We start from the raw sequence: 57671 nt of genomic DNA on the forward strand, positions 1-57671 counted from the left end.
AATGCTGTAATATCAGTATTAGTATCTAATTTTGGTTTTAATCACTAATCAGGATAGGTATGAATTACTACAACTTCTTTAAAGAGCTTCTAAAAAATGCTGATATTAAATTAGATGGAGATAGAACTTGGGACATCAAGGTTAAAGATGTCAATATGTTCAGTCGGATTATAGAGTGTGGTTCATTGGGGCTAGGAGAAAGTTATGTTGATGAGATGTGGGAGTGCGAAGACTTATCAACAATGACTTCTAAGCTTCTTTCATCAGACATTGAATCTAAGTTAACCATTTCAAATAAATTATCTGTTGGGGCTTCATTAGGTAAACAAAAATTAAAAAAACTATTTAACCCTCAGAGTATTTCCCAAGCCAAAGTTGATGTAAGTTCACACTATGATTTAGGGAATGATCTTTATGAAAGAATGCTTGATCCAAGAATGACCTATACATGTGGATATTGGAAAGAAGCGAGTGATTTGGCTCAAGCTCAAGAACATAAACTTGATCTCCTATGTAGAAAGTTAGGTTTATCAAAAGGAATGAGAGTTCTAGACATTGGATGTGGTTGGGGAAGTTTCATGCAATTTGCCGCAGAGAAATATGGCGTCATATGTGATGGTTTAACTTTATCAAAAGAGCAAGCTGAATTAGGGCAGAGTAAGGCTAATGATGCTGGACTACCAATAAACTTTATCTTACAAGACTACAGAGAGTATAGACCTGAATATAAGTATGATGCAGTTGTATCCGTTGGAATGATAGAACATGTGGGTCCAAGTAACTATAGAGAGTATTTTGAATGTGCAGATCGATTCATGAAAGAAGAGTCTATATTTTTATTGCATACAATTGGTTCAAGTATATCTAAGGTGGATTGTGAGCCATGGATTGACAAATATATTTTTCCTAACGGGGTAATACCTTCATTAGCCCAATTAGCACAAGCAATGGAACCGAAGTTTAATATTGAAGATTTACACAATTTTGGTCCTGATTATGATCTGACACTTTGTGCATGGTATGAAAATTTTGAGCAAAGCTGGCCAGAATTACAATCTAAATATGGCGAACGATTTTTTAGGATTTGGCGTTATTACTTGCTTTCATGTGCAGGAGCATTTAGAGCCCGAGATATAAGCTTATGGCAACTTGCATTAACAAAAGGTGACAGAAGTCTGCCTGAAAGTGTAAGAGCGGTTTAAAGCTTGATTAATCATAGAGTCTTTTAGAATTCACCCATGATCCTTCAAGGTAATATTATGAATGTTTGCACTATCCAAACAAGTTGCAACAGAACACGCAGACTTTGCTTGTATTTGGCGTAATTTTTTGCTGATAGGTGAGCTTTTTACATAATGACATCTAGATTCGTTGTATCAGTAAGGCATAACTATTGAGTGCGTCAACAAATCTAAATTAAATAGATCTTACAATAAATAATAAATCGATATGATATTTTAATTTTAATTTTAATTTTTCAATCTTATTATTTAATTGGATGTGTTTTTATTTGCTTAGTTTTGACATTATTAATTACTCAAAGGAACTATTATAGCTATTCCTCTTTATTTTTAATGAATGTAAAGAACTACATATAAATTCACAAAGGCTAATATGAAATCTAAATTATCATTAATAATCGCGCTTGCAGCTTCTGCTTATTCTGCAAATAGTTTTGCTATTCATTATGGACAGGAGGTTGATCCAGAGCTTTTTAAATCTTATGTCTCTTTTCGAGTAATTGGTATGTTTCAAGGGGTTGTGAAAGATGAACAACATTCATGTGGAGGAACTCTCATTGCAGATAAATGGGTTTTGTCTGCTGCACACTGTGGGGGAAGCTTGATGATAGGTGAACATCCTCTTGAAGGCTTCGCCGTGTATAATCCGATGATTCGTGTGGGGATTGATAAAGGTGGAATTTTTGACGGAGCCCCTATTGAAGTCGCAGAGTTCTGGACGCTGGACGGCCAACATTGTGTTGTGCATGAAAACACGACAGAGTGTGACAACGAAGGCTCCTTATTAAGAAGATCAGGAGGTCAGGATTTAATGCTTGTTAAACTTAAAGAATCAGCAATAAGGCCTGGATTGAGCGAAAAAGCTGAAATATATTCTTACAGTAAGTATGGAACTCCAGTTGTGCAAGTGGGCCTTGGATCTCTAGATAATGAACATGGCGGCCATTTGTCAAAAACATTACGCGGTTATGCAACAACCATAACTCACTTGGAGGATTGCATTTCAGATTACCCAGATTATGCCGATGCTTTTGACCTTGAAATAGGTTACTGCCAAGGAATGGAAGGAGCACGACAAAGAACAGGCATGGCAGATTCAGGTGGGCCAGCTTATGTTCTTGATACTAAGGATCAGAAGCTAAAATTGGCTGGTGTTGTTTCTGGTGGAGTTACCATGATAGATGATTCTTCTGAATGGGGTTTCACCGAGAAGGTTGGCTTAACGAGAATGACAAGGCCTGGGTCGGAAAAGGCTATTGAGTGGATAGAGACGATATTTCTGGAAAATAATGGTCCGGATTTAAATCGCCAGTGATCTTCTGATATTTATTAAATAAATCCTCAATACTTTTCAAGTTTTAAAATCAAGAGATGCACTTATTAAGTATTGGTATCTCTAAGGTAAGGAAAGAAAAACTTTCCTTACCTTTTTTAAATTTCCTACCTTAGAATTTATGGCAGTCTCGATAAAAATTGACGCAGCTATTGTGCTAACAGGTTTTCAATTGATTAAAAAACCATTAAATGCTATCACATAGTTAAACATCTCGGAATCAATGTACTAGTAAGTACCTAGCTGGTAAATTGTATTATACAAAAATGACTATTGTTTCTGGCAGCAGCCATCTTGATTTGAGGTCCAAAAGTTATCCAGTTATCTAATGGCGTTCAGTCATAGCATTTCTCTCTTTTTCTGATACTCGGACGTCGAGCCTAACCAAAAATAGAAATGGAGGCGTTCTTATTACCCATCTGCCGGGTTGAGAATTAGCCCATGTTAATAATAATTTTTCCGAACGCGCCTTTATCCAGTTGCTCCAGCGCTTCCGGTAGCTCTGCTAAGCTAAATGATTTATCTATAACTGGTTTCAATTTGACTTTGTCAACGGTATTGACTAGGCTTTCTAGCGCGCGGCGATGACCTACACCTATACCTTGAATCGTTGGTGATTTCAGTAACAGCATGACTCCCGGAGCTGTGACATCGTGTGTGTCCATCATACCAATCATTGATATGCGCCCATGTGAGGCTACGGCGCGAACAGAGTCTGCAAAGTTACGTCCCCCAACCGTATCCACAACGTGATCAATTCCTCGTTCATTTGTCAGACGATAAATGGCTTCGACCCAGTTCTCTGTTTTGCGGTTAATACCGTGATCAGCGCCTAGCTCAGCTGCTGCGGCCAGTTTTTCATCGCTGGATGAAGTAATAAATACTTCGGCACCCATGGCCTTGGCTATTTGGAGTGCAAAAAGAGCCACGCCACCGGTTCCCTGAACGAGTACGGTTTCGCCTGGACGAAGGTTACCTCGTTCAATCAGAGCAAACCAAGCTGTCAGCCCTGCACAGACAAGCGTGCTGGCTTCAGCATCGGTGAGCGACTGTGGCGCTTTAACCAGCCACTCCTCATTTATGAGCACGTATTCAGCTAGCACGCCCTGAAAACCGTAACCGAGTGTATCGTAGTGTGGATTTTTAGCGTTGTTATCCAACTTTCCGTCTATCCAGTTTGCGTTAAAAGATGAGATAACTCGGTCTCCCGGGCTAAAGCGAGTTGTGCCAGATCCGGTTTTTTCAACCACGCCAGACATATCAGAACCAGGTGTGAAAGGCATTGGCATACCATTGCCCATTCCACCTTCAATAATGACTTTATCTCGATAATTGAGAGAGACGGCATTGACTCTGACAAGAATTTCATTTGGACCAGGTTGAGGGATTTCCGTTTCTATAAGTTTCAGGTTTTGACGTCCAGTTTCGTTTAATATCCAACGTTTCATGCTGTATTTCATATAGATTCCTTATTGATAGATAGCTGATAAAAAGATTCTAACATTGCAAATTAGGTGACAGTGGTGGCATTATGTCTCTTTATTGGTTCCATTTAGGCAACAATATGAAAGGTGAGATGAATAGTATTCCTGTATTTGTGGCTGCAGCTGAGTCGGTGAGTTTTTCTCAAGCGGCCGACAAATTACATGTTACTCGCTCTGCAGTGGCGAAAACGATATCCCGTCTAGAGGATAGGCTTGGTGTTACCCTTTTCAATCGCACGACTCGCAGCCAAAGCCTCACTGATGAAGGCTCTCTGTACTACGAATTCTGCAGTCGAGCGTTGGCTGAAATTAAGCAAGCGGAGGATATACTGGAAGGTGGTAAGTTGCAGGTTAGTGGGAAACTAAGGGTGTCGGTTCCGGTACTGCTTGGACACCTTTGTATTTCACCCTTATTGTCTGAGCTTGCAAAAGAACACCTTGGGCTGGAACTGGAAATTTCATTCAACGATCGTCCGGTGAATTTGCAGGAAGAGGGATTTGATTTGGCCGTCAGAATTGGCGCACTGGCTGACAGTAGCAAACTGATAGCTCGAAAACTGGCTTCTCACACGATGGTATTCTGTGCGTCTCCGGGTTATATCAACGAAGCTGGTGAGCCAATTTTACCCATTGACCTAAAGCAGCATGCTGCCGTTGCATACATCCGTTCAGGGCGCATCCTGAAGTGGCAAGTTAAAAACGAAAATGATGAAATGTCGGAAATACTTCCACCAGCCAGGCTGATGATGGATGATATGCAGGCAGTACGAGATATGACCATAGCGGGAGGGGGTATTGCTTGGCTGCCTTATTGGCTTGTGCGGGAGCAACTCGATAGTGGCAATTTGATAGAGATACTAAAAGATCAGACTTCAGGAAGCTGGCCTATCTATGCCGTTTGGCCACGAACTCCTCATTTGTCTCTGAAAGTCCGGCTGGCCGTTGATGAATTAGTTAGCAAGCTACCGGCTATGATGGCTACGATTGAAAGCTAGGCAAGATGTCTACTTTTGTTCACAGCATAATGGATTAGGTCGGGTAGTAGCGTTGCTCACCACTTAACGCGGTGTTAAATACACGTGCGAACTAATAGGATTTAAGGATGAATCGAAATATAGAATTTAGACCTCATTTATGGCATTCGAAAATGGTGTTGCCCATGGTGACGAGCTATGTGGCTTTCACATTTATTTTCAATTGGTTCTACGAAGTTGATTTTCAATTATGGCCATTTCTAGTCACAGTGACGAGTATGGTGGCAGTGTGTTCAGTTTTAGCCTTGTTTAAGAAGAGTCATTTGTCAGTTGTGGGAAATGATGTTTTCCTCCAAGGACTCAAGGCTGAGTTGATGGTAAAGGAAGATATGTTTGGATATGAGTATATTCAAATTACCTCAAATACAGAAACTGGTTATCATCGGGTTAAAGTTACCCAAAATCAGTTTTCTTTTTCAGACTGGGCGCTTCTGTTGGGAAAGTGCAATCAGAAATCGTTTCAAAAATAACCTCGGAAGGAAAAAGACAACCTCTAAATATCAGGGTTGATCTTCATTGTTTATTTTGTTGTTAATTATGCTGAAGTGTCCAATGTTTACAGCAAAACCGTTTCCAGGTGGTATATTTGATAGAATTCTGATAAGTTTTTATTTTACAAATAGTTAAGTGTGTGCATTTTACTGATCAAATAGGTTAAATGCACATGCTTAAGCCAGCAGGTTTTCATATTATTAATGAAGCTGTTTATAAGAAAGTGCAGGGCATGTTACCTGAACACATCAACGAAATGTTTTATGCAGGTGACTTTGATTGTCCCAAGCTACTGAGGAGAGTGTAGTGAACGAAGAAGAAAAATATATTCTAGATTCAATCAAAGGATGGGTATGGTCAGGTTTTTATAGCATAGTCGATATTCGTGAAATGATATACGATAATCTCGAGGAAGGGTGCGATGAAGAAATGCTGCTGGCCTCAATCGAGCCTGAGATTGAGAAAAAACGTTTAGCGGAAAAAGAATGGCCAGAGGTTACAGATTTCGATCGTCTTCATGGTGTATTTTATAAGCTACATGAAGAAGGAATTTGTGCTCTTCATAACGCGGGATACACAATGTCTGACGGATTCGAAGATGTTAGTGAGGTCGTTCATGATGCTCCTAAAGATCATTATCACAGTTTTTGCTTCTATCATGGTCAAGATGTGGAAGGTGCAGTAAACGGTAGAGGCCTTATGATTGCATTTGGTGCTCTTGAAAGTGACGATGAGAAAAGTGTCCAGACCGGTAAGCGAGTAGCAGAGTGCTTGAGTAAAGCAGGTTTTAAGGTTGATTGGGACGGTTCTATTAAAACGAGAATATTCTTGCCAGAGATAAAATGGCAAAAGCGGACAGTCTAATAAGTGGTATCAACTGACCATCAAACTGTCTGAATGAACTCTTTAATTACAGCGGATAAAAATTCCCGCTGTACCTAACTAGCGTTATATGACTGTGTCGACACATCCACTTCGGAGCACTTGCCTAAGGCAACATTAGTGTTTATGTTGTGCCAATTTTATGAATAAATGGTTTTTTAATTATGGTTATGAAGTTAAAGCTAATTTTATATAAAAAGGATGTTTGGCTTTGCTATTAAATCAACAGAAAACCTGATTAATGTGCACATTTTTGCTTTTATATATCAATACCTTGAGATCTTGCCATGCACATGTCGATGCCAAACTCACAAAGAGAATTGGGTATATAGAGTTCCCCCCTTCATAAAAAATTGATTACTCATGCAGAAGGATGATTTAAGAGCCGCATCAACACTGGAAGCAATATAAAACTTATAAGGAAATTTGAACATGAAAGTTGCTATTTGTGGCGCGGGCCTGCGCTCTACAAAGGTTCTAAATTATTTAAAACACGCTATGCCTGAAATGACTTTTGTTGGCTATTACGACCCACAACCTTCACTCTTGTCAGACATCTTCGATCCCCGAGAGATTAAGCGGTTTGAATCTGTTGAAGCGATGCTTTCTGATGCCTCACCGGACTTATTATTCGTAGGTTCGCCTAATCACGTACACTGTGAGCAGATTGAATTGGGCCTAAACGCAGGGGTGCGCGTCTTCACGGAAAAACCCGTCGTCACTGACCTTGCACAAACTTGGCGTCTTGTTGAGCTTTTACGGGAGTATGGCCCAGAGAAATGCATGGTGGGTCTGGTGCTCCGCTATTCACCACAAATCATTGATTTACAGGACGCTTTATCTGAAGGATTACTTGGGGATATTGTCTCAATGGAGGCCAATGGGCACATTGAACCCTCTCACGGCGCATTCTTTATGCGGGATTGGCGGCGATACCGACAGTATTCCGGTGGGTATATGCTTGAGAAATGCGTTCATGATATTGATCTCTACAACTTGATCACTAATTCCCGCCCCAAAAAAGTTGCCAGCTTTGGCGGAAGAAACTCGTTCATCCCCAAGAATACGCCCACTCACACCGACGAACTTGAGTTGGTCCATTCTAAAACCTCTATCTGGCAGTCGATGAATGATCCTTATGGTTCCGATGCTGACATTGTTGACCATCAAACTGCGCTGTTATCTTTTGAAAATAAAGTCTCAATGACATTTCATACCAACTTGAACATTCCTGATCAACAACGACGTTTTATGGTCGCTGGCAGTAAAGGTATGGCTGAGGGAGATTTTAAGCGCGGCTTCATGAAGATTACAGCGTCTCCGTCAGGAAAAACGCTGTTTGGCTGCGACTACAAAGCAATACCGGAAGCCAATATTGATCATTATGGTGCCGATGCCAAGATGGCGAGAGACATAGCCTGTTACCTTAGAGATGGCTCAGAAAGCCTTCCTGTATCAATCGTTGATGCGTTAGAAGCTGGCATAGCGGCAATGGCAATTGATCAAGCACGAGAAAGTGGAGAGGTTGTCGATTTGACCAAGACGTGGGCTCAATTTGATAGCTATAGACTAAGGGATTGATTCCAATAAGTACAGAACCTACTTCTTTACCAAAAGTTTGCAGACGAGGCATGAAATACGAAAATGTCGAGTAGACGACACTTGTTACCAAATGTCGCCCCTCTAAGAAGCCAGAGTGCAACTTTCACCGCACTGGGCTCAAGCTTTCACGAAGGCACCGATTGGCACCTAGCAACTTATAAAGCAGTGAGAGCGGGCTCATGCCAAGAGTTACGGCATTGCTTCTTTGGTTTTCTCTTAGCCAAGTATTCTTAGTATTGAGGATCAATAAACGTAGCGGTACTCCTGATTTTCACATGTCTCTCTATTGGCACTCTGGCTATTTAAAACAGATTGAACTGACAATCCATATTCATAATTTTCTGCCAACCGTGAAATTGCCATTGACCTTGGCGGTTGATGAAGCATTTAAGGGCGATCCAAATTATTGAGTTTTGTTAGATGGTACCTTTTAATCCAGTACCAGAGCGTATCGCAAAGCTTGTGACCAACATATCCGAATACCTGTTTGACCACGCAGTGTCGATAGTAGTTCGACTAGTCCTTGAGTTTCGGATTTATCAATTTGGTTAAATCGTTAAAGGGGATAGCTGCGTGCTTTTTGATGAGTTCGCGCAAGTTACTCAAGAACAGGAGTGTGTTGGATTTACTGCCTTTATTTTGTGATACCCGCTTATTTAAGTAAAAAATTCATCGAATTACGCAATATAATTGATATATCTCTCGTAAAAAGATGAAATTATTATTCTTATCAACAGGTTTTATTGTGTTGTGGCACGAATACAAAAGCTAGTAAAGGTGTGATTATTTTATTTCCGATTTTTAATAGAGGAAGTAATAGATAACACTGTACTGTAGGTTGCAATGAAAAAAATTCCTGTGTCTTTAGCTAATAGTCAAATTTCTGGATTACCTTATGGGCCACTATCTAAGGTTGAAGTAACGCATGAACTAGGGGTGTTCATCGAGATTATGGCGAAGTGTAAATGACGTCAACGCCTTAACCTAGCTTCATTCCTGCATTGGATAAAACCAGCAGTAATTCACAGGCAGTATAAATTTTTTAAACTATCTAGCGATGTTGGATTCACAGGATATGTCATCTGGGCTTGGGTAGACGATTTAACATTATATAATTATATGACTCAGCCTAGGTTCTCACTTAAAGCAATGAATTGGAATGAAGGAAGCAATCTGATTGTTGTTGACTGGTTCGTCGAAAAAAATAGAGAAAGTCAGTTGAGGAATTTATATAAGCATGTCATTTCCTCTACAAAAATAAGTGGAAATAAAATCAATATTTGTATTCGAGATGAACAAGGAAATATCATAAAAACGAATAAACGGAGTATTTATGGTTACTGAAATATTTAGAACACATAAGTATGTAGGAAAAGATAATACTCCTTATGTTGAAAGAGATTTACCTAAAGAATCATTTGTTTTGTTTGATACCTACAAACTAAAAGGTAGTGAAGTCGTTTGGATCAATAAAGAACTTATACAAGATTACGGTATCGAGCTAGATGAAGACTCGATTAAAAAGGAACTCATCGAGAATTTTAGCTATGTTTCTAGGGGCTATGCCGATAAAACGAGGGTTATTACCAACGACAAAAAGCAGTTTATGGCAGACCAATACGGCTCACGACATGAAATATGTAATGGTGGTAGCGCAAGGTGCGGGTTAAATGGCCATTTTCAAATCAAAGGGATTGGGCGTAACCCTTTAGTAGCTGCAAATATGTCAGAAAGTCACTCACATGGTAAATTGTTTATCGATGAATCGATCAGTGAAGCTATTTGGGGAGAAGTCTGTCACAAGCATCTGCCTTATGGAGCGATACGTACTTTAGCTATCATCAAAACTAACACGAAGCATAAGTTTGGGTACTTAGATGATGCACCTAATAAACACTGCGCACTAGCAATAAGGGAGCTATCTGTACGTCCTGCCCATTTTGAACGTTGCACCTTCTTTTGGCCAGAGGAAAGTTACCGTCACCTTCGTGATAATGATGCCAATCGCGTAAGAATGGCTGCGCCATACTTTTCAAGTTTGTTGTTAGGTGAAAATGTGAATGCGCCGCTTCGCGATGCCCTCAATCTAATGATTGATCGATTGGCTTGCCAGATTGCAGCATCGAGAGTGAAAGGCATACCACATGGCTCCTTAACGAGCTCAAACATATCGGTTGATGGTAGATTTTTAGACTTTGGCACCATGACAGCGGTGCCTGATTTATGCAACTATGTGCTGGCAAATGGTGTTGGTGCCGTCTGGGACGACCATGAGCTCATAGAGTCCTGGCTAGTTAACTTCATTGACACGCTTAACCATTACTCACTAAGCGGATTAACAGCAAGTGAAATAAAAGAGCATTCGTCAGAATTTTCGAGATTACTTGATGAATATGAGAACCAGTTCTTGTTGAGAGAGTTGGGGATTGATGAACACTCACAATCGAACCTTTATCAAGCGAGGTGTTTGAAGGAAAGCCTTAAAAATGATGAGCGTAGGGCAATTACTCGATTTAACGATGAAGAATTTCGTCAAAATATACTAGTAGAAGCAAGGAGAATTGGGCTCGATGTCAATATAGTCAAATTTCCTTTACGAAAGGCGAAGTATTCATCTTTTATCATGCTCCAAGGTCACTTGAATACAAAGTACGACTATCAATCGGTTAGTCAACTTATAAATAGCTATTTATAATAAGTGAGATAATTATGGTTGATGTTATTGAAGTGATTTTAATCGCTACGTCTTTACTGTCATTTATTACAACATTAGTTTTATTTGGGTGTTATAAGCTTAAAAAGTCTAATTCTAAAAGTCGTAACCATCCAACTGTTTCTGTATTCCTACCCTTTTACAATGAAAATGAGGAACACTTAGTCTGTGCATTAAACAAGCTAAATGAACAAAGCTATCCAAGTCGATTTCAGATTATCGTTATTGATGATGGCTCGACAAATAATGCAATTTCTGGGGTTAAAGAGTGGATCTCTAGCACTGAAATTAATCACGACTTCCAGATTGTTGAAAGAGCGGTCAACGGTGGAAGGAAAGGCTTTGCTTTAGACCATGTCTTAGAACTTGGAGTCGCTACTGGGGATGTGTATGTCGTTGTAGACAGCGATACTTATATTGAACCTAACGGTATCTATGAACTGGTTACCAAGCTTTGGTCGGATGATAAATATGCTGCCGTTTGTGGCTATATTACACCGGAAAATCACAAAGACAGCTTCATTGGAAAACTGCAGCACTATGAACATATTAGTTTTTATGGTGCGATTAGAGCCGCACAGGACAAATTAGGATGCGTGCCAGTATTGGCTGGGGCCTTCGTAGCTCACAGAGCTTCAGCTGTCAAAAAGCTAGGTGGGTGGAGCGAGTGGTTAGTCGAAGACATTGCATGGTGTTGGAAGGCGATATCAAATGGTTATCGTACCGGTTATGCACCCAAAGCCAAAGCAACGACGCAGTGTCCTACTGATGCAAAAGGGCTATTCAATCAACGTCGGCGTTGGGCTCGTGGACGAGTAGAAGCTTATAACGAAGCTTGGAAGGCACATTGGATAGTAGGCTTGTGTGCATCGCCTTGGTTTCTGTTGACCGCAGCACAGTACATTTTTCCATCGAGCATTATTTTACTTGGATTTATGGTTTCGATGGGTATTTGGGTTCCAATATTGATCGGCATTGCCCATATGATTATCTACTTTTTACTGGTGAACTCATATATAAGAGATTTTGATTTGTCTGATGACTTGTCAAATAAGCAATTGTTCAAAGCTCCAATATATTCAGCCTTGCTGGAGTCCATTACATGGCTACCAAACTTACTTGGATATTCAGATGAAATTCTAGGTAAAAAGAAAGGCTGGTTAACAAGATAGTTTCTATGAGTGCAGTACTCTTTTACTGTAATTAAAATGTGAGGAAATACCTTATTATGTATAATTTAAGTATTGATGAAATCTCTATGGTTGATGGTGGTGGTGACGGTAATAGTAGTGGCTACCCTGCGAGTCCAGGTTCTAACCGTCCAATGTCTCAGACTCAAGGAGCCGCAACAGTAGGCGCTGCAGCAGCATGGGCTGGAGCATTTGCTGGGTGTATGGCTGCAACAGGTGGACTTGGCGCTATTGGCTGTGGAGCTGCGGTATCTGCAGCTGCAGCTGGAACCGTAGGTGCTGGAAATACTCGTTAAGCAATAATATACAGCCCTTGAATAAAGGGCTGTATAAATAGGAATAAATTATGGATATCAAAGACCTTTTTCCTAGTGAAAAATGTAGAGTTCAGAATGGTGACACTATCGTATTTAGCAATTCATTATTTGGAGGAGTTAGAGTTAAAAAGGGTGAAAAAGGATATGTTGTTTGCTCTTCATCTGAAATTAAGTCTGTTGCTCTAATTCTTATGGTGCTGTCCTTTTTAATAATGTTTTTTATTGTTAACCTTGATAGCCCTTTATTTTATTCGGCTTTGATTTTAGGGACTATTGTGAAACTTTTATCTATATTGATTACCGAAGCTAGAGTTCTTTATGTTAAAGAAAGAATATTCTCATATAATGGAAGCTTGAATGTTGATTAATCAATTAGAATGTGAAAGTGGTTTTTTTTTCGTAAATTGGGCACTAATGAATAATTGCAATTATAAGTGTGACTATTGTCACGCTGATTTAAATTCTGGCAATATCAAAGCTCCAAAGTATGAAGTCGTAGCTAAGTTTGTAAGAGACCTATTAGAAAATGCACATAGATTACAGTTGAAACCATATTTTGAATTTGGAGGAGGCGAAGTAACTCTACTTAGATATTTTATTCAACTTATCAAGTACATCCATCGCAATGATGGCATAGCCAGTATTGTTTCAAATGGCTCGAAACCGTTGAAATGGTGGATCGAAAATACTCAGTTTTTGAGTGGTGTAAGCTTGAGTTATCACATTAATGACATCAAAAGTGAGTCTCATTTCATTGAGGTATCTAAAATCCTTGAGGCCTCTAAAACCACTCGTTTTCACGTCAATATCATGATGGTTTCCGAGCGTTTTGATGACTGTTTGGAGTTTGCAAACAAGTTAAAAAAGGAAGTCCGTTGTTCTATTGCTCTCCAACCACTTTTTGAAGGTTTCGGGCATGGTGGGATTACTAAGAAGTATCCGTACACGCCCGAACAAGAACAGATAATGAGAGATTTTTGTGGTCGACCAGAGCTTAAAACACTTCCGCCTTCAATGGCTGAACTAAAGGTTAAATATGCTGATGGTACAACCAATAATCTGTCCACTTTTGATCTCATCGCTAATGATCAAACCAATTTTGTAGGTTGGGACTGTTACGCTGGTATTGATAGCTTAGTCGTTACTTTTAGCGGCGATATTTACCGTTCTTGGTGCATGCAGGATGGCCCGATAGGGTCCATCTATGACGAAAATATTGAACTTCCAACTCACCCTACAAAATGCAGAACTAAGATCTGTCAATGTGGTGTCGATTTGTCGGCCAAAAAAGTAAACACAAAGTTGGTGTCAAACAAGCTGCAAAGAATTGCAGTGACGCAACTTTAGTTTAGGGAAAGGATCCCCCGTGGTAGCAAGAGCGAAACATTTATATCGGCCCGAGTATTTTGAGGCGCAGAAGTCAGATCATCAAGGCTCTATTTTAATCGATGCTTCATTGAATCAACATCTGTTTTTAGCAGCATCTGTGTTTGTTCTGGCGACTATCATTTTCTTCGTCGTTTTTACTGAGTATACGCGCAGAGATACACTGAATGGAGTTGTCAGTCCGACAGGTGGTATTGTTAAAGTCCAGGCAAACGATGAGGGATACGCCGAAAAAGTATTCGTTACCGAGGGTCAAAAAGTACTCGCTGGCGAGCCGTTGTATGAGATAAAAACTGAGCGATATGACGAGTTTGGTCAAGGTGTTAAACAGCGAATTGTTTCCACTATTGAAAATCAAATTGTTCTTTTAAATGAACGCAGAAGCAAAGAAGTAGAAAAATCGCAACACCAGCTAGCGGTCATCGATGATGACCTGATACGTTTATCTGAAGAGGCTGGCATTCTTGACGTAGTGGTTGAACTATCTGAACAGGAGTTAAGCCTTGCTCAAAGTTTGGTTGATAAACAGCAAGTGTTGGTGAACAAGCAGTTCATCTCTGCTATTGAACTCCAAAGGCAAAAGCTTGAGCTAATAACACTAGAATCTAAGGTGCAAACCCAGCGTCTAAGTTTACTGCGGTTGGTAAGAGAAAAAGCCAAGCTAGAAGAAACGAAAGGCACTCTCCAGTTAGAGCTTGACATTGCCCTGCAAGAGATAGATCGCCAACTCCAACAAATTACTCAAAACAAAATAGAATACTTTTACCAAACGGATACCCAAGTGGTATCACCGATCAACGGTGTGGTTGCTTCAATTTTCGTTAAGGAAGGTCACTCAGTGAACAAAGGGCAACCACTTCTTGTTGTTATCCCTGAGGGGGAAGAACCAGTCGTTGTTGAGCTATATGCGCCGAGTCGCAGTATCGGTTTTATTCAAGAAGGTCAAGATGTCCGCCTACGGTTTGATGCGTTTCCCTATGAAAAGTTTGGTGTGCAGCAAGGAGTTATTGCATCCGTATCAAAATCTGCAGTCTCTGCCGAGATGTTGCCAAATAGCCCATTAATACAAAGCCAGCTTTCGCGCACTCATGGCGGTGTAGGCTTGTACCAAGTTAGAGTCAGTTTAGATAAGCCCACCATTACGGTATATGGGGAAGAGCAAATGTTTGTGCCTGGAATGACATTGACCGCAGATATTGAATTGGACACACGTAAGGTCTACGAGTGGCTGTTAGAGCCTCTGTATACGATTAAAGGGCGAATGTAACCATGCACGCAAAAGGTCTAATAGATTGGGGGTGGGGAAAGAAGCTCCCTTTAATCCGACAAACAGAAAAGGCGGAATGTGGTATTGCATGCCTCGCGATGGTTGCTGATTGGCATGGTTACAAAACCGACCTGCGATCGCTTAGAGCAAAGTGCGGCATTACCCAGCATGGGATGTCTTTTGCACAGCTTATTGAGTGCGGTGCACTTCTTAATCTATCAGGTCGTGCGGTACGCTTAGATCTTAATGAACTTGACCAACTAGCCACGCCGTGTATTTTGCATTGGAACTTAAATCATTTCGTTGTACTAAAAAAAGTGACTGGTAAGAAAGTTGAAATTCACGATCCAGCCAATGGCGTATTGACACTGAGTCATGATGAGGTCAATAAACATTTCACAGGAATCGCGCTCGAGCTAACGCCCACCCACGACTTTTAGGAAAAAGTTGAAAGCAAAGCAGTTCGGCTATCAACTCTAATTGGTAGAACCGTTGGTCTTAAAGGAGCACTAGGTCGAATCTTTGTGTTCGCATTGGTTTTAGAGGTATTAGCGCTTACTTTGCCGATCTTTAACCAGATTGTGATTGATGAAGTTTTGGTGGGGTATGACAAAAACCTCCTCGTACTTGTCATTGGAGCCATACTCATGGTGACAGCGACACAAACTCTAATCGGTCTTGCTCAGCAATGGGCGACAATCAAGCTGTCCGTGAATTTCAACATGCAGTGGGCGGCAAATGTTTTCCATCATTTGTTCCGATTACCTATAGATTGGTTTGAGAAAAGGGATATCGGAAGCATTAGTGCTAAATTCTCAGCTGTTGATGTCATTCAACAAACGTTAACGACTAGCGCTATACAGGCCTTACTCGATTTAGTGTTAGTGGTTGGCACACTGTCGGTTATGTTGGTTTACAGCCCTCAGCTGTCCTTCATAGCGATTGCGGCGGCGGTAGGCTACATCGCTCTCAGATTCGCGTGGTTTGGGGCTTTTAAACGCGCCGAAGAAAATACTTGGGAAGCCAGCACTCAAGAAGAAAGTTATTTTATAGAGACTGTTCGTGGTGTATTGAGCTTAAGAGTTAACGGGACGCTACCATGGCGTGAGTCTTCTTGGAGGAATCTCAATATAAATCGCAGAAATGCCCATCTATACGAGCAAAAGCTTGGGATGATCTACAATACAATAAATGTGACGATTGTCAGTCTTGTTTCCGCGACGGTTCTCTGGTTTGGTGCAAACTTAGTGTTGGATGGACTCTTTACAATCGGCATGCTCATGGCTTTCCTTTCATATCAAGGTCGATTCTCAGCCAGTATTAGTTCATTAATTGATAAGTACTTCGAGTTTAAGATGTTATCTGTGTACAACGAACGTTTAGCGGATATCGTTTTAACTGAGAAAGAAATGGAAAATGTTCCTGACACCTTGGGGTTGCCCGTTTTAACCAATAATTCAATCGATACTGTTATCGAATTTGACAATGTATTCTTTTCCTACGGAAAAGATCAGCCTTATATTCTTAACGGCGCTAGCTTTAGTGTAAAAAATAATGAGATTGTCGCGTTAGTCGGTCCATCTGGTTGTGGTAAATCAACAATTTCTAAACTGTTATTAGGTATTTATTCCGTTACGTCAGGTAACATTAACTATTTTGGCAATAAGTCGACAGCCTCCAAATCTCTTAGAACTCAAGTCGGTGCAGTATTGCAAGAAGATCAACTGTTTAGTGGTTCAATTATCGAGAATATAACTTTCTTCGCTGGCGATTTAGATGAAGAGTGGCTTGTTGAGTGTGCTCGTAGGGCGGGAGTTCATGATGACATTGAACGTCTCAATATGGGGTACCACACTTTGGTTGGCGAGATGGGGTCTAGTCTTTCTGGAGGCCAAAAACAAAGAATTCTTATTGCGAGAGCGCTGTATAAAAAACCCAAGTTTCTATTGTTGGACGAGGCGACGAGTAGCTTAGACATCTACACAGAGTCGTTTGTTTGCCAAATGTTTAAAGAGATCAATACCCCTATTTTGATGATTGCTCACCGTCCGGAAACAATAGCATCGGCTGATCGAGTGCTGCTGATGGAAAGTGGTCTAGTTCAGGAAATTCCAAATAACTTTAAGCAGGGGAATTAAGATGTATAACCACGAAAGAATACTCTGTCCAGACAATCATTCAGCGTTATCTGAAGTTGAATTGATGGAACAATATAGCAAGTTCTTTGGCTCGGATAATTGGGTGACATTTTCCGGGTGCCCTTCGATAACTCTGACTAAAGTTGGCTTAAATGGGTTTGAGGGTTTGGAGAATGGAAGAGAAGTAATTTCAATTGATTCAGGATGTTACATAGAGTCTTCTCATTTTCCCGCTTTTCCTTCTGGAGTATCTAAACTGACAAGTGTTTCTGTTAATAACAGGCCATTTGGAAGAATACTTATCGGCAAAGGATGTGTGCTCCAAGGCACTACCATTTGTGCTTACGACAAAGTTTCAATAGGAAACAATGTGATTTTTGGCCCTAATACAGTGATTATGGATTGCAGCGGCCATGCGCTTACAAAGCGAGGCCATCCGGATGAGCTTGATAGGCTTAGAGCCGAGCCAGTCATAATTGGCAACGACGTTTGGCTCGGCTACGGGTGTATTATTCTTCCTGGGGTAAAGGTTGGTGATGGTGCAGTTATTGGGGCCGGTAGCGTCGTGACAAAAGATATACCTGCTAACTGTATGGCTGCTGGCAACCCATGCACTGTCAAAAAAATGAAATTAAACTGATTGAAAATACATGATATGTATTCCTAAATATATCGATGAGATGTTTGACTAAAGAGTCTTTGACTGCACCAAGTTGCCAAATTATTAGCATGAAAATAGGTAAACTATAACCAATGCTTCAACTAAGGACACAGAACATCAGGCTGGTGTTCCTTTATTACTAATTTAAGCCTGCTATTTTTCGAGGGTTAAGCGAGGCTTTAGGGCATCGATGAGAGTGTAATTAATGAAGAAGAAAAGATATTTGGTCTGAACCAACCAGACTGGCCACAAAACTAAGCGAATTTTACTAGCCCTTCTACATCTGGGTCTTGCACATAAAAATGAAAGATGCCTGTCTTCCAATACTCAAAGTTATCTTCTGGATTTTCTTGATCTTTAAACTCAAAAATCTCCACGCCAACCCGGTCACCAGTAGACAAGTGAGCAATTCTAAACCGTTCCCATCCGGAACCAAAAACGTCGGTACACATTTCACCTATTGCTGAATCATCTTCAACAATTTCTGTGGGTTTCATGATGAAATACCAGCCAAGAACTTCGGTATAAAATTTTACTGCAGCATCTAAATTAGGAACGGACATACCAATATGGCTAAAATTACGCGGATAGGTATGGTTGGTGTTCGGTGGTGTAATCATCGTTAGCACCTCCATGTGCTGAGATAGTCCACAGAGCTTAGACCAACTAGAGCGATTTAACATGAACTTTCATTAAGAAAAATATCCGAATTTAATAGCTCAGAAAATAATAATGTATGGTGAAACGCAATACCTGAGCTATTTCTTTCATTGAGCCGCATAAGGCTCTCTGATTCATTCACTTACTTTAGATTAATGACAAACAACGTTTTGCTCATCTCTTAGAAGCCAAGAAATCCACTTTCGTTTTGAATTTAAAACGAAGCCTTCCTCAAAATGAACGCCATTGGTAATCAATCCGTCGATATTTTCATCATACTTTTTCGTGGTGAAATGCCATTCTTCACTATTTATCCGTTTTCCTTGCAGAAGAGCATCATGAAGGCGTTGACTCATAACGAAGATGACGAGACCTTCAGTTTGACTGATACCAAAGTCTGGCTTTGAGATACGACCGACAGCAACAGGTACCTTCAAAGAACACGCCTTTTCATCTTGAAGAGTAAATGAGTAGATTGCATCTCCAACTCGACCGTTAAGCCAAAGAAGTTGTCCTTGAGTCATATTGTCGACAGACAAAGTTCCCAAACTGCCTGCGGGAGAGAGAATTTTAGCCCAGCTAGATGTAGAAACAAAAATCGATAAAAACATATGTAGAATGGCTATTTTTTTCATGCTAAAGCTTCCTCGTCGAAGTGAGTATTGGTCGGTCGGGTTAATAGATATATCAACCAAAATGGCCCTACTATTGGTAAAAAAAAGACCAGTATCCAATAAATAGATTTGTTGATATCGTGCAGTCTACGAACAATGACTGAAAGCATAGGAATGAAACTTACAACGCTATAAATCGTGTCGAACCATGTCATCATATTCATAGCAATGTCTGCCGCAATCGCTCCTATTGCTACCAGTGTGTGTACTAAAAGAAACATCCAGCATTCTTTGCGGGATGAACAACCAGAAAAATCTAAACTTCGCTTCCAAGCTAAAAAATAATACTTCATAAAATGCCACCTCAATATTTGACTGATGGTGATATTTTGCCTTGGGATAAGTGATGGAGACGTCTCAAAACAGGTTTTAGGTCGTACTAAATCTGGTTTTGGTTTATGTTGTGTTTTCAATTATATTTCATCGAGTTATCCTAGATAATCCTGAATGTGGTAACTCATTAATCAATCTAGGACTTGCTATGCTTGCGATACCCGTGCCATTTGTCGTTTCCATGTTACTTGGGTTACTCGCCATATCACTTTATGCCCAGTTCTCTCAACAGGGTAAAATTGCTAGCGTGTTTGTTGGGCTATGTGCTGTGACGACCTCCATGGTCGGTTTACGCTGGACATTTGGGCTTAGCATTTTTAGCATCGTACAACCTATTTTGGCCTCCATAATTCCTGTTGTTGCGTGGTATGCGTTTGCACATGCCAATCGTGGTTTAGGCTTCTTACCTATTAAGCATCTTATTGTGCCATTACTTGTTGTTATCAGCGTTGTAATTCAACCTTGGTTGGCGCTTCCGCTAGATGTACTGCTTACTTTAATTTACGCAAGTTATGGAGTGGCACTAATCCGCTTTTCATCACAAGAAATAGCACTGGTTAATATCTCGTTAGGGAATTGGGAAGGTGTAAAGAAAGCGAAGAATATTGCGGGATGGATGCTGATATTTTCAGCGTGTGTAGATACGCTCATGTCGTTAGATTTCGCTTTTAATCATGGTGAACTTTCACCGTATATAGTTACTGCGGCACATTTGATTCTTCTACCCGTATTATCTATAGCTGTCGTTGTAGTCGGTATTAATACACCAGTTTTAGATGAGTTAAAATCTAAGCATATCAGCACCAGTGACGAGGCAACCAGTTCTCAGGTAATGTCCAGTGAGAGAGCTCACGAAATCACTTCTCAGCTAGACGCCAAAATCCGACAAGACTTACTCTACTTAGACCCGGAGTTAACTCTTTCAAAACTGACACGAAAGTTAGGTATACCAGCGAAACAAATTTCAATTGCCGTTAACCAGATTTATGAACAGAATATTTCTAAAGTCATCAATGGATATCGTATTGAGCATGCAAAGAATTCCTTAGAAACGTCACAAGATACGATTACACAAATATTCATGAACTCTGGCTTTCAGACCAAATCTAACTTTAATCGCGAGTTTTCAAGAGTCGTGGGAATGACCCCAAGTGCATACCGTAAAAGTAGATCGCGTGACATCAGTTAAACGTCAAGCAACCAAGACACTCGCCGATCTGTACGATACAAAAGAACCTGTGTTAATTACTGAACATGTTAAACCATCCGCGTATCTTGTTGACATTGACATTGATGATTACGAGTCTATGCAAAATCGTTAGGCTGTTCTCAAGTGTTTTTTGTTTAATAAATCAGTTGCTTAATATAATCAGAATAATACCGCCTAATAACTATATGTGTTCTAGCCTTTTTACTATGGTGCTAACTTTGAGTTGATTGCTTTACTCATTATCACTCAGAAGTGATTGTCATCGGGACGTATGTATGTTTTTTAAGAAGAGTAAAAAATTAAAAAAGACCGATCTTAATCAAGATTTTATTGAATCTTTATATAGATCCCTTGCTGTTATTGAGTTTAGCCCTGAAGGGGATATTTTAGATGCCAGTGATTTATTTTTATCCTGTGTTGGATACCAAAAGCAAGAAATTTTAGGTAAGCATCATTCTATATTTTGTTTAGAAGGAATAGCTTCATCGAAAGAGTATTCCCATTTTTGGCAAAATTTAGCTTTAGGTGAAGCACAAAGTGGAGTTTTTCCCCGACTTGATAAATCAGGAAAAGAAATATTTGTTGAGGCAACATATTTCCCAATCTTCTCTGAAGGAAAAGTGATAAAAGTGGCTAAAGTTGCTTCTGATGTGACAGATAAACATGTAAGAAGTATTGAAGATAGTGAGTTATTAAGTGCACTAGATCGAACTTCTGCAGTTATCACATTTACAACTTCTGGAGAGGTTATTAATGCTAATGAGGCATTCCTGAGTACTTTAGGTTATTCAAAAGATGAAATCGTAACCAAGCATCATAAGATGTTTTGTTTTGATGAATTTTACCAAGAGAATCCTTATTTTTGGAGGGATTTACAAGGAGGAAGAGCACTAAGTGGGCGTTTTTTAAGAAAGTCAAAACTAGGTGATAGAATTTGGATTCAGGCGTCATATAACCCAATTATTAACGATAAAAATGAAGTGTATAAAGTGGTTAAGTTCGCTACTGATATTACATCAGAGGTTCTTCAAGAGGAGTCTTCAAAAGATGCGATATCAATCGCTTACACAACGGCCGTTGAAACTGAACAAGTAGCAACCAATGGTAAGGGGTCAATAAATCAAGCTCAAGAACAATCATTAGGTGTAGTTCAACAGGTGGAAAGCTCCGTCGCAATAATAAATAAACTCAATGAGCTCTCAACTAACATTGAAAATATCGTCCAAGTTATCGGTAGCATTGCTGATCAAACAAACTTACTGGCCTTAAATGCAGCAATAGAAGCAGCAAGAGCTGGTGAATATGGGCGTGGTTTTGCTGTTGTAGCTGATGAAGTGAGGGTTTTAGCTTCCAAAACATCAGGGTCAACAGATGAGATTAGTCGAGTTGTTTCTGAGAATGTCATGCTGGCAAATCAAATCTCCGAGTCAATGGCGAAAATTAGAATATCTTCAATAGATACAAATAAACAACTATGCTCCGTATCTTCCGTGATCGATGAAATACAAAAAGGTGCAGAGGATGTCGCTAAAAATATGTCTAGTTTAACGTAACTGTACTGAATGTATTTGATTTATTTGAGGGAGAGTGAGATGATTTCTACCATGAAAAAGAGTATTTTCCATATTGCATTAGTTATAGAAGAGTAGTTATAAAATACTGAGATGAATTAATTTTATTTAAGATGTCGAGTGTGACAGCTAGAAGAAGAATAAAATTAGTATATTTTGTTCGGTATAAATTAATTATAAGCCCACATGAATAAAAAGTGAATTAATATAAAATAAGGATTATTTATGAACGATAAAAACATTTTGATGCAAGATGCGTTAGATATTCGAGAGGATGAGATACCTTGGTATCGCTGGAGGTGGTTTTTTGCACTAACCTTTTTTTCTTTTCTCCTGCGACGTTAGTTATCGGCTTTACAGGCAACGTTTATTTCAAGAAAGTTTTTGGCAAGAATCAAGGTGAAGTTTTTAAGCTTCCAAATCTAAATAAATACATGATTCTTGTGGGTACCATTTTGTTATTAGTTAACAATATCCGATACTTTTACTAAGGCATGTTGGACGATGCTAAACAATGTTCTGCGTCAAGATTCACCTTCAATATCTTGGAAATTTACGGGTTAAATCAAGTATTCGGAAGAGGAATTCAAAACCAGTGAGATAGAATAAGGTCCGACAAAAAGTGGAAAAACGCTCAAGTAAAATTGATGATTACATGAGCGCTTCAACAAATCCAAACTTATATCAAAAGCCTTTTTGATTTCTCGAAACTCTTATGTTTCTTAGCCTATATAATAATGCACATGCAATAATAATAAGCAGCCATTCTTCTGGCTCTGGAACGCCTGAGACGAGTAAATCACCTGGCTTGCTGAGTGTTTCTACTCCAGAATCGACGGGGCGATCAAAACGGTCTTTTTCTTGTTCGGCTTTTTTCAACTCTTCTTTTTGACGGTCATTGATCAATACGATCATTGAAGAGTAAGGCGTCACTACATGATTGCTTTTGGCTATGGAGTGTAGGTTATCAAGAAATGACAAACTTCCTTTTTGTTGTTGACAACGCGCTAAGTGATCAATCAGCTTAGCTGCTGCAACAGGATTGCTTTTTACGTTAACCATGAGTGATTCAGAGTTTTTATAGCACGAACCAAAATCCCAGAGGATACCATTCTCTACGTGATGAGATGGGAGTAATGATGCATTTAATAGGTATTGTTGCCAAGCCTCTTCTACCGTCGAAGCTGCACCCCCATGACGCATAAGTTCACGCATAACTGAATCTTCATAGGCGGGCGCTAATTGGTCCATGTGAACAAACCAAATATTACCTCCAACGGCTTTATTCAGTTTAGGCTTGTCTTTAGATAACTCGTAGCTGCCTTGATCTGTTAATACGAATACGACATCATAATCACTCGACATAGACACATGAGCAGCTCTGTTCCATAGATCACTATCAGTGAGCAGACCATAATAAGTTACGTCATCCATATTGCTTAACGATGTGAGCTCTTCATTAACTGGGTGGACATAAACATCCAAGTTCTTCGTATGCTCTTTGAGAAAATCCAGAGCCTTGGGAAGTACCGCCTTCTTCTTATGCATACTATACGAACTATCAATTAATACAGCGGCACTCACTGGAGCACTTTCTAATTTCTTGTTCAGAATAGAAGCGGTAATTTTATCACTACTTCCATCTGCTGAAGATATTGTACCGGCTTCCATAGTGGTAAAGTTTGCAGGCGTGCCTTTAAGAGGCGGCATCCATGCCAAGCCATTTTCAAACTCTATACCATTAAGAGAGCGCTGACTTTCATCGTCCCAATACACATTTCTCTTTTCTAATAGATTCGGCAGTACATGTTCTACATTGTTTTGATTCAATGTATTGTAGGTCAACCAAAGGTGCATGGCGGGTAGTTTGCCAGTTACGATATCGTTTTGTCTAGGAAGGATAGGGAACACACGCAATCGATATTGCAGTGGCCCAACTTGCTCAAGCAAGGCTGGATCTATCCGGCGACGGATTTCTCGCTTATATATTTTTTGAGCAGATCCACGAGGCGATACGATAAAGGGTTGAGCTTTACTTTTATCATTAGATTCTCCCAACCATAATCCCGTAACCGCTGAGTTTGAAGGCAGCGAAAAATAGTAGAAAATTTCTTGTCTGTCGCGAGTTTTATTCTCATACACCTCATAGATCTCAACATCTGTTGTCATATTTTGTTTTGTCGTGGTGATTTTTTGTTCTTTAATCCACACTTTCTGCTGATTGATGTTGAGGAGGCCTGCTTCAATTTGCCCACGATCAGAAGTGGCACTTAAAGATATTGAGATGGCCTCTTTCTCTGCACGTTGTATAGGGATATCAAACATTTCTGCATAAAGTTTTGCTGCTTTCTGGTCATCTTCTTTTTGCCCATCATAGAGTATTGGCGAAATAAGGGCTCTGTAGATGGAATCTAACCACGTATAGTTACTCGGACTGTCGCCGAATGTGCGGCTATACATATGACTTATGTGATTGACTTGATCCTTAACACTCACATAACGATATGGGTATAGGTATGCATTGAGTAAACCTTCTCGGATTTCATCCTCATTTGTTAAAAGAAAAGCCTTTTTTTCAGCCGGGGAAACTGTGCTTTGCGCTTCGAACCAGTTGAATACCTGTTGTTGTGGCTGTTGATCTACCAGCACGAAACAAGTGAGCCAAACGACCATTACGGTTGTGGTTGCAACCGCAGCATATTGCCAAGTTGTTTGTTTTGCTTTTTTCCACCACATTGAACCGTAAAAACAGACGATCGCGATTGGAAAGCCAATAAACAAAGCCCCCGTAAAGAAAAACAAAAAAGCAGCAAATGGTAGCCAAAAAATCAAACTAAATAATGCTTTCCACATGTGTGGCATCGTAAAGAACTTGTAAATTGTCGTGAGCCATTCAAGTTGGACAATAAACGATAAAAATTCCCAGCCTAGAGGGATGGCATAAAATGTCAGGATTGCACCAAAGTACAGAGAGGTGATTAAGAGTAATGCAGAAAAGAACATGTCTTTTCGCGATGATCGACTTTCACCTGATGCATCCCGTAAGAGAAAATATCCGAATATAGCAACCGAAGCGACTATGCTAACAATAAGAAACGTGCTGGCTAGCGTGAGCTCACGTAAGGCAAAAAGCCTAATAAGGCCGAGAAAAAACAGAGGGGCTTCAACGCCATAGAATAACCGAATCTGTAAATCTGGCCGTCCATTGAGTTTTTTACATGTGATATAAAGACTACCGATTGGCACTAAAATCAGTAGCCAAACGCTGATGAGGAAATCAAGAGAGAGCAGCCCTCCAAGTACAGCTAAGGTAAGCCACACTCCTATAACAGGCATGATGCCAAAAAGCGTGATGGCCAAAAATGAGATATTCCATCCCCAGAAGGTTGAATAGCTGGCAATTCTGGCAATTTTATTCCGTGAAGGTATCCATTTCATCATTATCTTTCTCCGTACCATTCTCAAAATTGGCCTTTATCAAATTTTCTACAATAATGTTATTTGGTGAGTATGGTGTTTGCAAAATCATTGAAATCATTGACCATTTTTTCTTTTTGCTAAGAATATATTGTAAGTACCGTGAAGTGAAGTCATCTGTTGCGTGATCGCCAGATTGCAACCAATAAATTCCCGTAGCACTGCCTTGATTTAATGACAGGAGCCTGAAATGATTTTCTCCAATTTGAAGGGTTCGCATGGAATCAACCTTAACGCCTCCTGCAACCATGCATAATTCAGGTGCATGAAACATGTTAAAGTCACGGCTTTGGACAAGCAGCATTGAGCCAGAATTGCCTTTCCATTCAAAACGCCATTTTCCTGCAACTGTTTCTTCACCTCTTGAAAAGTAGCGCTGTTCTTGACTAGTTAATGGTATAGATTCTGTGACTGAGGCTAATATAGGCATTGATTCTATTGATAGCTCTACAGTGTCATGTTTTTCGCTTTTTACCGAAAATAATTGCAAAAAGAAAAGCATAAACAGGCAAATGATCCACTTTTGTGGCCTAATAAAACTAGGCTGCGATAATGTTTTATTTGTTTCAGGCACGTACCGTAGTAAGAACCAACCGGCCAAACAGCTCAGTGCAAAGCCTAATATACCAAGTGGTAAATGAAGCATTTCAGCTAAATATGGCATGTTGTAGAGCGATGTAAGCAGCGTCAGTATTAAGATGCGAAACGTATTTGCTGAAAGTAACAGAAATATAACCAGAATATATTTCCACAAGACGTTCCAACTCATTCGTTTGCCCAGAACGACGAGTGCTGCTAAATAAAATGCACTTCCTACCCATAGGCTTTTTAGCCCACTACAGGGGATATCAATATGCGCAATAGAATTTTCGGTGATGATAATGTCATGTGAAGAAACAGCATGAAACCCAAGAGCATTCAATGTTTGTTCGACGAGAGAAGCTGTTGCCAACCTTAAACCAAACCCTAAGCCAGAACTGAACTCCAAATAGAAAGGTACAGCGAGCGACAGCAGAATCGCAATATTCAATAATTTTTGCCACTTATGCCATATTGATGCTTGTAGGCCAAGCCAAGCATACATTCCAAGTAGAAAGAAGGTGACATGAAGTTGATAAAAATCAATGGTATGTGAATTAATGACTGAGAAAGTTGCCACAGTTAAAAATAAAACCAGTGGAGACTTCTCGGTTGATGTGTGTGTGCTGAAGCGTACTTTAGAAAATGTGTATCCAATAACGACAATAACTATTGATAGGAGCAGCAAAGCATCTGGTCGTGCTTCAACTTTATTAAATAACCAAAGAACGGTTTGATAATGAGCAGCAAGCCATAAGACTGGCAGTAATAAATTTAAATAAATTGACAAAATACTCTACTTTTAACTTTTGGTTCTGTCGCAAGATATTGACTACATACCCAAATGACCTCAATATATTTAACCATAACATGGTTTTGTCGCATGACCCAATTTGCTTTGCTTTTGTATAGTATTCAGTAACTAGGTTGCCAGTGTATACAAAGCTTCGTAAATCAATTTAATTTTGATGTAGCTAGTTTTATTTTATTCACCGATATGAATTCAAGCATCGTGAAGCTGTGATAATATTTATCTTCGGATATTTAGGGTTAGTTACTTTTTATTTCTAAAATTTGAAAATAATGTTGAAACCTACCACCAACTCACATAGAAGTGGGTGGTAGGTTAGTGTTTAAATCATCACTGAATGTTTATATTGTTATCTCGCCTGTCATACATATCAGGAGTGGTGTGCAGGCCTCCGGCGTAACCTGCAGCTTCCAGTGTTTTTCTTACCTCACTGACATCTTCAGCCGTTACTGGCTCTTGTTGATCACCAAGGTTTTGGCGCACAAAGGTTATCAACTCTGCGAGTCGATCGTCAGAAAGGATCTCTTCAAAGCTTGCCATTGGCATAAAGTTCCTATCTGGATCAATATAGGTAGGTTGTAAACCTCTCACCGTAACCGCAATTGTGTTGAAAGGATCACTATGCATAATGATGCCATTATTCAGCAGGGTTGGAGCAATAGGGTCTCGACCTTTGCCATCATCCCCATGACATGCGCCACATGTTTGCTTATATGTCGTGTAGATCGGCTCTTGATAAGCTTGTTGATCAAACCCTTTTGGTTGTAATGGTACAGCCTCTTTATCCCGGAAATTATAGGTGTCACCACTAAGAAGGTAATAAGACATCGAAGCAATATCTTCTCGTGTCATGAGGCTTAGGCTGTTTTTGATCACATCTGCCATTCCCGCAAATGCAGTGCCTTTATCAGAATGACCCGTATGAAGAAAATCAGTTAATGTTTCTTCGTCCCAACCATCAACATAAAGTTCAGTTGCTGTAATGTCGGGCGCATTCCAACCATCGATTAAGTTGCCTTGGAAGATTCGTTCTGGTATTAGAGCCATTGCTATGTTTCGTGGCGAATGACATTCAGAGCAGTGACCCAGTCCACTTACCCAATATTTGCCTTTTTGCCACTTCTCCACATCAGTAACGGTGTCCTTTAATTCTTCAGGCAGCGTATAGTCAATCGGATCCGTGTCCATAAAAGCAATGTTCCAACCGAGCAGTCCGAGTCTGATATTTGCAGGGAACATCATGCTGTTATCATTATCTCGACGCGGGATAGCAGGAATAGACTGCATGTATTCCCACAAGTCTTTCATGTCTTGATCGGTTAAATGCTGATATGAGGTGTAGGGCATTGCAGGGTAAAGGTATCCGTTTTTGCCTTTACCATGAACAAGGGCAGCACGAAAATCATCATAGTCGTATGATCCTATACCTTGAGTGACATGAGGTGTGATGTTCGTTGAGTAGACAGTTCCAAAAGGGGTAACAAAGGGAAGACCTCCGGCAAAAGGTTCTCCTCCTTCTGCACTATGACATGCAACGCAATCACCTGCATGTGCGATGTATTCTCCACGTTTGACTGCTGCACTATCCAAGGCACTGAGTTTATTTGCTTCTTTCTTCTCTGCATCACGTAAGTAAGCACCGATGGCTAATATTTCATTATCGCTTAACTGCTTATTAAAAGCTGGCATCACGTTATTTAAGCCATAATTGATTGTGTGTTGGATCTCTTCAATACTGCCACCATGAAGCCAAATCCCATCTGATAGATCGGGCACACCTGTTAACTGATTCGCCACAGATCCGTCACCGTGACAAGATGAACAGTATTCGATGAACAGCCGTTTGCCGAGCTCAACATTAATTTCTGGCACGTCACTGTGGCGTTGATTAAGAGAGGCGAGGTAGTAAGAAATTTTAGCGACTTGATCTTTGCGTAGAACTTCAGACCAACCTGGCATGGCACCATTCCTTCCTTTGGCGATGGAATGAATGACAGCTTGATCATCGCCGCCATAGAGCCACTCATTGTCGATCAAGTTAGGAAAATGCTTTTGTCCTTGAGCATTATCTTGGTGACATGCTGCACAGTGAGTTTTAAATAATGTGTGACCACTTTGCACAATCTCTTTGTTTTGAGCGAGCGCTTCTAGTGATGTATCTGCAGGTATAGAATCTAGTTGTTGATCAAGTGTCGTGGTGGGGGAACTGAGTTTGTCATCACTTTGTTTCCAGTTGAGTAGCCCTTGCCACTGGCCCAAACCTGGGTAGAGCACGAGATATCCAGCCGATAAAACAAATGCGATGGCGTAACACCCAAACAACAGCTTTGGAGGAGGGGCATCTTTTTCATCAATGCCATCGAAAGATTCAATGGTACGATCTTTGTTTGCACTATGATTGCTACGCCAATATTTAATGACGACGCTCACCATCAAAATAAAAAAGATGATGGTGCAGGCTATTGCCCATAGGTTCCAAAATGTACTCATGGTGTCACCCCCTGTGCAGTATCTTGGCCAAGACTTTGCAAGTAGCGGATGAGTGCTTCACCTTTGGTTTTTCCTCGAACTTGCAAGCGGCCTTCAGAAATCTGCTGATCGGTATAGGGAACGCCTAAATCTCTTAGCGTTTCCATTTTGTCACCGATATCATCACCAGTCAGTGTTTGTTCAAATAGCCACGGATAAGATGGCATGATTGAGGTTGGAATCACCTGACGTGGATTGATTAAATGCAGAGTATGCCATTGATCAGAATATTTACGACCAAGGTTTGTTAAATCAGGTCCAGTACGTTTTGAGCCCCAAAGATTAGGGAACTCGTAAATGTCATCCGACTCTTGATTCGCTCGGCCGTTGCGTTTTATCTCTGGCTCAAGTGGACGAACCATTTGAGTGTGACAAACATGGCAACCTTCGCTGATGTAGATATCTCGGCCCGCTAACTCCAACGGGGTGAGTGGTTTTGCCAAACTATTTTTGGCGATGTCATCAGTGCGAACGATATTGGGCACAACCCACACCGCGAGAGAAAAAGACGCCACAACGAAAGTGGTAACTATCAAGATGATTACTGAGTGGGTAAAATCTTTACTCATGATTAGGCCTCCTTCTCAGTCATGACCGCTGGAGAACGAATGGTTTTGTACAGGTTAAAGACCATGAGGAATAGACCTAATACAAACAAGGCTCCGCCAACAAAGCGTAAAAATAGCCAAGGTGCTTTAAAGTTCATTGCTTCAATAAAGCTGTAGAGTAGTTCACCGTTATCGCTTTGAGTTAGCCACATGTAACCTTCGCCGATTCCTGCTACCCAAAGTGAGATGGCATAGGTAGCGACACCCGCATGAGCTAACCAAAAATGCCACTTAATCAATCGAGGTGACCATAATTCGGTTTTATTCCACAAGCGAGGGATGAAGTAATAGAAAACGGCGATACCCGACATGCCAACCCAGCCAAGAGCACCAGAGTGAACATGGCCGATTACCCACTCGGTATTGTGTGCCAGCATGTTAAACCAACGAATAGCAAGTAGTGGGCCTTCAAACGTTGCTAAGCAGTAATACAAAATCGCTGAGAAGAAAAACAAACAGATATAGTCTGATTTGAGTTTCTGTTTATTTTGTAAAAGCGTCATGGCGCTGTTAAAAGCCCCTGCCCATGAAGGTAGCCAAAGGATAAGTGACATAACGATCCCGATATTTTGTACCCACACTGGGACTGACGAATAGACAAGGTGGTGTGTACCCGCCCAAGTGTAAAAGCCGACTAAGCCCCAAAAATGAATCACAGATAATCGATAAGAATAAATAGGCCGTTCTGCAGCTTTTGGAATGAAGTAGTAATTCATTCCGATTACCCCAGCAGTCAGTAGGAATCCTACTGCATTATGCCCCCACCACCATTGCACAATGGCATCTTGTGCTCCAGCAAAGACGGAATACGACTTCATCAGAGATACTGGCATGGCTAAGTTATTCACAATAAAAATCATGGCGATCACAATAATGAACGCTGCAAAAAACCAGTTTGCTACAAAGATGTGCTCGACTTTACGTTTTGCGATAGTACCAAAAAACAAAACGGCATAAAGCACCCAAACGAGCACAATCAATAAGTCGATTGGCCATTCGAGCTCAGCATATTCTTTGGATGTGGTGTAGCCGGCTGGGAGCGTAATAAGCGCCAGAAGTAACACTAATTGCCAGCCCCAAAATACCATCCAAGATAGGCTTTTGTTGAACAGCCCACATCTTCCAGTCCGTTGAGCAATATATAACGAAGTCCCCATGAGAATGTTGACCACAAACCCGTAGATAACTCCGGAGGTGTGTAAGGGTCTCAAACGACCAAATTGAAAATATTGTGAATCGAAGTTAAGTACTGGCCAGTAAAGTTGCGCCGCCAAAATCACACCGATGATCATGCCTAGGACAGCCCAAACCACAGAGGCCAGAACAAAATACCTCACAACCTTTGTGCTGTACTGTGTTGTTTCTTGATGCATAAGAATGCTCCTAACTTATGGCTGTGTTGGGCTTCCTAATTTGGAATAAAAATGGGAAATATCTTCGATGTCTTGACTCGAAAGTGCGTCAGCTTGTTGTTGCATAAGGACTGCAAGCCCACTGGTTCTTTCTCGTGCTTGGTAGTCTTTTAAGGAGGAGATTAAATAGCTCTTTTTTTGTCCTCTTAAATTGGGGTAAACGTTTTGGGTCGCAATACCGTCAACGCCATGGCAAGTCATACAAACCTTTGCTTTTTCCTTACCAATTTCAAACTGCTCGTCGACATCTTTTGCGTGGGAAAGGGAGGACAAACAAAACGCGACAAAAAAACACGCTTTCAATGCAATTACGGTAGTTAAGTTAATGCTCTTTCTCATCACTGGGTCCTTAATCATGGAATGTTGCACAGAATGAATTGATCCGAACGACGATTGGTTTCATTTTGTGGTGAATAAGCCAGTTAAAATTTTTTGTTATCGATTAAATAGTAAACAGTCAAATGAGATATTGCTATGTTAGTGTTAATTTAGTTTGATTGTTTTGTAAGTAATACGTTTGAAAGTTGTTTAAAGAGCAAAAGTGGCTGCGGGATTGTTGTGTTTATCGAAAGGAGTAGGGCAATTTGAATCGATATTGAGAGCAGCCAACCTTCAACTGATATGACAGGTTGACTGTGAGTTGCCCGTTACCTCAAGTCTCTTGACTTAGAATGTCTGAGGTGATGATAAACCGAAGGGCTTGGTTAATGAGAGACGCCTAATTGGGCTTTAAAGCCAAGGATACCTTTGAATTAGGCTGACGACCGAGCGCCTGGCTTATCATCCAGCCTGTTTGAGCTAACAAAGGAAGATCGACACCTGTTTCAATTCCTAAGCCTTGGCAAAGGTAGAGCACATCTTCAGTCGCGACGTTACCAGACGCTCCTTTAGCATAAGGGCAGCCACCTAAACCAGCCACACTGCTATCAAGTGTCGATATGCCCATGCTTAACGCTTGATAGATATTGGCTAACGCTTGGCCCCATGTATCATGAAAGTGTACAGCAAGTTGGTGGATTGGGAGGGTGTTTTGTACGCATTCTAACATGCGTGCAATACGTAAAGGGGTTCCAGTACCAATGGTATCCCCCAATGATATTTCATAGCAGCCTATTTCGCTCAGGGTTTGAGCAACGCGGGCGACTTGCTCAGGTTTTGTCGGGCCATCGTATGGGCAATCTGCGACACATGAAAGGTAGCCACGGACAGGAATGTTGTTCTTCTGTGCAAGCTCGATGACTGGCTGAAACCGATTGAGACTTTCAGCGATAGAACAGTTAATGTTTTTTTGACAGAACCCTTCTGAGGCCGAAGTAAAAATAGCGACTTGGTTGGCGCCTGCTTCTAGTGCTTGCTCTAATCCTCGTAAATTCGGGGTGAGAGCCGAATAGATTATGCCAGAGTGGCGTTTAATATTCTGCATGACCTCTAGTGAATCGGCCATTTGAGGGACCCATTTGGGTGAAACAAACGAGCCAGCCTCAATGTGCGTTAAACCTGTTTTTGAGAGTGAGTTAATCAATTCTATTTTATCTTGGGTCGACACTATGGATTCATTTTGTAACCCATCTCGAGCGCCCACTTCAACAATAGTAACCTGATGAGGAAAGTTCATTAAGTATCCTTGGTTTTCTTAACGACCCAGCTTGGTGTCCGTTTCTCTAAAAAAGCGTATAACCCATCTTGACCTTGAGGTGAAACACGGATGTCAGCGATGAGTTGGCTTGTATAGTGGATCAGTTGGCCATCAATAGGAGCTTGATGACACTGCTGACATAACGTTTTGGCTTTGCGCATCGCATCTGGGCTGTTGAGCAGCAGGGTATCGATCAGTTGTTCCAGTGCAGTGTCAACGCTATCTGAAGGGTGGACCTCATGTACAATGCCATGTTGTTCAGCGACTTTAGCCGTCATCATTTCCGCACTGAGCATATAGCGTCTCGCTTGGCGATTTCCCATGGCTCGCACAACATAAGGGCCTATCGTTGCAGGGACCAAACCGAGTTTGACTTCACTGAGGCAAAATTTGGCATTATCTGCGGCAATCGCAATGTCACAACAACAAATTAAGCCTAATGCACCGCCAAACGCGGACCCTTGAATAATGGCGATCGTAGGTTGAGGAAAATTATCCAGTGTGTGCATTAGCCGGGCTAGGTTCTGCGCGTCATCTAGGTTTTGTTGTTTACTGCTGTTAACCATTGAGCGCATCCAATTAAGATCCGCTCCCGCAGAAAAATGCTTACCATTGGCGCGGATCACTAAGCAGCGGACATCAGTGCGTAATGCGAGATAGTCCAAGCGTTGGATCATGAGATCAATCATACAAGCATCAAAGGCATTATGTTTGTCGATACGATTGAGGGTTAAGGTTGCAACGCCCAAAGTATCGACTTCCCATAAGACATTGTCTTGACGTTGGTTGATGGGAGTGACGCTGGATGGCTGAATCTGCATAAAATGTCCTCTTTAGTTCGTTGGGTACAGGCCGTTCAATTAATGGATTCTTTTCAATGAGTAAACGAATACCCAAGCAAATTGAAATTACTTGGGTACAAGAACCCAATTACATTCTGAAAATACCAAAATTGCTGTCAGGAACAGGGGCTTTTGCAACGGCAGCCAAGGCATGAGCGAGCACTTGACGAGTCTCTTTTGGATCAATGATCCCGTCGTCCCACAAACGTGCACTGGCAAAGTATGGGTGACCTTGTGTTTCGTACAGATCCACAATTGAAGAGTGGAAAGCATTTTTATCTTGCTCTGGCCACTCTGCTCCTTGCCGCTTTTTCACTTCTCGACGAACCTGTGTGAGGACTCCAGCGGCTTGCTCTCCACCCATAACCGAAATGCGAGCATTCGGCCACATCCAAATCATGGTTGGGTCATAAGAGCGACCACACATGCCGTAGTTACCTGCACCGTAGGAACCACCAATGATGACAGTAAACTTAGGTACATCAGCACAAGCCACTGCCATAACCAGTTTGGCGCCGTGTTTGGCAATGCCTTCTGCTTCGAGTTTTTTACCGACCATAAAGCCAGTAATGTTTTGTAGAAAGAGTAGTGGAATTTTTCGCTTTGCACACAGCTCAATAAAGTGCGCACCTTTTTGGGCTGATTCTGAAAAAAGAATGCCGTTGTTTGCAACGATGCCAATCAACCGCCCTTCAAGGCGTGCAAAACCACAGACTAATGTCTTGCCATACAGCGCTTTAAACTCATCAAAATCGGAATCATCAACGATACGAGCAATGATTTCTCGCACATCAAAGGACAAACGAAGGTTGGCGTTGACGATGCCATAAATTTCTTCGGCCTCATAGCGAGGGGGTAAGACTGCTTTGCCTGAAGCCTCAAGCGTACTTTGATTGGTATTGGCTATCGCTTGTCTAGCAAGGTTGAGGGCATGCTCATCGTTTTCAGCGTAGTAATCGGCAACGCCAGATTTACGACAATGTACATCAGCGCCGCCTAACTCTTCATCTGTGACCACTTCACCAGTGGCTGCTTTGACCAGAGGAGGGCCCGCTAAAAAGATCGTACCTTGTTCTTTTACCATGATCGAAACATCAGCCATGGCCGGAACGTAAGCTCCACCAGCGGTACATAACCCCATTACAACGGCGACTTGAGGTATCCCTTCGGCTGACATTCTTGCTTGGTTAAAAAAAATCCGACCAAAATGCTCTTTATCAGGGAAAACATCCGCTTGGTGGGGAAGGTTGGCCCCACCAGAATCGACTAAATACACACACGGCAATTGACAACGCTGAGCGATCTCTTGCGCTCTTAAATGCTTTTTGACGGTTAAAGGATAATAGGTCCCGCCTTTTACGGACGGATCATTGGCGATGACCATACACTGAATGCCTTCAATGGCCCCAATGCCTGCCACAACGCCTGCACAAGGGATGGATTCTTCATAAACGTCCCATGCTGCAAATTGGCCAATTTCGAGAAATTCGCTGTTTTTATCGAGTAATCGAGTCACTCTTTCTCGTACGGGTAATTTTCCTTTCAACCGCTGCCTTTCTATGGCTTTTTGCCCACCACCTTGCTTGATGATGTTAATGTTTTTATTAAGGTTATGTACGAGCTCGTTCATCGCGGCTTTGTTCGATAGGAACAGCTCGTCAGTTGGCTTGGCTTTACTTTTGATGATGGCCATCATGACTTCCTTGTAGAGGGGTTAGCGTGATTCGTTAAAAAGTTCTCGTCCGATAAGCATGCGGCGAATTTCGGAGGTCCCCGCGCCTATTTCGTATAATTTCGCATCACGCAGCAATCTTCCGGTAGAATACTCATTGATATAACCATTACCGCCGAGCAATTGGATCGCATCGAGTGCCATTTGGGTAGCAAGCTCAGCGCTGTAAAGAATCACGCCAGCAGCATCTTTACGAGTACATTCTCCTCGGTCACAAGCAGCGGCAACGGTATACACGTAAGCACGCGCGGCATTCAAGCGAGAATACATATCAGCTAACTTACCTTGCACTAATTGAAACTCACCGATTGATTGGCCAAATTGCTTGCGATCATGAATGTATGGAACCACTTCATCTAAACAGGCTTGCATAATCCCTAATGGCCCACCAGCAAGGACAACGCGTTCGTAATCCAAGCCACTCATTAACACTTCAACACCTTTGTTCAATTCACCCAACACATTCTCTTTCGGTACAATGCATTGTCTAAACACTAATTCACACGTGTTAGAACCGCGCATGCCTAACTTATCGAGCTTCTGAGCATGGCTAAAGCCTTCAAATTCGCGTTCAATGATAAATGCGGTAATGCCTCGTGAACCGGCATGCAGATCAGTTTTTGCGTACACTACAAGCGTGTCTGCATCTGGGCCATTTGTGATCCACATTTTATTGCCATTAAGCACAAAGTGATCACCCTTATCTTCTGCCTTTAGCTGCATGCTGACGACATCGGAGCCGGAATTCGGTTCACTCATTGCCAGTGCACCAATGTGTGTGCCATCGACCAGTTTGGGTAGATACTTTTCGCGTTGTGCAGGGGTACCATTTCGATAGATTTGATTAACACACAGGTTCGAATGTGCCCCATAACTTAACGCGACAGAAGCTGAGGCTCGGCTGATTTCCTCCATTGCGATAACATGAGCAAGATATCCCATGCCTGCACCGCCATAGTTCTCGCTGACGGTAACGCCCAATAGTCCCATTTCACCCAGCATTGGCCATAAGTGATTTGGGAATTGGTTGTCTCGGTCAATGTCGGCAGCAAGAGGTGCGATCTGTTCTGCTGCAAAAGCATTGACGTGATCGCGTAGCATGTCCATGGTTTCACCCAGTCCAAAATTTAGCGAAGTGTAGTGAGTCTTCATGAGATATCCCTATTCTGTCTCGTGTAACGTTATCAGTGTTGGTGAATGTGTCAGTTAGCTATTGATGGAGCCTTGGGCGGTATGGACTCACTTTATAGCTTGTGGGGTGTTATTTCTTAACGCTTGTTTACAGCGTTCTCTGGCCGCTTCTAGTTCGCCCATGACAACGCCAATATCATCCAATTGTTGTTGAAGGTGTGCTTGTTTTTCATCAATAATGGTCAGCATTTTTATCAACTGCCCATTGGTTTGTTGGGTGTCGTAAAGTTCAAACAACTCCCGTATTTCGGCGAGAGAAAAGCCCAATCGCTTACCACGCAAAATCAATTTGAGTCTGATCTTATCTCGGCGTTGATAGACCCTGATATTGCCTTCTCTTTCTGGCTCGATAAGGCCGACATCTTCGTAAAATCGAATACTTCTGGTTGTAATATCAAACTCTTTAGCAAGGTCGCTTATCTTGTATTTTTCCACTGGTTTATTCCTTTTCGTGAAAGTGTTGGCTTCTTGAAAGTACCATGACGATCTGAGTCTGAAGGGGAAACAAATTTCTTGTCTTGGTAAAAAACAATAATGTTAATTTTGTGTTTGTTTACGTTTACGTAAATGTTAGTGCTATGCTTACGTAAACGTCAAGTTATCAAGGGATGAAAATTCATCTTGTTTTCGTTGGTTATGAGTCAGGTATTTATGAACTGATCATAAATTGAGGCACCAAATAGCTAAGGAAACCTTGAGCAGGGACGTCATCATCAACGTCAATGAGGTCAGCATTATGGAAAATGAAATTTGGATTGTGAGTGCGAAGCGAACCCCGATTGGAAGCTTTCAAGGACAATTGAAAAGTTATTCTGCGCCCGATCTAGGTGCGGTGGCTATTCGGGCAGCAATGGATGCTTGTGGTATTGAACAAGTTGATGAAGTTTATATGGGGTGTGTTCTACCTGCTGGTTGTGGGCAAGCACCAGCTCGACAGGCTGCATTAGGGGCAAAACTATTAGAGAACACGGGCTGTACGACAGTGAATAAAGTCTGTGGTTCTGGAATGAAGAGTGTCATGCTCGCTCACGATCTGATCAAAGCGGGGACCTTGCATTGTGCTGTGGCTGGTGGAATGGAAAGCATGACGAATGCGCCGTATCTACTTAAAGAAGCACGTAATGGTATGCGTTTAGGCAATCAAACCACTTACGACCATATGTTTCTTGATGGTCTGCAAGATGCTTACGAAGGGAATTTAATGGGGGTTTATGCCCAAAGAGTAGCAGATAGTGAAGCATTTTCACGTCAGGAGATGGATGAGTGGGCAATTCTTTCAGCGACCCGAGCACGTGAAGCTCAAACACAGGGCGTATTTGAGGAGGAAATTGCCCCTATAGAAATCAAAACGCGTCAGAATTCATCTTTAATGGAACACGATGAACATCCTAATAATATCAAATTAGACAAAATCCCTCAGCTTAAGCCAGCATTTGATAAGAATGGTTCAGTGACCGCAGCCAACTCGAGTGCCATTTCTGATGGTGCAGCAGCACTCGTTGTTATGGATGCTGCAAGTGCCCGTGAAAAAGGGCTCACCCCCCTTGCTGTCATTAAAGCGCATACTACTCACGCGAGGACGCCTGCTGAATTTACCATCGCGCCAGTGTTTGCGATCAAAGATTTGCTGTCGACATTGGACTGGTCGATAGACAGTGTCGACCTTTGGGAGATAAACGAGGCCTTTGCTGTTGTGACCCAGATGGCGGTGCGGGAGCTGGGGCTCGATCCTAACAAAGTTAATGTAAAAGGCGGAGCATGTGCGCTTGGGCATCCTATTGGCGCAAGTGGTGCAAGAATTCTGGTGACGTTGATCCACAGTTTACGTCAGCAGCAACGCATACAAAAACAGAACGGCTCAAACCAGCCTAAAGCATTGCGTGGTGTGGCATCACTGTGCATTGGTGGTGGTGAAGCCACGGCTTTAGCCATTGAAATTCCAGCTTAATTTTTCAATTTGAACGAATAGCTTTTAACTAAATTGATAGGTAAAAATATGACTCATAAGGTTCCTTTATTCCTCGCGGGTGAATTTCAGCAGTCACAATCGTCTGATTGGTTAGACGTGACAAACCCAGCCACCAACGAAACCATTGCTCACCTGCCATGTGCTACTGATGATGAGCTTCAAGCGGCGATTGATCACGCAAAAGAAACCTTCCATAGCTGGAAGAATGTGGCGATATCTGAGCGAGCGAGACTGATGTTGCGTTATCAGCATTTGCTTAAAGAACATCATGATGATCTCGCGACCTTGTTGTCCCATGAAACCGGCAAAACCTTTGCAGATGCAAAAGGAGATGTTTGGCGTGGTATCGAAGTTGTTGAGCAAGCGGGTAACATCGCAAGTAACATGATGGGAGAAACGGTAGAAAATGTCGCGACGAATATTGACAGCTACTCGTTAACTCAACCGTTAGGTGTGTGTTGCGGTATCACACCATTTAACTTTCCTGCGATGATTCCATTGTGGATGTTTCCAATTGCCATTGCCAGTGGTAATACATTTGTCTTGAAACCTTCTGAGCAAGTACCTCTGACGGCGATTCGACTTGCTGAACTGTTTGAACAAGCCGGAGCACCAAAGGGCGTATTGCAAATCGTTCATGGCCGTAAAGAGCAAGTGGATTTTTTGCTCACTCATCCAGACATTCAGGCGGTCTCTTTTGTCGGTTCGGTGCCTGTTGCTCGCTATATTTACACCACTGCAACGCAAAACTTTAAACGTGTTCAGGCATTTGCAGGCGCAAAAAATCACATGGTGATCATGCCGGATGCGAATAAACAACAGGTGGTGAATAACTTAGTTGGTGCGTCGGTTGGAGCTGCTGGGCAGCGTTGCATGGCCATTTCAGTGGCTGTTTTTGTCGGCAGCTCTAAACAATGGATCGACGATCTGAAGCATGAAATGGCCAAAGTTCATCCTGGGGCGTGGGACGATGAAAATGCAGCGTACGGTCCATTGATCAATTCACAAGCGAAAGAGCGGGTGCTGGGCTTAATTTCAGAAGGTAAACAGCAAGGTGCAGTTTGTGAGCTTGATGGCAGTCAGTGCAACGTTGAAGGCTTTGAAAATGGTAACTGGGTTGGACCAACGCTGTTCAGTAATGTCACCACTGAAATGTCTATTTACAAGGAAGAAATTTTTGGTCCAGTCTTACTTTGCCTAGAAGTCGAAACACTTGAAGAAGCGATCGAGTTAATTAATCGCAACCCATATGGCAACGGCACATCTATTTTCACTGCAAGCGGTGCAGCGGCCAGAAAATATCAACATGAAATTCAAGTAGGGCAAGTCGGGGTTAATGTTCCTATTCCAGTTCCATTGCCATTCTTCTCATTTACTGGTTGGAGAGGCAGTTTCTACGGTGATCTGCATGCCTATGGCAAACAAGCTGTCCGTTTCTATACCGAAACAAAAACAGTAACGGCACGTTGGTTCGATGACGATATCCCGAGTGGACCTAATCTGACGATTAATTTGCGATAAAGCATCATTTTGCGCTGAGCCGCCAGTTTTTTCTTAAACGTTAATTCTTAAGCTATTAACTTTTTAAACAACCGTTTTGCGCAAAGGTTTTTGATGCTTCACTGTCGGCTGTGAAGCATCCAAATATGAGGATTTGATATGGATTTTGAACTCAATGACGAACAACGTATGTTTGCTGATACAGCCCAACAGTTTGCCTTAGATCGTTTAGCACCGATGGCAGCAGAATGGGATGAAAAGCAAATTTTCCCTAAAGACGTGCTGCGTGAAGCGGGTGAATTAGGATTTCTTAGCCTTTATACACCTGAAGAGCAAGGCGGGCTCGGGTTAAGCCGATTGGATGCCTCAATCATTTTTGAAAAGTTAGCGATGGGCTGTACGTCTACGACCGCTTTTATGACGATCCATAATATGGTGACCTGGATGATCGCCAGTTTTGCGACACAAGAAGTAAAGCAACAATTCTGTCCTAAGTTGATCACAGGTGAATACCTTGGTTCTTATTGTTTAACCGAGCCAAATGCTGGTTCGGACGCGGCGTCATTAACCACGACAGCGACTAAACAAGAACAAGGTTATGTGCTTAATGGCGGCAAAGCGTTTATTTCTGGCGCTGGTGACACCGAAGTTTTAGTGGTAATGGCTAGAACTGGAGAGGCGGGGGCAAAAGGTGTGTCGGCCTTTGTTGTACCTGCTGATAGTGAAGGAGTGAGTTATGGCAGAAAAGAGCCAAAAATGGGTTGGAATAGTCAACCCACACGCAGTGTGACTTTTGATAAGGTCTGGGTTCCTCAAAGCCATTTACTCGGAGAGGAAGGGCAAGGTTTTGTCTTTGCTATGAAGGGTTTAGATGGTGGACGCATCAATATCGCTACCTGCTCGGTAGGGACAGCTCAACAAGCACTTGACCACGCCACTCAGTACATGCAAGAGCGTAAGCAATTTGGTCAATCTCTCGCTCAATTCCAAGCTTTGCAATTTAAGTTAGCGGATATGGCGACGGAATTAGTCGCGGCTCGTCAGCTTGTGCGTTATGCCGCCAGTAAATTGGATAAACAAAACCCAGATGCCACGGCTTATTGTGCGATGGCCAAGCGTTTTGCAACGGATATTGGCTTTCAAGTCTGTGACCAAGCCTTACAACTGTACGGTGGCTATGGCTACATCAAAGAGTATCCGATGGAAAGACACTTCCGAGATGTCAGAGTTCATCAGATTTTAGAAGGAACCAACGAGATCATGCGCTTGATTATTGCTCGTCGGCTGCTATCTGAAGAATCTGCTTTGCTCTGATCACTTTGTTATTACTGTTACCGAAAAAGGACTCACACTATGTCATCAACTGAAACCGCTTGTATTGAATACGTCATTAGTAATCACGTCGCAGTCGTGACCATGAACAATCCGCCAGCTAATACTTGGACTGTAGAAAGCTTAACGGCTTTAAAAGCGCTAGTACTTGACCTGAATGAAAATAAAAATATATACGCTTTAGTGCTTACAGGAGCAGGAGATAAATTCTTCTCAGCGGGTGCCGACCTTAAGCTTTTTGCTGATGGTGATAAAGCCGTTGCACTTAAAATGGCACGCTTATTTGGTGAAGCGTTTGAGACACTTTCTTCTTTTAGAGGTGTATCGATTGCAGCCGTTAACGGTTATGCCATGGGAGGGGGGCTTGAAGTCGCTTTAGCGTGTGATATCCGAGTTGCAGAAGAACAAGCCGTCATGGCATTGCCTGAGGCAAAAGTAGGACTACTTCCTTGTGCCGGGGGAACACAAAATCTGACGGCATTGGTCGGAGAAGGGTGGGCGAAAAGAATCATCCTGTGTGGAGAAAAAATAGGTGCCGCGAAAGCATGTGAGTTAGGTTTGGTGGAAGAGGTTGTGCCTAAAGGAGAGTCGTTGAATCAAGCTTTGGCTCTCGCTGAGTCCGTTGCGAATCAGTCACCTTCTTCAGTCAGTGCATGCAAGGTTTTGATTCAGAATATGCGTACGTCCCCTCTGTCTCATGGTTTGATAAGAGAGCGTGAGTTATTCGTGAATTTATTTGATACCGAAGATCAAACCGAAGGTGTGCGTGCATTTTTAGAAAAACGCCAACCCCAGTGGAAGAATCAATAGAGGTGAAGTATGACAGATAAAGTAACGTTCTCAGAGCAAGAATGCGCAAACGGGCTGAATCGAATAGGAATTGCGACCTTAGATAATGTGGCTTCACTTAATGCTTTAACTTTCAACATGCTGGAGCAGCTCAACAACCAGTTGATTCAATGGCAAGAGGATCCCAGCATTGTGTGTGTCATTCTCAAAGGGGAAGGCGAGAAAGCGTTCTGTGCTGGGGGGGATGTTAGAACCATGTATCACGTCATGCACGAGCATGATAAGCAAGCCACTGCTAAGTTCTGTACCGACTACTTTGCATTGGAATATGCTTGTGATTATCTCATTCATACCTACAAGAAGCCAATTATAGGTTGGGGAGAAGGCATTGTGATGGGTGGGGGTATGGGACTGTTTATGGGGACAAGCCATAAAGTTGTTACACCTAAATCTCGCTTAGCCATGCCAGAGATTAATATTGGTTTGTATCCGGATGTCGGTGGTACTTGGTTCTTGAGCAGCATTGATCCCGAGGTGGGATTATTTCTCGGTTTAACCGGAGCAATAGTGAATTCAAGTGACGCTGTCACAATTGGCCTAGCACAATGGATGCTACTGGTAGAGCAATTTCCTATTTTAGTTGAAGAACTGACAAGAGTGGATTGGAGTTCCGCAGATGCGCATTCTTTGGTCAGTGCTTTATTACAGCTTCTCCAGGAGCAAGTCGTCGACAATAAGCCACTTGCACAATTAGCGCCCTATCTCGGTGAGATAAAACAAGCATGTCAAGGTGAAGATCTCAATTTGATTGCTGAGCGGATCCAAGGTTTAAAAGGGGGCAGTGATTGGTTAGAAGCCGCTAAACAGTCGTTTGTCTCTGGCAGTCCGATTACCGCACATATTTGCTTCCGTCAGGTGAAGGATTACCACCACTTATCTCTTGCTGATTGCTTCCGCCTAGAACTTTCTTTGTCAGTACGCAGTGCCTTGCTTGGTGAGTTTGAGGAAGGAGTGAGAGCAAGACTGATCGATAAAGATGGTCAACCCAAGTGGATGTTCAATAACGTGAGTGAGGTTGATCAAACGGTGATTGATACCTTGCTCTCCTCATTATGGACAGAGCATGAACACCCGCTAGCAAACTTAGGAAAAGAAGGAAAACTATAATGAGCACAGTGGCATTTATTGGTTTAGGGAATATGGGTAGCCCAATGGCGCAAAACTTATTGGCCTCTGGGTTAAAAGTAAACGTCTTCGACTTGAACAAAGAGGCCACTAAGCAGTTAGAGCCTTTTGGGGCAATCGTGGCTGAAACTATCGATATGGCAATAGAAGGGGCGGGTACTATCATTACGATGTTACCCGCAGGAGAGCACGTTCGATCGGTCTATTTTGGGACTGGTGAAAGTCACTTAGGTTTGCTGGATAAAGCGCCAGAAAAAACCGTTTTGATTGACTGTTCAACCATCGACCCAAGTACTGCCCGTAAAGTCGCACAAGCAGCAGAATCTAAACAATTGTTGTTTGTCGACGCCCCTGTTTCTGGCGGGGTGGCAGGCGCTAAAGCGGGCACTTTAACTTTCATTGTTGGTGGCAGTAATGAAGCGTTTTCTAAAGCTAATGCTATTTTGCAGTACATGGGGAAAAATGTTTTTCATGCAGGTAAGGCGGGCGATGGTCAAATGGCCAAAATATGCAATAACTTAATGCTCGGTATCCTCATGTCAGGTACTTGTGAAGCCTTAAATCTCGGTATTGATCATGGCTTGGACCCAAAGGTGCTAGCCAATATTATGCTGCAAAGCTCGGGCAGAAACTGGGCTTTGGAATTGTATAACCCTTGTCCTGGCATTATGGAAAATGCTCCCTCAAGTCATCACTACCAGCCCGGATTTATGAGCAAGTTGATGCTAAAAGATCTGGGCTTAGGAATGGAAGCCGCGATGCAAACCCAATCGTCAGTGCCTATGGGAGCTCTAGCGCGGAATTTATATGCCTTACACAATTCTAATGGTCATGGTGAGCTGGACTTCTCCAGTTTATTTGAATTCTACAAGCATCAAAAAGGTTAAAGAAACGATATTGACTTTTGAACTCAGCTCAAATCAATTGAATAGTAGGCATAGATGATGGATTGGAGGTACAGATGGAGTTAAAAAATAGCGTCGTCGCGATCACAGGAGCAGGGCAAGGATTAGGGCAGACCATGGCAATAAGCTTGGCTCAAGCTGGTGCAAGGCTCGCCTTGATTGATATTAATGCTTCAACACTTGCACAGACCCAGCAGCAATGCCATAGCTTGAACACCCAGTGTGAAATTTACCAATTGGATGTCACCAATGAAGCGGAAGTTGAGGCAGCTTTTGATAAAATAATCACAGATTTTGGTTGCTTAAATGGACTCGTCAATAGTGCAGGTGTTTTACGTGATGGGTTGTTAGTTAAAGTAAAAGACGGTCAGTTCACTAAGATGCCACTTGAACAATTTGAAATGGTCATGAATATCAATGTGACAGGGACGTTTCTATGTGGCCGTGAAGCAGCGGTTAAGATGATCGAAACCGGGTCGCAAGGAGTGATCATCAATATATCCAGCGTTGCTCGTTCTGGCAATATGGGACAAACTAACTACTCGGCTTCCAAAGCTGCTGTTGCGACCATGGCGACAACATGGGCACGAGAGTTATCTCGTTATGGTATTCGTGCTGCTGCGGTCGCTCCTGGGGTTATTCGTACGGCCATGACAGACCAGATGAAACCAGAAGCGATAGAACGTTTAAACACTATGATTCCTGTTGGACGTTTGGGACAAGCGGATGAAATTGCTCAATCAGTCAAGTATATATTTGAAAATGATTACTTTACAGGGAGAGTATTAGAAGTGGATGGTGGTATCCGAATGTAAAAAATGATACCTAAGTGACCTCAAGATGCTGGGAACCTTGCAGTTTCAAGTGATTTAGGAACAGTTAAAGAACGTAAGTATACGCCATTAAAAAAAGCCACTTCATTGAAAGTGGCTTTAGCTTAAATATCTTAAAAGTGATATAAGATACTTTATTTCAAGACAATCTTTACTTCAAGACAATTTGTATTGTGAGACAAGCAACTTGAAGGTAAACAAAATTAATCTAGCATTTCTAGTAGAGATTTAGAGTAATCATCAGCAGATTGAGTGCTTAACCCCTTGTAACGTTTGATTCTCATTTTGTTTGGTTCGTTGATATGATCGATTAAAACCGCTTTCTCTGCCAAGCCAAAACCCAGTAACTCTTTCATCGCACTTTCAACATTTTCAGGTGAGCCAATGAGGGCGACAGTATCGTACTCTTTAAAAGGCTTGCTGCTTAAATCGTATTCGTAGTCAGCATTAATCGTTAAGATGTTACGATTAATATTAACCTTTTTTAGGCTGATGGCTTCATTAAATGCATTGTAAAGCGTTTCCGATTGATTATAAGGCACCGCATATGAAGAAAATGAAGCACATAAAGCTGTCGCAATAATTAGTTGAGATAATTTCATTTTAGGACCTATTTTAGTTTTGATTTAACAAACCACGCTTGTGGATGCGGAAGCCATCTTTACAGACAGTGTTAACTTTAATAATGTTGGATTTGTCGGCACGAACATATTGGTATGTACCTTCATGCTTAATCAGTTCACGTTTAATGTAATTGTTTCTGACTGCCATACCGCCACGTGTGACATCGTGAGAGTTGACAAACCACATTTCACGTTCGTTTCCTTCAACACAATTCTGTGCTGATGACGTTTCACGCCATACATACTGGCTTGATAAATCAGCATCCTTCCAAGAGCCCTCACCAAAAGCGGCATTAGCATTAATAGTTCTACCCTCTATGCCACTGAATTTATCTTCCAAGCTGACTGAAAGGTCACTTATTGCGGTTGGATTGAGTTTGTAAGTCCAAGAAGACCCTAAGTTAATACGTTGGTCATCTTTTTCTAGTTCCATCACTTTTATATCATCGGAAATTTCTTTAGAGAATTCCTGTGAAAAACCAATATCTAAACCTGCTGACATACCATCACTATCACGCTCAATATTACCTGAGATATCAAGAGAAACTGTTGAAGAAGTGGATACGGTTACATCACCACGGTCATTGAAGTCACTTGAAGGATAAACTTCCTCAACATCAAAGTTATTATTATCTGCCCCACCAGGGATACAACTTGCGAGGCCAGCGCCATTATTATCTGGATTATCGATGGTTTCTTCTCCAACGCAGGTGTTGAACAAGAAATGCCCTTGATACAGCTCGATAGTACTTTCTGTGATAGGCATATTACCAGCGCGAAGGAAGCTGATGGTGTCAGAGCGTGTTTTGTCCAGCAACTCTTTATTACTTGCATCAACAACAAAAGATTTGAAGTTTGTACCATGCCAAGTATTTGTTAGTGTGTATTGCCACATCGCAGCGTCTAATCGCCACCAGTACGTAGGTAATACTTTACCGTCACCACCAGAGTTAACTGTAAATAAACGAGTATCACCGTAACTCTGGTTTGCACCGGCATTTTCTGCATAGTTCCAAGCGCCTTTTTGTTTTACAAGTTGAGCGCTACTATCGTTATAAAGCATATAACGAGTACGTTTGGTTTCACCCGACACAGAAGAAAAAATAAGTAGGGCTTGTGTTTCAGAGATATCTACTTCCTCATCAAGCCAGTATTCCCAGGCAGCATCCCATCTTGAAGCCGTTGGAATATCATAATAATACTGTGTTGAGTAGCGGGAATCGATAGGAATTGCTGAACACAGGTCTTTGCTGATCTGTGAGTTATTATAATTGTTGTCTTGTAACCATTGATTACTGCGATCAACCATATTGTTAAATTTATGGCAAAGTTCGCTCGGTGTTAGTGATAAACCAAATACTTCTGCAGTAACAGTCTCTGGTGGAAATTGTTGAGCATAAGCAGTGCTAGAAGTGGACACTAATATGCCGATGCTTAGAGCAAGGGTAGACTTTTTCATTTTATTATCCCAGTTAATTGAAAGGGAAGCCGTTGGTTTGGCCTTCGATGGGGATAAAATCTACGCATTAAGAATATTATTATCAATTGCAGTTTGGGTTATTAATTGAGCTGTTTTAAGTGTGAAAATGTAAAATTAAATCATGCAATTTCTGTAGGTCACTGTTTATTATGGGGTTGGTGTTTTATTCTCAGGTTTTGTAATTTGTTGTCATATTATTTCAATTGTTTTTTATTTGCTGTTTTTTTCATTTTAATATCGGTGTGTCATTACTTTTTATGTTTTTTGTTGATTGTACTTTTTTAATTAAAAGCTGGTGTTGTATTAATATTGTTTTTTATTTCTGGTTATTAAAGAAAGTATAAGTTTAAGTCAATATGCCCAAGTGACCTCAAAATACTTGGGTATATACCCAAGTAACTAGAAAGAGCCGGCTATTCCGCTTCGTTGTCTTCCTTGAATTCGACTCAGTGACCTCGCTATGAATCAAGCATCTTGAAGTCACTTGGGTATAATTAGAAATGTAGCTTTGGTTAAGGTGTGTTATGAGAAAGAGGTTATTTGAATAGGTTTCTTTGGTAGCCGTTATCTCAAATAAAACTTAAGCATGAAAGAACAGCATTTTCCAGTTGAAGTTGCATATGAAGGCTCTGAACGATGGTCTTTTTTGGTACAGTATTATTTTGTGATTCCTCTCATAATTTATTAAATTAACACTATCTAATTTATATGTTTGTAATGGGTAAAGTTAATGAGATAGAGGGTTAAGTGGTGATTTAATAAAAGTGTATATAAATTAATTATTTATCGATTTTTCTTATCTTTTATCGTTATGTTTATTACTCTAATTATCTGAAACTAATAATTAAAAATGAAACCTTAGTTTTCAGTTATGAGTAGTGAGCTTTGCGTTAGCACTCATCATAATGCGTCGGTTGTAACAATACATTTTATAGCGTAACAAAATATACATGTTAATAATGGGGTTTTTACCTCACGTTCAACAAATGGAGTTTTGCTAGAGGCGTACTGTTACAGTTGTTAAAACAAATATTCTAATGACCAAAGACAACCAATTTCAGGGGATTCCTCTGTTGTTGGCTAACCATCGAGAAAGTTAATGGAAGCTTCAAGATACAAGCGCATCTTAGCAAGAATGGGTATGGTGGGAACCACTCTCATGCTCGCAGGGTGCAACTCTGCTCTACTTGATCCGAAAGGTAGCATTGGTGTTCAGGAAAAAGAACTGATTATTACGGCTCTTCTACTGATGCTGATTGTCGTTATTCCCGTAATTTTAATGACAGTTTATTTTGCTTATCGCTACCGTGAAACCAATACGGATGAAGAATATGCTCCGGACTGGGCACATTCAACCAAGATCGAAATTGTGGTTTGGACTATTCCAATCATCATCATTGCGATTCTTGCTGCTATCACATGGCGTTCTACTCATGAACTAGAGCCATCTAAACCAATCGAGAGCGATGTAAAACCGATTACTATCGAAGTCGTCTCACTTGATTGGAAATGGCTGTTTATCTATCCAGAAGAAAACATTGCAACAGTAAACTATGTTGCGTTTCCTAAGGACGTGCCAGTTTCATTTAGACTGACTTCAGACAATATTATGAATGCATTCTTCATTCCTCGTCTTGGCAGTCAGATTTACGCAATGCCAGGTATGGTGACCAAGCTTAACCTGATTGCGAATCATACTGGTGAGTTCAGAGGTTTTGCTTCCAATTTCAGTGGTGAGGGCTTCTCACAAATGAAATTTACGGCGGCAGCGCTAGAAGATCGCACGGCATTCTTGAATTGGGTTCAAGAAGTAAAATCAAGCCCAGATCAAATTGAAGACTGGGAACAGTTCCGCACACTTGCTGAGCCAAGTATCGCTGCGCCTGTGACTTTCTTCTCTAGTGTTCCCCCATTTTTGTTCACTGACGTTGTGACCCAGCATCCAGGTTCAATGAACTGTTTGCCGGAAAATCTAGGAAAATCGTAATGTTTGGAAGATTAACACTTGATTCAATTCCTTTTCACGAACCGATAATCGTCATCACACTGGCTGTGGTTGCGTTAGTCGGTTTGGCTGTAGTGACTGCTATTACCAAAGCAGGTAAATGGCAATACCTATGGAATGAATGGTTTACTTCTGTAGACCATAAAAAACTAGGCTTTATGTACATCGCTGTAGCAATGGTGATGTTAATTCGTGGTTTCGCCGACGCAGTAATGATGCGAAGCCAACAGTTACTTTCTGCTGCGGGTGAGCCTGGCTACTTACCGCCACACCACTACGATCAGATCTTTACTGCCCACGGCGTAATCATGATCTTCTTCGTGGCGATGCCGTTGGTTATTGGTTTGATGAACATTATTGTACCGCTTCAAATTGGTGCACGTGATGTCGCTTTCCCATACCTAAATAACCTAAGTTTCTGGCTGTTTGTTGTTGGTGTTATTTTAACTAACATGTCTTTAGGTTTAGGTGAGTTTGGTCAAACGGGTTGGCTAGCATACCCACCACTGTCAGGCATTGAGGCAAGTCCCGGGGTCGGGGTCGACTATTGGATCTGGGCATTACAGATCTCCGGTGTCGGTACCACTCTAACAGGTGTCAACTTCTTCGTTACTATCTTGCGCATGCGAACTCCGTCTATGCCAATGATGAAGATGCCAGTTTTCACTTGGGCTTCTTTGTGTGCAAACATCCTAATCATCATTTCTTTCCCAATTCTGACGGTAACGATCGCGCTACTAACGCTTGATCGATACCTTGGCATGCACTTCTTTACCAACGACCTCGGTGGTAACGTAATGATGTACGTCAACCTGATTTGGGCATGGGGCCACCCAGAAGTATACATTCTTGTTCTTCCGATCTTCGGTGTATTCTCAGAAGTAACAGCGACCTTCTCGCGTAAGAAACTGTTTGGTTACGTTTCCCTTGTTTGGGCAACAATTGTAATTACGATTCTTGCTTTCGTTGTTTGGCTACACCACTTCTTTACCATGGGGTCAGGTGCGAACGTTAACGCCTTCTTCGGAATAGCGACAATGATTATCTCAATTCCAACCGGGGTTAAGATTTTCAACTGGCTATTTACTATGTACAAAGGCCGAATTCGCTTTACGACACCTATGATGTGGACAGTAGGCTTTTTGATTACCTTCACCGTTGGTGGTATGACAGGCGTACTGATGGCCGTTCCGGGTGCAGATTTTGTCCTACATAACTCTGTATTCCTAATTGCACACTTCCATAACGTAATTATCGGTGGTGTTGTATTTGGCTGTTTTGCTGCACTGACTTACTGGTTCCCTAAGGCGACTGGCTTCACAATGAACGAAAAGTGGGGCGTACGTGCTTTCTATTGTTGGATTGTTGGTTTCCTAATGGCCTTCCTTCCACTCTACGCACTTGGCTTTATGGGTATGACTCGTCGTATCAGTCAAGATATTAACCCAGAGTTCTTCCCATTCCTTGCGGTTGCGGCTGCAGGTACTGCTGTTATTGCTCTAGGCGTATTGTGTCAGTTCATTCAGATTTACGTCAGTATCCGTGATCGTGAGCAAAATCGTGATCTTACTGGTGACCCATGGGGTGGACGTACTCTTGAGTGGGCGACTTCTTCACCACCACCTTTCTACAACTTTGCACACCTACCAAAAGGTGATGAAGTTGATGCGTTCTGGTACCAAAAACAACGTGGTGAGTTTGATCCAAGCAAAGAAGTGGAATACGAGCGCATTCACATGCCTAAGAATACCCCAACAGGTATCTATGTATCTGCATTGTCACTAGTATTTGGTTTCGCAATGATCTGGTACATCTGGTGGTTAGCGGCTGCAAGCTTTGTTGGTATGGTCGTGATGTGTATTAAGCACAGCTACAATGACGACGTTGACTACTACGTAGAAGTTGAAGAGATCAAAGCAATTGAAGCAGAGCGTCGTGCTCAGCTTGAAGAAGCGAAGAAAAATTCAGCGAAATCTGATGATAAGAAAGAAGAGCTGGAGGCGTCTTATGCAAACTAATGCTGCCACTCACGGCCATGATGATCATCACGATCATCACCATGATACAAACGGCAACAAGCTGTTTGGTTTTTGGGTGTACCTAATGAGCGATTGTGTGTTGTTCGCAACACTATTCGCGACTTATGCAGTACTGCAAAGCGGTTCTATTGCTGGTCCTACTGGTAAAGATATCTTTGAACTGCCTTTCGTGTTTGTTGAAACCATGTTGCTGCTTTTCAGTAGTATCACTTTCGGCTTTGGCATGATTGCAATGAAGCGTAATGATGTTTCGGCATTAAAACGTTGGTTGCAAATTACCTTTTTGTTAGGCCTCGGCTTTATCTGTATGGAAGTGTATGAATTCCATCACTTAATTGAGCATGGTAATGGCCCTCAAGAAAGTGCTTTCTTATCTGCGTTCTTTACTTTAGTAGGTACGCACGGTTTGCACGTTACGTTTGGCCTTATTTGGTTAGCAGTTTGTTACCATCAGCTATCAACCAAAGGTCTGAACGAAAATATGTCAATGCGTTTCCAGTGTCTTAGCCTTTTCTGGCACTTCCTAGACATCGTTTGGATCTGCGTATTTACCATAGTGTACTTATTGGGGGTTATGTAATGGGACAACATCTAGATACAGGTGCTTCTGATTACGTTAAAGGTTTTATTGCGTCTTTGATTCTGACCGTCATACCTTTCTACTGTGTGTGGGCAAAAGTATTACCAGAAGCGGCAACGTATGTTGTGCTCTTTGGCTGTGCTCTTGTTCAAATCTTTGTGCATTTTAAATACTTCTTGCACATGGAACTCAAGACAGACGATGGCCGCTGGAACTTTGTATCACTTATGTTCACAGCAATTGTCGTATTGATTCTGATCGCGGGTTCGGTCTGGATTATTTACAACATGACCGTCAATATGAAGCTGTAGGCTAGGGTATGCTGAAAAGTTATTTGTCTATTACAAAACCGGGCATTATTTTCGGCAACCTGATTTCTGTTGCGGCGGGGTTCTTCCTCGCCGCTAAAACAGAAGCGGCCAGTTTTACACTATTGCTAACAGTGTTAGCGGGTGTTGGATTGGTCATTGCTTCAGGATGCGTAGTAAATAACATTTTTGACCGAGATATTGACCAAAAGATGAAGCGAACTCAACGTCGTGATTTGGTCTTAGGTAACATCAATAGCGATATCGCTTTTGTTTATGCCTTGGTCTTGTTACTCGTCGGTACCGCTTTATTATTCCAATTGGCCAACCCTTTATCAGCGGTTGTGGTTCTTCTTGGTTACGTGTTTTACGTGTTTTTCTACACCATGTGGTATAAACGTAACTCAGTTTATGGCACTTTGGTAGGAAGCCTTTCTGGAGCTGTTCCTCCTTTAGTGGGTTATCTTGCGGTGACAAACTACATTAGCTTAGAGTCGATTTTGCTCTTTTTAATGTTTTGTTTATGGCAGATGCCTCACTCATACGCAATCGCAATGTTTCGTATGCAGGACTACCGTGATGCAGGGATTCCTGTTTTACCAGTCAAAGAAGGTATTGAGAAAGCGCATCGTCATATGAAAGCTTATGTCGTGGCATTTACTCTGGCATCTATGGGGCTATTTGCTTTAGGTGAAGCGGGGTATGAATACCTAGCTGTTTCTGCAGCGGTGTGTTTTGCATGGACAAGAGTCACTTTCCGTCCGGTCGATAATGACAACTGTGTGCCGTGGTCAAAAGCGGTATTTAAGGTGTCGTTACTTGCTGTTATGGCGATCAGTGGTGTCTTAGGTATAGAGTTGATTCCTTTACCTTTTTAATCACATTTTCTCAACCATCCTAAGTATATTAAAGCCCTTATGTATCCGACGTAAGGGCTTTGTTGTTTTGGAGTATACCCAAGTAACCTCAAGATGCTGCGTTCAGCGAGGTGACCTTAACTCTCAGGCGCGGCAACGATTCGAAGATATAGTGGCTCTACATTGAGAATCGTTAACAAAGTCTGAGAGTTAAGGCCGCTCGCCCTTTGGGAGCGTGTCACTGAGCCGACTTCTTACGTCAGAGAACTTGGAAAGAGCCTGCTATTCCGCTTCGTTGTCTTCCTTGAATTCGACTCAGTGACCTCGCTCTGAATCAAGCATCTTGAAGTCACTTGGGTATATTCTTTTTTCTTATGTACTCTCAGGGTATCGAAGGTGATGCACGCATAAATCGTGAAATGCTTTGGCTTGAGGTGACACCGTTATATTGTTTAACCTAAAAATGCCAATCTCCCTTTCTAACAATGGATCAATCAAAGGCAGCCAAATTAAGTGAGAAGATTGGCTAGGAAATGCCAGTTTAGGTAGGGTTGTAATGCCAATACCCAGCTCCAAGACTGAAAACAAAGAAGTAATATTGGCCACGGAATAGAGCGCTTGTTCACTCAAGACACGGGCAGGGGTTGAATCTAATAAAAGGCATGTGCCATTTCGAATGAAAGGCTGTTGCTGTAATGATTGCCATTTTACGCCTTTCTTGTATTTGGCCAATGGATTGTCTTTTAAGCAAACCACGCCAACGGGATCAGAGATTAGGGGAGTAAACTCGATACTGCTTGCATTTAGGTATGAGGCATTACCTAACGCTAAGTCAACATCACCTGATAATAACCTTGCTTCAACTCCTGCAGCATTATCATCAAGTAAACTGACTTCTACATTAGGGTATTGAGTGCAAAACTTTTTTAGCACATTGGGGATCAGCTTGGCTGCAACGGATGGAATTGTTGCTATGCGTACTCGTCCTTGTTGGCCTGATGCCATACTTCTCAAGTCACTACAAAGAGAATGATAACCGCTAATAAACTGTATCACTTTGGGTAAGCATTGTTCTCCAAATGGTGTTAGTTTTGATTTATTCCCGGGCTCAAATAGTGGTTTACCAAGGTTTTCTTCAAGCGTTTTAATGGAAGTAGACAAAGCAGCTTGAGAACGATTTACTTTATGTGCCGCTGAACGAAATCCACCTTCCTGAACCACTGTCACAAAATGCATTAATTGCTGTAACTTGATGTTATCCATCACATTGCTTCCATCCCTTTAAATGCGTTAACTCTAGGTTATGTGATAAAAAAACTTATCACTATTAAAAAATTTACCGTTAGATTTATCGCATGTCAATGTGCAATATTTAACTAAATTAAAACAATATAATTACAAAATTAACCATTAGGCGATGTAGTCAATGAAAAAATATCCTGTAAAAACTGCGTTGTATGCTTCGAAAGCGCCATTGGAATGGGCCATTGTTAATAATGGTACGCTTTATACTGCTCAGATCCCGATCGATGAGTCTGGTGCTGTTGTTGAAGGGGGCATCGAAGCGCAAACGCGTCAAACCTTTCAGAACCTTGTTCACACCTTAGAGTGTGCCGGGGAGTCACTGGACTCAGTGCTTCAAGTTCTTATATACGTTACTGATCGTGAATACCTGACGACTGTGAATCAAGTTTACAGTGAGTACTTTGATGCCCCTTATCCTAATCGAGCCGCTATGGTCGTCGCGGGCTTGGCTCGTGAAGAAATGCTGGTTGAATTTGTCGTTTATGCGGCTGTTGAGCACTCAGAACCTAATCCATAGCGTCATTTTCTATTGGCTCATTTAAACCACAATGAGCTTATGCACATCAGTGCGTTTATTTAGTGCGTTTATGTAAGCCGAAACTATGCGACATAAAGAGTATTTGCAACAGAAAGTACATTTACATCAAGGCAACCTACATATTTTATGTATCCGTTCTTCTAAATGAAGACCACTAGAAATATATACCCAAGCATCTGAGGTTACTTGGGTATACACAATTACAATCAAAAGGATAGAGCGATGACTTTTATTAACGATGTCCAAGTAGAAAAGATCCAAGTTCAAGCAGAAAAGTCTCTATACATAGCAGGCGAATGGCAGGCAGGGATTGGCAGTATCGATAATATTAACCCGTCGGATATCACCGAGAATCTTGGTTCTTTTTCTCAAGCCAGTCAGGCTCAAGTTGAAGAGGCGATTCAAGCCGCGAGACAAGCTCAACCTGAATGGGAAAAAACACCGATTGAGCGCAAACAAACCATATTACAAGCTATCGGAGATGAGCTCATTGCTCGATGTGACGAACTCGGAACACTTTTGTCTCGTGAGGAAGGGAAACCTTTTGCTGAAGGGCGAGGGGAGATTTATCGCGCGGGACAGTTTTTTCAATACTTTGCCGCAGAAGTTCTAAGGCAAATCGGCGACTGTGCCGATTCTGTTCGTCCTGGTATCTCTGTGGAAGTGACACGCGAAGCCATTGGTGTTGTTGCTATTATTTCGCCTTGGAACTTCCCTACCGCAACGGCGGCATGGAAAATTGCTCCAGCGCTTGCATTTGGTAACAGCGTTATCTGGAAACCAGCCAACTTAACGCCAGCCAGTGCGGTTGCACTCACAGAGATCATTCACCGCCAAGGTTTACCTGCGGGAGTGTTTAACCTAGTGCTAGGAAGTGGCTCTCAGGTGGGAAACACACTGATACATTCTAAAGAGATTGATGGTGTTAGCTTTACTGGTTCAGTAGAGACTGGACGTAAAGTGGCCGCTGCGACGGCGCCGAATTTTGTGCGTAGTCAGTTAGAGATGGGCAGCAAAAATGCCTTGGTCATTGCAGATGATGCGGACATACAGATAGCCGTAGAAGCGACCATCGCGGGTTCTTTCTCTGGAGCAGGACAAAAATGTACAGCCTCGTCGCGTTTAGTTGTGATGGACGGTATTCATGATGCCTATGTTGAAGCACTGATCAAACGTATGAGCCAGCTTAAGGTCGGTCATGCGCTGGAAGAGGGGATCTTTATGGGCCCCGTTGTGGACGGCCAACAGCTTGAGGCCAATTTAGATTGGATTGAAACAGCACGACAAAGTGGTGCAGAGTTGGCATTTGGAGGAGAGCGATTATCACTGAAACATGACGGCTTCTATATGTCACCGACACTTTTTTTGAATACGCAGAGCTCTTGGTCTGTGAACCAAGAAGAAGTTTTTGCCCCGCTTGCCTGCGTGATTCGAGTGGCCGATCTAGAAGAAGCCATTGCAGTGACGAACGATACTCGATTTGGTTTGACTGGCGGCATTATCACTCAAAGCTTGCGTAACAGTGCCATCTTCAAACAGCAGGCTCAAACCGGCTGTGTCATGGTCAATTTACCTACTGCAGGGACGGATTATCATGTGCCATTTGGAGGCAGAAAGTCATCGAGCTTTGGCCCTCGTGAACAAGGCCAGTATGCCAAAGAGTTCTACACCGTAATGAAGACGGCTTATCAGCGTCCATATTAAGCGAGCGCCGTTTAGTGAAGTACTGCACTCATTGCACTGTTTCAACATTAAGGAGTAGGTATGTTTAAACAAAGGATTGTGATCGATGGATTACAGTATTGCAACTGGAACCGAGAATATTTTCAATCACTTAAAGATAGTGGTGTTACTGCCGTTCATGCAACCATGGTTTACCACGAGAATGCACGAGAAACGCTTAGCCGTTTTGCCGAGTGGAATTTGCGTTTTGAGCAGCACGCCGATCTGATCATGCCGATCTATTCTGTAGCGGATATTGAAGTAGCAAAGAGGCAAAACAAGGTTGGTTTTTTGTTTGGTGCACAAAATTGTTCGCCGATAGAGGATGAGATTGGTTTGGTTGAGGTGATGCGCCGTCAGGGGCTTATGATTATGCAACTGACCTATAACAATCAAAGCTTGTTGGCAACTGGCTGCTATGAACAACATGATGCTGGTGTAACACGTTTTGGCCGCCAAGTCATTGAAGAAATGAATCGAGTCGGCATGATCATCGATATGTCGCACAGTGCTGAGCGCTCTACTTTAGAAACGATCGACCTGTCTGCTCGGCCAATATGTATCAGTCATGCTAATCCTATTTTTGCTCATGACGCTTTACGCAATAAATCCAATATTGTGCTGAAGGCCTTAACACAGCGAGGAGGTTTACTCGGATTTAGTTTATATCCATTCCATTTGCCCAACGGTAGTCAA

General features: G+C 41.9%; 48 protein-coding genes and 6 pseudogenes (1 of these 54 running past the window's edge). 35 read left to right on the forward strand and 19 right to left on the reverse strand.

Annotation, left to right across the window (positions count from 1 at the left end; translation table 11 throughout):
- The first annotated feature begins 59 nt into the window (after window positions 1-59).
- A complete protein-coding gene (gene cfa, locus BS333_RS16250; protein ID WP_021710065.1) occupies window positions 60-1202 on the forward strand; it encodes a cyclopropane fatty acyl phospholipid synthase in 1143 nt (380 codons plus the stop codon).
- 412 nt (window positions 1203-1614) lie between these two features.
- Complete coding sequence (locus tag BS333_RS16255; protein ID WP_021710066.1) at window positions 1615-2556, forward strand: trypsin-like serine protease; 942 nt, start codon at window positions 1615-1617, stop codon at window positions 2554-2556.
- Between the two features lie 452 nt (window positions 2557-3008).
- On the opposite strand, the gene BS333_RS16260 is transcribed toward BS333_RS16255, so the two are convergent.
- On the reverse strand, window positions 3009-4034 hold the full coding sequence (locus BS333_RS16260; RefSeq protein WP_021710067.1) for a zinc-dependent alcohol dehydrogenase family protein: 1026 nt from the start codon (window positions 4032-4034) through the stop codon (window positions 3009-3011).
- Between the two features lie 71 nt (window positions 4035-4105).
- Here BS333_RS16260 and BS333_RS16265 point away from each other — a divergent pair, with 71 nt between their 5' ends.
- The 5 genes from BS333_RS16265 to BS333_RS16280 all read left to right on the forward strand — a co-directional run bounded on the left by BS333_RS16265 (window position 4106) and on the right by BS333_RS16280 (window position 8047).
- The gene (locus BS333_RS16265) at window positions 4106-5053 is read left to right on the forward strand and encodes a LysR family transcriptional regulator (protein ID WP_217995529.1); all 948 of its coding nucleotides are present in this window, start codon (window positions 4106-4108) and stop codon (window positions 5051-5053) included.
- Window positions 5054-5160: 107 nt separating this feature from the next.
- Window positions 5161-5562, forward strand: a complete 402-nt coding sequence (locus BS333_RS16270; protein WP_021710069.1) for a hypothetical protein — start codon at window positions 5161-5163, stop codon at window positions 5560-5562.
- A 194-nt stretch (window positions 5563-5756) separates the two neighbouring features.
- Complete coding sequence (locus tag BS333_RS22500; protein ID WP_257790859.1) at window positions 5757-5891, forward strand: hypothetical protein; 135 nt, start codon at window positions 5757-5759, stop codon at window positions 5889-5891.
- Entirely contained in the window at window positions 5891-6448 is a 558-nt protein-coding gene (locus BS333_RS16275; RefSeq protein ID WP_021710070.1) for a DUF6891 domain-containing protein, read from the forward strand. Before BS333_RS22500 ends, BS333_RS16275 begins: the two co-directional genes overlap by 1 nt.
- A 450-nt stretch (window positions 6449-6898) precedes the next feature.
- Window positions 6899-8047 (forward strand): Gfo/Idh/MocA family protein, encoded by a 1149-nt coding sequence (locus tag BS333_RS16280; protein ID WP_021710071.1) that lies wholly within the window; start codon window positions 6899-6901, stop codon window positions 8045-8047.
- A 176-nt stretch (window positions 8048-8223) separates the two neighbouring features.
- Here the strand turns inward: BS333_RS16280 and BS333_RS16285 are convergent.
- A pseudogene (locus BS333_RS16285) lies at window positions 8224-8704 on the reverse strand (group II intron maturase-specific domain-containing protein); the annotation flags it as partial.
- A 369-nt stretch (window positions 8705-9073) separates the two neighbouring features.
- Between BS333_RS16285 and BS333_RS22640 the strand changes: the two are divergent.
- The 9 genes and pseudogenes from BS333_RS22640 (at window position 9074) to BS333_RS16330 (ending at window position 17719) form a co-directional block, all read left to right on the forward strand.
- Window positions 9074-9412 (forward strand): toxin-activating lysine-acyltransferase, encoded by a 339-nt coding sequence (locus BS333_RS22640; RefSeq protein ID WP_369384361.1) that lies wholly within the window; start codon window positions 9074-9076, stop codon window positions 9410-9412.
- On the forward strand, window positions 9402-10763 hold the full coding sequence (locus BS333_RS16295; protein ID WP_021710074.1) for a protein adenylyltransferase SelO family protein: 1362 nt from the start codon (window positions 9402-9404) through the stop codon (window positions 10761-10763). The genes BS333_RS22640 and BS333_RS16295 overlap by 11 nt, the downstream gene beginning before the upstream one ends.
- Window positions 10764-10777: 14 nt before the next feature.
- Entirely contained in the window at window positions 10778-11953 is a 1176-nt protein-coding gene (locus tag BS333_RS16300) for a glycosyltransferase family 2 protein (RefSeq protein ID WP_101903938.1), read from the forward strand.
- Window positions 11954-12009: 56 nt separating this feature from the next.
- A complete protein-coding gene (locus tag BS333_RS16305; RefSeq protein ID WP_021710076.1) occupies window positions 12010-12267 on the forward strand; it encodes a hypothetical protein in 258 nt (85 codons plus the stop codon).
- A gap of 50 nt (window positions 12268-12317) precedes the next feature.
- Window positions 12318-12656, forward strand: coding sequence for a hypothetical protein (locus BS333_RS16310; protein WP_021710077.1), 339 nt, complete (start codon window positions 12318-12320; stop codon window positions 12654-12656).
- Between the two features lie 46 nt (window positions 12657-12702).
- A complete protein-coding gene (locus BS333_RS16315) occupies window positions 12703-13635 on the forward strand; it encodes a radical SAM protein (RefSeq protein ID WP_237359118.1) in 933 nt (310 codons plus the stop codon).
- Between the two features lie 19 nt (window positions 13636-13654).
- Window positions 13655-14941: an HlyD family secretion protein gene (locus BS333_RS16320; protein WP_021710079.1), complete on the forward strand. Its 1287-nt coding sequence runs from the start codon at window positions 13655-13657 to the stop codon at window positions 14939-14941.
- A gap of 2 nt (window positions 14942-14943) precedes the next feature.
- A pseudogene (locus BS333_RS16325) lies at window positions 14944-17079 on the forward strand (peptidase domain-containing ABC transporter).
- Window position 17080: 1 nt separating this feature from the next.
- Window positions 17081-17719 carry an acyltransferase gene (locus BS333_RS16330; protein WP_021710082.1) on the forward strand — a complete coding sequence of 213 codons (639 nt, stop codon included), beginning with the start codon at window positions 17081-17083 and terminating at the stop codon, window positions 17717-17719.
- A gap of 284 nt (window positions 17720-18003) precedes the next feature.
- Here the strand turns inward: BS333_RS16330 and BS333_RS16335 are convergent.
- The 3 genes and pseudogenes from BS333_RS16335 to BS333_RS16345 form a co-directional block, all read right to left on the reverse strand.
- Window positions 18004-18360 (reverse strand): annotated as a pseudogene (locus BS333_RS16335) (VOC family protein); the annotation flags it as partial.
- 192 nt (window positions 18361-18552) lie between these two features.
- The gene (locus BS333_RS16340; protein ID WP_021710084.1) at window positions 18553-19035 is read right to left on the reverse strand and encodes a hypothetical protein; all 483 of its coding nucleotides are present in this window, start codon (window positions 19033-19035) and stop codon (window positions 18553-18555) included.
- Window positions 19032-19367 carry a DUF805 domain-containing protein gene (locus BS333_RS16345; RefSeq protein WP_021710085.1) on the reverse strand — a complete coding sequence of 112 codons (336 nt, stop codon included), beginning with the start codon at window positions 19365-19367 and terminating at the stop codon, window positions 19032-19034. Before BS333_RS16345 ends, BS333_RS16340 begins: the two co-directional genes overlap by 4 nt.
- 188 nt (window positions 19368-19555) lie before the next feature.
- On the opposite strand from BS333_RS16345, the gene BS333_RS16350 reads away from it, so the two are divergent.
- The 4 genes and pseudogenes from BS333_RS16350 to BS333_RS22650 form a co-directional block, all read left to right on the forward strand.
- Window positions 19556-20596: a helix-turn-helix domain-containing protein gene (locus BS333_RS16350; protein WP_021710086.1), complete on the forward strand. Its 1041-nt coding sequence runs from the start codon at window positions 19556-19558 to the stop codon at window positions 20594-20596.
- A pseudogene (locus tag BS333_RS16355) lies at window positions 20559-20726 on the forward strand (type II toxin-antitoxin system prevent-host-death family antitoxin); the annotation flags it as partial. The gene BS333_RS16350 and the pseudogene BS333_RS16355, both read left to right, overlap by 38 nt.
- 166 nt (window positions 20727-20892) lie before the next feature.
- A pseudogene (locus BS333_RS22645) lies at window positions 20893-21642 on the forward strand (PAS domain-containing protein); the annotation flags it as partial.
- Between the two features lie 156 nt (window positions 21643-21798).
- Window positions 21799-22170: pseudogene (locus tag BS333_RS22650) on the forward strand (methyl-accepting chemotaxis protein); the annotation flags it as partial.
- Window positions 22171-22872: 702 nt separating this feature from the next.
- On the opposite strand, the gene BS333_RS16365 reads toward BS333_RS22650, so the two are convergent.
- From BS333_RS16365 to BS333_RS16415, 11 genes are all read right to left on the reverse strand, one after another.
- Window positions 22873-25629 carry a TIGR02921 family PEP-CTERM protein gene (locus BS333_RS16365; protein WP_021710090.1) on the reverse strand — a complete coding sequence of 919 codons (2757 nt, stop codon included), beginning with the start codon at window positions 25627-25629 and terminating at the stop codon, window positions 22873-22875.
- Entirely contained in the window at window positions 25601-27034 is a 1434-nt protein-coding gene (gene xrtO / locus BS333_RS16370) for an exosortase O (RefSeq protein ID WP_021710091.1), read from the reverse strand. Before xrtO ends, BS333_RS16365 begins: the two co-directional genes overlap by 29 nt.
- 351 nt (window positions 27035-27385) lie before the next feature.
- Window positions 27386-29545 (reverse strand): cytochrome c, encoded by a 2160-nt coding sequence (locus BS333_RS16375; protein ID WP_021710092.1) that lies wholly within the window; start codon window positions 29543-29545, stop codon window positions 27386-27388.
- On the reverse strand, window positions 29542-30156 hold the full coding sequence (locus BS333_RS16380) for a cbb3-type cytochrome c oxidase subunit II (RefSeq protein WP_227739181.1): 615 nt from the start codon (window positions 30154-30156) through the stop codon (window positions 29542-29544). Before BS333_RS16380 ends, BS333_RS16375 begins: the two co-directional genes overlap by 4 nt.
- Window positions 30156-31565, reverse strand: a complete 1410-nt coding sequence (ccoN, locus tag BS333_RS16385) for a cytochrome-c oxidase, cbb3-type subunit I (protein WP_021710094.1) — start codon at window positions 31563-31565, stop codon at window positions 30156-30158. Before ccoN ends, BS333_RS16380 begins: the two co-directional genes overlap by 1 nt.
- Before the next feature lie 15 nt (window positions 31566-31580).
- The gene (locus BS333_RS16390) at window positions 31581-31943 is read right to left on the reverse strand and encodes a c-type cytochrome (RefSeq protein WP_021710095.1); all 363 of its coding nucleotides are present in this window, start codon (window positions 31941-31943) and stop codon (window positions 31581-31583) included.
- Window positions 31944-32322: 379 nt separating this feature from the next.
- Entirely contained in the window at window positions 32323-33219 is an 897-nt protein-coding gene (locus BS333_RS16395) for a hydroxymethylglutaryl-CoA lyase (protein WP_021710096.1), read from the reverse strand.
- Window positions 33219-34061: an enoyl-CoA hydratase-related protein gene (locus tag BS333_RS16400; protein ID WP_021710097.1), complete on the reverse strand. Its 843-nt coding sequence runs from the start codon at window positions 34059-34061 to the stop codon at window positions 33219-33221. Before BS333_RS16400 ends, BS333_RS16395 begins: the two co-directional genes overlap by 1 nt.
- Before the next feature lie 109 nt (window positions 34062-34170).
- Window positions 34171-35775 (reverse strand): carboxyl transferase domain-containing protein, encoded by a 1605-nt coding sequence (locus BS333_RS16405; RefSeq protein WP_021710098.1) that lies wholly within the window; start codon window positions 35773-35775, stop codon window positions 34171-34173.
- Window positions 35776-35796: 21 nt separating this feature from the next.
- The gene (locus BS333_RS16410; RefSeq protein WP_021710099.1) at window positions 35797-36966 is read right to left on the reverse strand and encodes an isovaleryl-CoA dehydrogenase; all 1170 of its coding nucleotides are present in this window, start codon (window positions 36964-36966) and stop codon (window positions 35797-35799) included.
- A gap of 87 nt (window positions 36967-37053) precedes the next feature.
- Window positions 37054-37440 carry a MerR family transcriptional regulator gene (locus tag BS333_RS16415; protein ID WP_021710100.1) on the reverse strand — a complete coding sequence of 129 codons (387 nt, stop codon included), beginning with the start codon at window positions 37438-37440 and terminating at the stop codon, window positions 37054-37056.
- Between the two features lie 301 nt (window positions 37441-37741).
- Here BS333_RS16415 and BS333_RS16420 point away from each other — a divergent pair, with 301 nt between their 5' ends.
- From BS333_RS16420 to BS333_RS16450, 7 genes are all read left to right on the forward strand, one after another.
- Window positions 37742-38953: a thiolase family protein gene (locus tag BS333_RS16420; RefSeq protein ID WP_021710101.1), complete on the forward strand. Its 1212-nt coding sequence runs from the start codon at window positions 37742-37744 to the stop codon at window positions 38951-38953.
- Between the two features lie 48 nt (window positions 38954-39001).
- Window positions 39002-40495: a CoA-acylating methylmalonate-semialdehyde dehydrogenase gene (locus BS333_RS16425; protein WP_021710102.1), complete on the forward strand. Its 1494-nt coding sequence runs from the start codon at window positions 39002-39004 to the stop codon at window positions 40493-40495.
- Window positions 40496-40633: 138 nt separating this feature from the next.
- Entirely contained in the window at window positions 40634-41788 is a 1155-nt protein-coding gene (locus tag BS333_RS16430) for an acyl-CoA dehydrogenase family protein (protein WP_021710103.1), read from the forward strand.
- 39 nt (window positions 41789-41827) lie between these two features.
- Window positions 41828-42616, forward strand: coding sequence for an enoyl-CoA hydratase (locus tag BS333_RS16435; RefSeq protein WP_021710104.1), 789 nt, complete (start codon window positions 41828-41830; stop codon window positions 42614-42616).
- A 9-nt stretch (window positions 42617-42625) separates the two neighbouring features.
- Window positions 42626-43762, forward strand: coding sequence for an enoyl-CoA hydratase/isomerase family protein (locus tag BS333_RS16440; RefSeq protein ID WP_021710105.1), 1137 nt, complete (start codon window positions 42626-42628; stop codon window positions 43760-43762).
- Window positions 43762-44667 carry a 3-hydroxyisobutyrate dehydrogenase gene (mmsB, locus tag BS333_RS16445; RefSeq protein WP_021710106.1) on the forward strand — a complete coding sequence of 302 codons (906 nt, stop codon included), beginning with the start codon at window positions 43762-43764 and terminating at the stop codon, window positions 44665-44667. Before BS333_RS16440 ends, mmsB begins: the two co-directional genes overlap by 1 nt.
- Window positions 44668-44741: 74 nt before the next feature.
- Entirely contained in the window at window positions 44742-45500 is a 759-nt protein-coding gene (locus BS333_RS16450) for an SDR family oxidoreductase (protein ID WP_021710107.1), read from the forward strand.
- A gap of 221 nt (window positions 45501-45721) precedes the next feature.
- Here BS333_RS16450 and BS333_RS16455 read toward each other — a convergent pair whose 3' ends face one another.
- Complete coding sequence (locus BS333_RS16455; RefSeq protein ID WP_021710108.1) at window positions 45722-46120, reverse strand: hypothetical protein; 399 nt, start codon at window positions 46118-46120, stop codon at window positions 45722-45724.
- A 13-nt stretch (window positions 46121-46133) separates the two neighbouring features.
- Window positions 46134-47600, reverse strand: coding sequence for a hypothetical protein (locus BS333_RS16460; protein WP_021710109.1), 1467 nt, complete (start codon window positions 47598-47600; stop codon window positions 46134-46136).
- A gap of 1120 nt (window positions 47601-48720) precedes the next feature.
- On the opposite strand from BS333_RS16460, the gene cyoA reads away from it, so the two are divergent.
- The 5 genes from cyoA to cyoE are packed head-to-tail and all read left to right on the forward strand — an operon-like array spanning window position 48721 to window position 53431.
- Window positions 48721-49608: a ubiquinol oxidase subunit II gene (gene cyoA, locus BS333_RS16465; protein ID WP_021710110.1), complete on the forward strand. Its 888-nt coding sequence runs from the start codon at window positions 48721-48723 to the stop codon at window positions 49606-49608.
- Window positions 49608-51644, forward strand: a complete 2037-nt coding sequence (cyoB, locus tag BS333_RS16470; protein ID WP_021710111.1) for a cytochrome o ubiquinol oxidase subunit I — start codon at window positions 49608-49610, stop codon at window positions 51642-51644. Before cyoA ends, cyoB begins: the two co-directional genes overlap by 1 nt.
- On the forward strand, window positions 51634-52245 hold the full coding sequence (cyoC, locus tag BS333_RS16475) for a cytochrome o ubiquinol oxidase subunit III (protein WP_021710112.1): 612 nt from the start codon (window positions 51634-51636) through the stop codon (window positions 52243-52245). The genes cyoB and cyoC overlap by 11 nt, the downstream gene beginning before the upstream one ends.
- Window positions 52245-52556, forward strand: coding sequence for a cytochrome o ubiquinol oxidase subunit IV (gene cyoD / locus BS333_RS16480; protein ID WP_021710113.1), 312 nt, complete (start codon window positions 52245-52247; stop codon window positions 52554-52556). Before cyoC ends, cyoD begins: the two co-directional genes overlap by 1 nt.
- Window positions 52557-52564: 8 nt before the next feature.
- Complete coding sequence (gene cyoE / locus BS333_RS16485) at window positions 52565-53431, forward strand: heme o synthase (RefSeq protein ID WP_021710114.1); 867 nt, start codon at window positions 52565-52567, stop codon at window positions 53429-53431.
- 351 nt (window positions 53432-53782) lie between these two features.
- Here the strand turns inward: cyoE and BS333_RS16490 are convergent, their stop codons facing one another.
- Window positions 53783-54673: a LysR family transcriptional regulator gene (locus BS333_RS16490; protein WP_033003758.1), complete on the reverse strand. Its 891-nt coding sequence runs from the start codon at window positions 54671-54673 to the stop codon at window positions 53783-53785.
- Window positions 54674-54836: 163 nt separating this feature from the next.
- Here BS333_RS16490 and BS333_RS16495 point away from each other — a divergent pair, with 163 nt between their 5' ends.
- The 3 genes from BS333_RS16495 to BS333_RS16505 all read left to right on the forward strand — a co-directional run.
- Window positions 54837-55232 (forward strand): RidA family protein, encoded by a 396-nt coding sequence (locus BS333_RS16495; RefSeq protein ID WP_021709810.1) that lies wholly within the window; start codon window positions 54837-54839, stop codon window positions 55230-55232.
- Window positions 55233-55475: 243 nt separating this feature from the next.
- On the forward strand, window positions 55476-56957 hold the full coding sequence (locus BS333_RS16500; RefSeq protein ID WP_021709811.1) for an aldehyde dehydrogenase family protein: 1482 nt from the start codon (window positions 55476-55478) through the stop codon (window positions 56955-56957).
- Between the two features lie 60 nt (window positions 56958-57017).
- On the forward strand, window positions 57018-57671 hold the 5' portion of the coding sequence (locus tag BS333_RS16505) for a membrane dipeptidase (RefSeq protein ID WP_021709812.1). It continues 336 nt past the right edge of the window; only the first 654 of its 990 coding nucleotides appear in the window; its start codon is at window positions 57018-57020; the stop codon falls past the right edge of the window.

Source organism: Vibrio azureus (assembly GCF_002849855.1).
GTDB lineage: Bacteria > Pseudomonadota > Gammaproteobacteria > Enterobacterales > Vibrionaceae > Vibrio > Vibrio azureus.

Bases quoted from the DNA above. Each gene is read 5' to 3' on its own strand.
- cfa (WP_021710065.1), top strand. From the start codon at position 60: ATGAATTACTACAACTTCTTTAAAGAGCTTCTAAAAAATGCTGATATT.
- BS333_RS16255 (WP_021710066.1), top strand. From the start codon at position 1,615: ATGAAATCTAAATTATCATTAATAATCGCGCTTGCAGCTTCTGCTTAT.
- BS333_RS16260 (WP_021710067.1), bottom strand. From the start codon at position 4,034: ATGAAATACAGCATGAAACGTTGGATATTAAACGAAACTGGACGTCAA.
- BS333_RS16265 (WP_217995529.1), top strand. From the start codon at position 4,106: ATGTCTCTTTATTGGTTCCATTTAGGCAACAATATGAAAGGTGAGATG.
- BS333_RS16270 (WP_021710069.1), top strand. From the start codon at position 5,161: ATGAATCGAAATATAGAATTTAGACCTCATTTATGGCATTCGAAAATG.
- BS333_RS22500 (WP_257790859.1), top strand. From the start codon at position 5,757: ATGCTTAAGCCAGCAGGTTTTCATATTATTAATGAAGCTGTTTATAAG.
- BS333_RS16280 (WP_021710071.1), top strand. From the start codon at position 6,899: ATGAAAGTTGCTATTTGTGGCGCGGGCCTGCGCTCTACAAAGGTTCTA.
- BS333_RS16295 (WP_021710074.1), top strand. From the start codon at position 9,402: ATGGTTACTGAAATATTTAGAACACATAAGTATGTAGGAAAAGATAAT.
- BS333_RS16300 (WP_101903938.1), top strand. From the start codon at position 10,778: ATGGTTGATGTTATTGAAGTGATTTTAATCGCTACGTCTTTACTGTCA.
- BS333_RS16305 (WP_021710076.1), top strand. From the start codon at position 12,010: ATGTATAATTTAAGTATTGATGAAATCTCTATGGTTGATGGTGGTGGT.
- BS333_RS16310 (WP_021710077.1), top strand. From the start codon at position 12,318: ATGGATATCAAAGACCTTTTTCCTAGTGAAAAATGTAGAGTTCAGAAT.
- BS333_RS16315 (WP_237359118.1), top strand. From the start codon at position 12,703: ATGAATAATTGCAATTATAAGTGTGACTATTGTCACGCTGATTTAAAT.
- BS333_RS16330 (WP_021710082.1), top strand. From the start codon at position 17,081: ATGTATAACCACGAAAGAATACTCTGTCCAGACAATCATTCAGCGTTA.
- BS333_RS16340 (WP_021710084.1), bottom strand. From the start codon at position 19,035: ATGAAAAAAATAGCCATTCTACATATGTTTTTATCGATTTTTGTTTCT.
- BS333_RS16345 (WP_021710085.1), bottom strand. From the start codon at position 19,367: ATGAAGTATTATTTTTTAGCTTGGAAGCGAAGTTTAGATTTTTCTGGT.
- BS333_RS16350 (WP_021710086.1), top strand. From the start codon at position 19,556: ATGCTTGCGATACCCGTGCCATTTGTCGTTTCCATGTTACTTGGGTTA.
- BS333_RS16365 (WP_021710090.1), bottom strand. From the start codon at position 25,629: ATGATGAAATGGATACCTTCACGGAATAAAATTGCCAGAATTGCCAGC.
- BS333_RS16375 (WP_021710092.1), bottom strand. From the start codon at position 29,545: ATGAGTACATTTTGGAACCTATGGGCAATAGCCTGCACCATCATCTTT.
- ccoN (WP_021710094.1), bottom strand. From the start codon at position 31,565: ATGCATCAAGAAACAACACAGTACAGCACAAAGGTTGTGAGGTATTTT.
- BS333_RS16390 (WP_021710095.1), bottom strand. From the start codon at position 31,943: ATGAGAAAGAGCATTAACTTAACTACCGTAATTGCATTGAAAGCGTGT.
- BS333_RS16395 (WP_021710096.1), bottom strand. From the start codon at position 33,219: ATGAACTTTCCTCATCAGGTTACTATTGTTGAAGTGGGCGCTCGAGAT.
- BS333_RS16400 (WP_021710097.1), bottom strand. From the start codon at position 34,061: ATGCAGATTCAGCCATCCAGCGTCACTCCCATCAACCAACGTCAAGAC.
- BS333_RS16405 (WP_021710098.1), bottom strand. From the start codon at position 35,775: ATGGCCATCATCAAAAGTAAAGCCAAGCCAACTGACGAGCTGTTCCTA.
- BS333_RS16410 (WP_021710099.1), bottom strand. From the start codon at position 36,966: ATGAAGACTCACTACACTTCGCTAAATTTTGGACTGGGTGAAACCATG.
- BS333_RS16420 (WP_021710101.1), top strand. From the start codon at position 37,742: ATGGAAAATGAAATTTGGATTGTGAGTGCGAAGCGAACCCCGATTGGA.
- BS333_RS16425 (WP_021710102.1), top strand. From the start codon at position 39,002: ATGACTCATAAGGTTCCTTTATTCCTCGCGGGTGAATTTCAGCAGTCA.
- BS333_RS16430 (WP_021710103.1), top strand. From the start codon at position 40,634: ATGGATTTTGAACTCAATGACGAACAACGTATGTTTGCTGATACAGCC.
- BS333_RS16435 (WP_021710104.1), top strand. From the start codon at position 41,828: ATGTCATCAACTGAAACCGCTTGTATTGAATACGTCATTAGTAATCAC.
- BS333_RS16440 (WP_021710105.1), top strand. From the start codon at position 42,626: ATGACAGATAAAGTAACGTTCTCAGAGCAAGAATGCGCAAACGGGCTG.
- mmsB (WP_021710106.1), top strand. From the start codon at position 43,762: ATGAGCACAGTGGCATTTATTGGTTTAGGGAATATGGGTAGCCCAATG.
- BS333_RS16450 (WP_021710107.1), top strand. From the start codon at position 44,742: ATGGAGTTAAAAAATAGCGTCGTCGCGATCACAGGAGCAGGGCAAGGA.
- BS333_RS16455 (WP_021710108.1), bottom strand. From the start codon at position 46,120: ATGAAATTATCTCAACTAATTATTGCGACAGCTTTATGTGCTTCATTT.
- BS333_RS16460 (WP_021710109.1), bottom strand. From the start codon at position 47,600: ATGAAAAAGTCTACCCTTGCTCTAAGCATCGGCATATTAGTGTCCACT.
- cyoA (WP_021710110.1), top strand. From the start codon at position 48,721: ATGGAAGCTTCAAGATACAAGCGCATCTTAGCAAGAATGGGTATGGTG.
- cyoB (WP_021710111.1), top strand. From the start codon at position 49,608: ATGTTTGGAAGATTAACACTTGATTCAATTCCTTTTCACGAACCGATA.
- cyoC (WP_021710112.1), top strand. From the start codon at position 51,634: ATGCAAACTAATGCTGCCACTCACGGCCATGATGATCATCACGATCAT.
- cyoD (WP_021710113.1), top strand. From the start codon at position 52,245: ATGGGACAACATCTAGATACAGGTGCTTCTGATTACGTTAAAGGTTTT.
- cyoE (WP_021710114.1), top strand. From the start codon at position 52,565: ATGCTGAAAAGTTATTTGTCTATTACAAAACCGGGCATTATTTTCGGC.
- BS333_RS16490 (WP_033003758.1), bottom strand. From the start codon at position 54,673: ATGGATAACATCAAGTTACAGCAATTAATGCATTTTGTGACAGTGGTT.
- BS333_RS16495 (WP_021709810.1), top strand. From the start codon at position 54,837: ATGAAAAAATATCCTGTAAAAACTGCGTTGTATGCTTCGAAAGCGCCA.
- BS333_RS16500 (WP_021709811.1), top strand. From the start codon at position 55,476: ATGACTTTTATTAACGATGTCCAAGTAGAAAAGATCCAAGTTCAAGCA.